The sequence below is a fragment of the Streptomyces sp. NBC_00820 genome (assembly GCF_036347055.1).
Lineage (GTDB): Bacteria > Actinomycetota > Actinomycetes > Streptomycetales > Streptomycetaceae > Streptomyces.
Window position 1 is genome coordinate 115,344 of the sequence record NZ_CP108882.1, and the last position, 56,306, is coordinate 171,649.

The following is a 56,306-nucleotide window of genomic DNA, read 5'->3' on the forward strand; positions in this document are numbered from 1 at the left end:
TCCTCCTCCTGATCACGGATTCGCAGAGATCACCCTCCTTGCGCGAGGCCAGCCAAACAGCCTGTCACCACTGGCCACGCCCGCAGCCGCGCTCTTGGCCCACCTCACTCCCCCACACCACCACACCCACCTGACCAGCACAGACTCGCTCCGCCTGATCCACCCGGCAATAGCGAATCCTTCGACGATCACCGGATTCCGGAACGATCACTGAACTCGCACTTCAGAGGGCTCTTAGGCTCTTGAACCTCCACGGAAGCCGTGGGTCAGGGGCCAGGGGCCGTGGGTCAGGGGCCAGGGGCCGTGGGTCAGGGGCCAGGGGCCAGGGGCCGTGGGTCAGGGGCCAGGGGCCGTGGGTCAGGGGCCAGGGGCCAGGGGCCGTGGGTCAGGGGCCAGGGGCCGTGGGTCAGGGGCCAGGGGCCGTGGGTCAGGGGCCAGGGGCCAGGGGCCGTGGGCCAGGGGCCAGGGGCCGTGGGCCAGGGGCCAGGGGCCAGGGGCCGGGGGGCCAGGGGCCGTGGGCCAGGGGTCGGGGGGCCAGGGGCCGTGGGCCAGGGGCCAGGGGCCAGGGGCCGTGGGCCAGGGGCCAGGGGCCAGGGGCCAGGGGCCAGGGGCCAGGGGCCAGGGGCCGTGGGCCAGGGGCCGGGGGTCGGAAGGGACTTCGGCGAGCTGGGTCGGTGTGTGGCAGGGCCGGGGTCCGCAGAAAGGTCTGGCGCCGCGATGGGCGGCGCCAGAACAGTCGAGCGTGTCCCGCGGCAACGGGGCTGCTCGGTCTCCTGGGTAGCTGTGTTGCCCGCAGTACTTCGGAGAGCCCACTGGCGGCCGTGAGGCGCGCAGTCAGGCACGCACAAACATCAGGCATGTCGGCACGAAGGTCAAGGCCGGGACGAGGGCGCGGGAACGGGGAGGGGCATTGCCGCCCCGAGCTGCGGTGACAGGGGTTGCGGCGTGTCCGGAAGCTGTAGTGGATCGCGGGACATCCCTGCGGATTGTCACCCTCAGTGACAGTCGCGGTCCCTGAAAGATGGGACGCAACTGCGGAAAGAAGCTTGCGTCACCGCCCACGAACAGGCGCGATGCCTCACAGAAGTCCGCGCCGAGTCCACGCGGTCAAAGGGACACATCTGCGGAATGCGTTCCCGGCAGTTAGTGCTGGAGGCCGGGATGCTGCAACATCGCTAACCACCGCGGGTGGCGGCAACCGCCCCGGCATACCAGCACCGCCCACACCACCGGCAAGTACGCCCGCAGTAGCAGATGTTGAGTCCAGAACGAACAGTTAGGTCATGAAGTTGAACAACACCAATTGCGGCACAGCGCGTCCTTTGACCGTGGCTGAGGCCGTCGTCCTCGTCGTGATCATCATCGTCGCCGGTTCCCTGGCCGCCGCCGGCTGGCCGGCCGCCGGCGTGATCGTCATGACTCTCAAGGCACTCTCCCTCGGCTACCGCCTCCTGATGCAGCTGCGACGCGCCCGCACCGTCACGGCGCGGCCCGCGCAGGCCTGATCCGCGATGGCGCGCCGCGAGAACGCGATTCCCCTGTGCAGTCGGTCGCTGCGTGCTCTGGTGACCTGGCTGCGTGAGGGCAGAGCTGCTGCCGCACTGACCTACGAACAGCTCGCCTCTCGTACCGAGTTCAGTGCGGACACTCTCGCGCGCGCCGCCTCGGGGCGCAGCGTGCCGCAGAACCCGGCGGTGGTCCTGGCCTACGCCGCGGCCTGCGAGCGCAGCACGAAGGAAGCCGAGCGGCTGTGGAAGCACGCCCGGCGCGACGAGGCCCGTGCTCAGGGCGTGGTCGGCGGCCACCGCAGCGGAGTGCACATCAGTGTCGTCAAGGACTTCGCTGATCTGCACTCCGCGCTCGTCGATCTGCACCACGACGACGGCCGGCCACCGCTGCGCTCCCTCGATGCCCGGGTGGGGGGCGTCGGGCGGCTGCCGCACAGCACCGTCGGCCGAGTCCTCAAAGGCAGTTCCACGCCCAGCCGTACGTTTGTCGCGGCCTTCGCCGAGGCCTGCAACGTCCGCAGGAGCGAGCTGCCCGAGTGGACGAAGGCCTGGGACCGTGCGGACGCCGACCGGCGCAGCAGCCGCCTGCGCTCCCGCAGACCCGACACCACCCAGCGTCTGGTCTTCCACGACCGTGTCACCCCCAGAGACCTGCAGTTGCTGATGAGCGAGATGGAGTCGACCTCACGCAGGACCCCCGCTCTCAAGCTCACGGTTCACGTGCCCGACCCGGCCTCGCCCGAAGCGGACGCCGTCGCGCGGATGAGCCGAGAACTCCTCGTCGACCAGGCGCAGCGCCGTGGAGAGCTCGCCTGTCCGCGGTGTCGCCGCCCCTCCTTCGGTTACAGCGGCGAACGCGGGTGGACTTCACTGCTGTGCTCCAGCTGCGCACCCGCCACGCGTTCAGAGGCCGTTGCACCCGCTGCCCCTGCGGATGCTCCCACGCTGGTACTACGCCGGCCCGGGCCTGGTCCGTCGCCGGATCGCGGAGTGGACACCCCCACCCTGTCCCTGCGGGTGCCCGGCGTGCGGCCCCCTCTGCCACGGCGGCAGACCACACGGACATGGCCCCAGGCCTCCCCATCACATCCCGCGCCGGCTCTGAACGCCGCGACGATGACCACCCTCAACGAACCTCCCGGCTCCGGAGACTTCTTCGCCCCCCGCGTCCTGCCTGCCCCCGCGCAGCCCTTCCGCACGCCCGTTCCTGCCCCGGTGATCTGCCCGCTGGGCAGCGACTGCCCCGACCACGGCGAAGATCCGGCCGCCGCCGGACCCTACCCGGGCAGCCCCCGCCCGGCAGCCAGGCCGCTGACGACCCGCATCCGCATCCGCATCCCCGGCTCCCGGCCCACCCCGCCCGTGGTCGTACGCCGTCACAGCGAGCCGGCCGCGGCCCGGCCAGGGCCGCACACGCCCCCTCACACCCCGGCCGACACACGAACCCAACGGGACACCCAACCGTGCGCACCTCGCGGTCAGGAAGACCGCTGAGCCGTCCCGCACCGTCACCGGGGCGGCGGCCTCACGGCAGCCCGGCCTCCGTCCTTGAGCACCCACCCTTTCGACAGGTGGTGGGCCCCGCTGAACCCGACGGTCTCCGAGGACGTGCCCAGGCTGCGGGTCCGGGCAGGCAAGCGGTGTAGCCGGGGGCTGCCTGTAGGTGGGCCGAACAGTTCACAGATCATGCAGGAGCCGTACTCGTCCTACATTCCCGGACTCGACCACCGAGCGAACCGGGCCATGACGAAGTCCCTCGCCATCCACGCCTCCTGAGACACAGCACCGCCCAGTGGCGGCCTTGAACCGGAGACGGGCAAAGTCCACCGTTGACCGGCCGCACCAGCACACCCCGCCGTGTCCACTTGGTCGACAACCTCCTCCCCCGCCTCCAGCCCTCCCGCCACACCCCCGGCGTTGGTGACATCAACCCGAAGAAGTGAGCGCTTTCAGAGTGGCCACTGATCGGGTGACGGGCTTGGGTCCGCAACGCACGAGGCTCCCGTGCCGCTGAGAGAGGTGTTCGACGTCTCAACTCATCAACACAGGAGCCTCGTTGGTCCCATATCCTGCCGCACTCGACCTGCCTCACGCCCTGGTCGAGTGGGTAACCATGCTCATCGTCACTCGTGAGGGTGACCGCCGCTGCAAACTCCCGCCTCACCAGCGGGCCCTCGTCGGCCTGATCTACCTCCCCCGGCACGACACCCTCACGCAGATCGCCGCGGGCTTCGGCATATCCGTGGGTACCGCCCACGCCTATGCCACCACCGTCGTCGACCACCTGTCCCGTCGGGCACCCGGGCTGCTGCGAATCCTGCGGGAGGCCGATCCCGAGTATGTCGTGCTCGACGGCACGCTCGCCGAGTACGACCGCGTCGGTGACAGTCGAGCCGATTTCTCCCAGAAGCATCGCCGTCACGGAGTGAACGTGCAGGTCGTGACCCATCCCGAGGGCAAACTGCTGCGGATCTCAACCACGTTGCCCGGCCGCACCCACGACCTCACCGCAGCCCGCACCCACCACATCATCCGGATCTGCGAACGCCAGGGCGTGCCAGTCCTCGCCGACCGCGCCTACACCGGAGCCGGCCCCTGGGTGACCACCCCGCTCAAACGCCCACCCCTCAAGGAACTCACCCCCACCCAGCTGACAGTCAACCGAGCCCTGTCGGCAACCCGGGCGCCCGTCGAACGAAACATCGCGAGACTGAAGCCCTGGCGGATCTTCCGCCGGACCCGCTGCAGCCCGAACCGCCTCACATCAATCACCGCCGCCACCCTCACCCTGGAACATCAGCGCTGAAAATGCCACCCTCGACCTGCTGCTGGCGGTGCCGGTCACCGCGGCCGGCGTCCAGGACTCCGCGGCTGGCCGCATCCTCCTTCAACAGGCTGCCGCCAACCACCCCAGCCTGCGCAAGGCCTGGGTCGACGGCGGCTACCGCAAGCACTTCGCCGAACCCGCAGCGACCCTCGGCATCGACCTCGAAATCGCCCAACGCACCCCTGGGAGCAGGAGATTCACCCCGACTCCGAAACGGTGGGCAGTGGAGCGGACCTACGACTGGCTCATGCCCCACCGCCGCCCGGCCCGCGACTACGAAACCCACCCACACCGTTCCGAAGCCATGATCCACCGCGCGATAACCGACCTGATGGCCCGCCACCTCCCCGGAAAGAACACCATCCCCTAGCGAAACCCGACACCAGCACACCAAAGCCGCATCCAGGGATAAAACAACAGGATGAAACGACCTCTTAGAGATGCCTGGCCAGACGTGGCACTTGTCCAGCCAGGCTTTCTCTCATATTCCGTTCGCCCCTGCTGCCGACCGGAATCTTCTCACTGCTTCTACATCGACGCGCCATTCCGAGATTTCGTTGCCGCCCTCGTCGACGACCTCTCGTGGCCCGATAGACAGCCACGGCTGCTCAGGATCGAACGGTTCGCTCAGTTCGGCGAGAAATACTAGGGAGTTCTGAACGAAGACGTCGTCCCCAATTCGATAGAGCGGCCAGCAGGAGATGAAATTTGCCGTCACCGGATCCGAAAGGGAGGAAACGAGACAGGACGTCGCCACATCCCCGCCCTCTAGTCGATTCAGTGCGCTGGACCAACTCTGCTCGTAGTGTGACGAATTCCAGTACGTCAGATCTATCGGGAAGGTTTCGCCGAATCCACCGACAACGATCCTCCCGACGCCCGGAGAAATCAACTCGATGGAGAAATCGTCACTTCTTGAGGTAGTTGAGATCCTGGTCATAAGTACCTATCCGCTGTCCCCTGCAATTGTACATCTTCCAGCCATCCGTGACATTGTGTCCGTCAACATCCGGGGTGATGTAGTTCTTGCCGTTGAAGTATACGCCTTGCCCGTGCGACTAGAATCCCGCTTGATCCACTGCTTTACTCGCTTTGATGACAGTCTTGTATCCGAGGTCTCCGGCTCGATCGGCGGTCGAAGGCTTGTAGAGTTCCTTGTTGTCCGCCTGCCGCTTCTTCACGCTTTCTTCGGAATAGGGATCATCCGGGTTAAAAGAAGCCGGCTTGTATCCCGGTTTCATCGGGACTTCTTCTTGCACGGGCAGTTTGCCCTTGGCTCCTCCTCCGAAGGCTCCGAGCGCCGCCCCGAGGCCCGCAGAATTCGAGTTGGGACTAAGCCCGCGCTCTTCCCCCCAGGCCCTGTACTCGTCAGTGAGACACTGCCCTTCCACCACACAGGCAGGGGTGAAGAGGGCACTCGCCATGTCCAGAAGCGAAGTGATGGGCATACCCATACCGAAGATGAAGTTCTGCTGTCCACGGCCGGCGACGTTCGCCCAGCTCATCATCGCAGGGTCATCAGCCCATACCGGGTTGAAATACGGGACTGGCCCGGGGATTGGAACGCCAGCCGCGGTCGTGGTGCCCTGGGAGTCATAGAGGGTCCCGACCGTGGCACCTCCGCTGCACTTTCCACTGTGACAGTTTCCAGCGCTGGCGTTTCCGGGGTCGACCGGGCCATCGGTGAAAACGCCGATTGAGCCTCCCACTACATTTCCTCTGGGCGTTCCAGCTTGGGGCGGGTGGTCGTGTCGCCGATGCCGTCATAGGCGTAGGTAGGGCTCACGCCGTCGCAGGTCTACAACTTCTCTGGAGGGGACGAGGGTAAGGGCGTCGGCGCCAATCAGAGGAAGCCCTTGGTGCCTTTGGGCCGGGAGAAGATGCGCAGGGTGAGCCAGAGGCGTTCGCGGGCGCAGTCCACGAGGTCGCCGGCGTAGCCGCGGTCGGCCCAGACCTGGGTGATCTGCGGCTGGGTCAGGCTCAGGCGCCAGAACACGTCGCGGGCGGCGTCGCGGTCCTGGATGTCGGCGGGCGTCACCGTGATCATCACGGGCAGGCCGAGCGTGTCCACGGTGATATGTCGTTTGCGCCCGTTGATCTTCTTCGCGGCATCGTAGCCGCGGCTGTTGCGGCCGACGGTGGAGGCGCCCTTGACCGACTGGGAGTCGACGATCAGCGTGACCGGGTGCGGGCAGCGGCCCTTGCCCGTACGAATCCGGCGGCGGAGCTGGTCACGGATGTAGGTGACGATCCCGGCCCGGTTCCACCTCCAGAAGAACCCGTAAACCGTCTCCCACGGGGGAAAGTCCGCAGGCAAGGCCCGCCATTTCGCGCCATTGTCGACGATGTAGCGGATGCCGTCGACGATCTCCCGCCGCGGCCACTTCTCCGGATGCCCGCCGGTCTTGGTCTGGCAGGCCGGGACCGGCAGCAACGGCTTCAGCAGGGCCCACTCAGAGACAGAGGTGTCGGACGGGTAGCGGCGGCGACGGGAAGCAGCGGACATGGCGGGCTCGGCAGAGGTGATCGGCGTCGGGGGCTATTTGGAGAGCTGGGCGAAGATGGCGCGGACGCCGGTGAGCTGGGCGGTGGCGAGTTGGGCCCATTCGTCGTCGGGGTAGCGGGCCAGGTGCGGATCGAGCGTGCCCGTGATCACACGGGTGAGGCGGCCGAGGATCTGCCGGAACTGCCGCTTGTCGTACTCGATCCAGTCCGCGGGGTCGTCGGAGAACATGGACCCGTCCTGCCGGGTCCAGGTGATCGGCGTCAGGTCTTCTGCGGCGACGACGTCGCGGACGTGCCGGATGCCGCGGCCGACCTGCGAACGGGTCAGGCGGGTGGCGGCCATGAGCTGGTAGGTGTGCAGGCTGGCGGGGCGTGCTTCCATCAGGGCGACGCGGACCAGGTCGCCGTAGTGCTCCGCCAGCGGCCGAGCCTCCCGGCGTCGCGGCATGGCCTACTCGCCCTTGAGCAGCCGGACCAGCTGCTCGTCACAGAGTGAACTCTCCGTTGTCGAGGGCCCCTTCGAGCCAGTCCGCCGCCGCGCGGACCCGGCTGATCTGACGGCGCACGGTCTCGCGCTCGTCTTCGGTGAACTCCTGCCCCCGCAGCTGCGGGACCAGGCGGCCAAGCGTGGCCACGAAGTCGTGGCAGGAGCCGACCAGGTCGAGGTACTCGATGGTGTGCTCGATCGCGCGGACGGCCGAGGTGCGTTCGCGGATCCGGTCCCGGGTCTCGTGGGAGTTGTCGAACTGGGCACGGTTGACGAGCATCCGAGTCGTGTCGTCCCGCATCGTCTTCCGGGCAACGGCCGGGCGGCGCAGCAGGTGAAGTCGACCGCGCTGTGGTACCGGAAAGGACTGAGCTTCGTGGATGTCGACATGACCATCTGGCCAGCGGCCTAGCTAGGCCGTTTCTTTCGGATCACCTTGCCGACCAGATGAAGATGGCGGCGAGGTGGAGTCCGCCGAGGTAGATGGTGGCGGTCTTGTCGTAGCGAGTGGCCAGGGCTTTGTTGTGCTTGAGCCGGTTGAAGCAGCGCTCGACGACGTTGCGGCGACGGTAGGCGGCCCGGTCGAGCCGGCAGCGGCCCTCGCCTCGCCGGATGCGTCCGTTGATCTGGTCGATCCGTTCCGGGATCGCCGCCCGGATGCCCCGCCCGCGCAGGTAAGCGCTGATCTTGACGGACGAGTAGCCCTTGTCCGCGGCCACTTGGTCGGGCCGGGTCCTGGGCCGGCCGGGCCCGCACCGGGTGATGCGGATACGGGCCATGACCTGCTCAAACTGGGTGCAGTCGTTGACGTTCCCGCCGGTGATCGTGAACGCCAGCGGCCGTCCCCGGCCGTCGCAGGCGAGATGGATCTTCGTGGTCAGCCCGCCGCGGGACCGGCCGAGCGCCTCGCCCGGCCAGTCCTGCCCCTTTCTCGGGCCCCGGCCGTATGCTGGTGGGCTCGCACGGTGGTCGAGTCGACACACACGATCGTCCAGTCGACGACGCCGACGGCATCGCAATGCTGCTGGACGTGGGCCAGCAGGCGGTCCCAGGTGCCGTCGGCGGACCATCGGCGGAAGCGTTCATAGACCGTCTTCCACGGCCCGTAGCGTTCGGGCAGGTCCCGCCAGGCCGCCCCCGTGGACAGCTTCCACAGAATCCCGTTCACCACCTGCCGGCGGTCCCGCACCGGACGGCCCATCCGGGGAGGGGCTAGCAACGGCTCGATCACCGCCCACGGCTCATCAGTCAGTTCATGACGACGCACCACGAACAGCCCAACGACCCAACCACTTTACGGACACGACCTAGCCAGGCCGACGGGCGGGCAGCCCCGCCTTGGCACGCCAGTAGTCTGCGTCGCGTGGGTCGACCAGCCATCCCTTCAGGCGTACAGCGCCTGCCCGGAAGGCCTGGGGCAGCAAGGCCACATCAGCGACGGCATGGCTGAAGACATCAACGTCGTGGGTGGCGTGATCGGTTTCGCACCAACAGGCCACGTTCACCGCCGCGTCGACCGCGAGCCGACCCAGGTCTGCCCATACGACCTGGAGCAGGAACTCCATCTGGTCGCTCCCGTCAGCATGCTCGACGACGTCCAGGCCGAGGATGATCGGCGTCCCTGGCTGAGGTCCAGGGAAGACCGCGTACGCCAGAGCCCATTCCCATTCCCATTCCGGCCCAGCTTCGTTGGCGCGAGACGCATCGACAGCACCGGCCCCGTCCTTCAGGGATTCCACGCCAGCAGGCGATAGACCGGGAAACAGAGTGGTCAAGGGGACGTCGTCGAAGGCACCTCGTTTCATGCGTCGATCATCGAGGCTCTCCGGCTCACAGGCCAGGAGCTTCTCCCCCGAGGCTCCCTCTCCTCCCCCACAAGACGGCCCTTTGATGGCCGCCAAGCTGAGCACGTTCACCCGTACCCTGCTGAGCACCTCGATGAGTACGCGGACACCGTGTACTGCCTGCGCTGCACGCGGTTCACTCCGTCCCCGAGACCGAGCAGCACCTCGTCGACCGTGCTCACCAGCTCCCCCATCGGCGCACCCTGGAAACCGGCCGTCGCCCGCACAACGGCCTGCCGACGCGGCCGGCGAACTACCTTGCATGCCGCCACTTACGGAGGCGCGGTCTCAAGCCCGAGCAGGTCGCTGGCGAAGGGGCGATCGGGCCGAGCAGCGGCACTCTTCCCGCCGGGGAGCGTTGCGGGCCGGGAGCGCGGTGCAGCAGCCGATCGCCGCCGCCCCGCGCACGGAGGGAGCTCTCCCTCTCAAGCCCGCTCTGAGACCACCGATCCCACCGATGACCCCGGACCTACCAGCGGTGCCGTCACCCTCGCGTCACCAGGTCTTTGCTGGCCGAAAGGGAGGTCTTTACACGGCAATTCAACACGTGCGATCATCCGGCGGCCCAAGATCGTCTCGGAATGGAACACATGTGAACAAGAACCGAATAGGCCGGATCCAGGGTGCCAGATGGATCACGGCTTGCGGCATCGCGGCCCTGTCTCTCACCGGACTCGCACTGCCCGCCCAGGCGGCGGACGACCCGCCGGCCAAGTCCGACACATGGGTGCAGGAGCCCAAGGCGACCCAGGGGACGCTGAGTACGGCCAGGATGAAGGCCCTGGCGACCGCGGCCCCCGCTCCGGGCAGCGCTGCCGACCCCTCCGCTTTCAATCTCGCCGCCGGAAGCGACCTGAGCGGCAGGATCAGCGACCTCGATGCCGCGCTTCCCAAGCAGGGCGTCCAGAACCTGCTCAGCCAGGCCAACCGCGACCTGTTCTCGGACACCCAGTGCCCCGACCCGTTCGGCACGGGAGACAACGGGCCGCCACTCGCCCCGGTCAAGCGTTACTGCTTCGAGCACGACGACGAGGTCAGCCATGAGTGGATCCCGCAGGCCGTCACTGGAGTGTCGGACGCCCAGGACGACGAGTACTGGGGCACCGCCCGCCCTGTACTGACCGGCTGGTACGACAACGAGAACCCGGGGCGCTCCGACGGGTGCACCGCATCGGAGTCGGACGCCTGCAACGAGAAGGGTGTACGGGTCACCTTCGTCGACCCGTCCACGAACAAGTACCGTCACGTGCTGCTGGTCTGGCCGTACTACAACAGCTACGGCCACATCTCCTACGACGCGCTGCACGCCGACGAGTCCTCGTTGCAGAACGGCATCCACGCCGGCGGTATGGCCTGGTACGGCAACTACCTGTACGTCGCGGACACGCTGAACGGTCTGCGCGTGTTCGACATGACCAAGATCATGGACCTCAACCCGGACCAGGACGCGTCCACGGACGACACCACGCAGGACGGCCTCACCAGCAACGTCTCCGACACGAAGCAGATCGGCCGGCAGAACAACGTCTGGTACAGCTTCGGCTATCGCTACGTCATGCCGCAGGTGGCCACCTGGACATTCACCAGCCTCCAGTACAACTCCCCCGACGCGGACATCTGCTCGACCACCGGCGCCCCGAAGGCCTCGTACGTCTCGATCGACCGCAGCACCACCCCTGACGAACTGGTCGTCGGCGAGTACTGCAACTCCGACGCGACCTTCCCCAACACCGGCCGCATCGGCGCCTGGCAGCTCAACGGCAGCACAGGCCAGCTGGCGTCCCCCAGCGGTATCAACAAGGCGTACTACCTCCCCCAGGACCTGAATCAGGGGGCCGCGCGATACAACGGCACCTGGTACTTCGACCAGAGCCATAAGTACAGCAACGGCACCCTCATCCGCGCCCGCGTAGGCACCGACGGGAAACTCGCCGCCTTCGGCAACGGGATCCCCACCGCCGTCGGCCCGGAAGACCTCTACTACGAGCACGGCACTGCCACGGGGAACCCGCCTCTGCTGTGGTCGGTCTCCGAGCACAGCAGCGACACCGACGACCCGTCGTGCTCTACCGGCCCGTCACCGTGTGCACGGCTGCTCTACGCACACAACGTGAACACCATCCTCGCGCAGCCGTGACCCATCACCGGCAACACTGAACACACCGCCCGACCCGTTTCCCCGTGCCACGTGGCACGGGGAAACCGAGCGAACGTGCCACAGAGTCAGCAAGCCTTCCCCCTCACTGCCATCATCAGCCGGAAACCCGGCACCAGGTGTGCCCGCCTCGTCACCGACTTCCCGACGCCGCCGCGATGCGGGCGACACCTTCCCTCGTCCCGCCGGCAGCGTCCCAACGCCGGCCGACGGGACGCTGTGACCCCGGACAGCTTCACCCATCCGGTCCGGGGGAACGGCCACACCCACAACCAACCCACAGCAACCTGCTTGAGCCAGGTCTTCCGCGCCTGCACCCCCGACACGCCACATCTACGCGATTTGGCCTCCCGAAGGCTGCATCTGCCCTTCCGTACGGGTCACTCTCACCGCACTGGCCGTGACCGCGAAGCTGCTGGAACGCCCTGGTCGACGAACAGCGACATCCAGTGCCGAACCGGGTACGACGAGCGGACCGGGACCATCCCCGCACCCGCGGGAGCGACCGGAACGGACCCTGCGAGCGGGGGCGGGGTACAGGGGCCCCGTCCGGGTGGGTCGTCTCGCGCTTCAGGACGGCGGGTGACGGCGTTGCGGGTCGACTCGCGCGGGGTGCCGGTGTCTTCTCCGTCGGGCGGGCAGGTCCCGCCGCCGGGAAACATACGGGGCGCCTGCCGCGGGCCGGCTCAGAACGGCGGAACGTGATGACCTGCTGAACGGCCTTGCTGTCCCTGACGGTTCGGGGACAGGACGGACGAGCGGGCTTGCGAGGACGTCCTCGTACGGGGACGTCAGCGTCGGCGTACACCCAGGGGCAGAAGGGCCCGCAGGCGGAGAACATCACCGTTGCCTGACCTCGCACGGCTTCAGGTCCCAGAGTAAACCCTGGGGCCACACCACTCTTCAGCCCCCAGAAACCCGGGGAGCGTCGGACACTCCCCCGCCGGAGGACGCCCACGATCGCACGAGGGCTTCATCGGTCCTGTGGCTCGCCGCGGAGCGGGAGTCCGCACGTGCGGTAGATCTCGTCGAGGACGCCCATGTTCGCCACGGCGTCGGCAGGCGAGGTAATGACAGGGCTCTTGTCCAGCACCGCTGACGCGAATGCCGACAACTGGCAGGCGTAGCTCGAGGGGTTGGGCTGGAGGCGCTCCCGCCTCACCACACGCCTTCCCGCGGAACGCGGCATGCGGATGGTGAGCTGGTGGTAGAGCTGCGGCATCACGAAGTTGGTCACGTTCAGTTCGCCGGCGGATCCGATCGCCCGGGCCCGGATCGACAGCAGGCGGCGCGACCACATGGACGCACGGACACGTCCGGTCGCCCCGCTCGGAAAGGCGAGGTCGGCGCTCATCGCACGGTCGATGCGCCGGTCCTTGCGCAGGGTCAGCATCTGTGCGGCCGTCACTGCCGGGGTGCCTCCGCCGAGAAGACGGGCGACGTGGACCGCGTAGCAACCGGCATCCATGGTGGCGCCGCCCGCCAGTCCGTAGTCGTACCGGATGTCACTGAACCGGGGCAGGGGGAAGCACACCTGGGCCTCGACGTGGTGCAGTTCGCCGAGTTCGCCGCTTTCCACGATCTGCCGAATTCGCGCGGCAAGTGGATGGTGACGGTAGTGAAAGGCTTCCATCACCACCAGGCCGCTGCGCGCGTAAGCCTCGTCGGCGGCTTCCACCACGCGCTCCGCCTCGGCGCGGTTGGCGGTCAAGGGCTTCTCGCACAGCACGTGCTTGCCGGCGCGCAGAGCCTTCAGCGTCCACTCCGCGTGCAGCCCGTTGGGCAACGGCACGTAGACGGCGTCCACTTCTGGGTCGGCGAGGAGCGCTTCGTAGCCGGTGTGCACGACGGGGATATCGTGTTTGCGGGCGAACGCCTCGGCACGCCCGCGGTCGCGAGCAGCGACCGCGGCCACCGTGACGCGTGGAGTCAGGCGTGCGGGTTTGATCAGTGCGCTCGGTGCGATGGCGGCTGCTCCGAGCAGCCCGACCCTGAGGCCTTGAGACATGGGCATCAGTGTGCCAGTCGTGGCAGGCGGCACGGATCCTCGGCTTCGCCTGCTCGGCTGTGGCCGCGGGTTTCGCGCGCGAGGGGGTGGGAGCCGAGATTCGGGCCCCGACCCGGATGACGCCCTTCCCTGTTCCTTGCCGAGTACGACCGCAAGGCTGCCGCCGGTCCCACCCTGGAGGAACCGCTCACCGACACAAGTCGGTACCTGCCGCTCCGCCTTCACCACGGAAGTTCTGGCGGAGGTCGCCGTACGCGGCTTCCGCCCGCTTGGTCGCCCTCCGGTCGACGCGGCAAAGTCGTCGTAGCGGCGGCGCCGACGGAAAGCAGCGGCTCGTGTGGCTCCGGCCGGCCGAGCGATTTCGCTGTGAGGTGACGCGTGTTCCGGCTGAGTGGAGGCCGGTCCGCCGGTCATACGGTGGTGGCGTCCAGCAGGAGGTCGAAGGCGTCATTCGCCTCGCGGAGTACCGCCGTCGCGTCGTGGCTGCCGAGGCGCCACGCCGCCTGGTAGCAGGCGAGGGTCAACTGGGCGGCGAGGACGGCGGTGGCCGGCGGGGTGCCGTGGTCGATCAGGTGGTTCTCGAGGAGGTCGGCGTAGTGCCGGGTCTTGCGGGTGTGCCGGTCTTCGAGCTCGGGGTGCTGCTTGACCAGACGGTGGTAAACCGCGTAGTGGCCGGGGTTGCGGGCGGCCTCGGTGCAGATCGCGAGCAGCAGCCGCCGAGATGTGGCCAGTGCCTGCGCGAGATCCCGGAGCGGCTCGGCGGGTGCATCGCGCATGGCCGCGGTGAGCGCGTGCAGGAAGTCGTCCTCGGTGGAGAAGACGACTTCCTGCTTGTCGCCGAAGTAGCGGAAGAAGGTGGTGCGGCCGATCTCGGCCTGCTGGGCGATCTCGTCCACGGTGACGGCATCGAACCCCCGCTCCATGAAGAGCGCGAAGGCCGTCTCGATGATCCGTTCCCGGGTCTGGCGGCGCTTGCGCTCCCGCAATGACTCCACCGGAAACTTGTTCGCGCTCATTCGGTCAGGATATCCGCCCGTCCCGCCTGGCGGTCGGCGTCGACGAGGCGGGCGGCCTCGCGCCACAGCTCCTCCTCGCGGGCCTCGTCGTACGACTCCGGCGACGAGGGGACGTTGCGGCCGCGATCGAGGTAGGACCCTGTCCGGGTGGTCAGCCCGGTCAGGATCGTCTCAGTGAGCCGGGCGCCCGCCTGTCCCGGCGTCATGCCCCGGCCGAGGAATCGCTGAAGCCGGAAGAATCCGTTGAGCACGCCCCGCACGGGCCCCGGGACGTGGCGGAAGAAATCGGTGCCCGCGACGAGCGCCGGGTTGTAGGAGTAGACGCCGACGCTCTCGGGCAGGCGGCGGGCCAGCGCGTGGGTCAGGTAGATGACGCCGAGTTTGCTGGTCGCGTACGCCCGCCCGGCCTCCCGCGCTCCACCGGAACGAGGCGCGGCCAGTCGTTCCGGCGTTTCCCAGCGCGGTGCCGGCGTGGCGCCGAGCGTGTAGCGGAACTGCCCGAAGTGGCAGTCGCTCGAGGTGAGCACGATCCAGCCCGGACCGGTGAACCGGGGCAGCAGCTCCCTGACGAGCAGGTAGTGGGACAGCACATTGACCCCGAAGGTCATCTCGTACCCGTCCGTGGTGCGTTGCTGGGTCGTCGTGACCGTGAGGCCGGCGTTGCCGAGATAGCCACCGAGCGGCGGGAGGTGCCCGGAGTCGAGCCCGCGCAGAATCTCCTTCACCGCCCGCCTGGTCGCGGCGAGCGAAGCGAGGTCACAGTCCACGTCGGTGATCCCGGAAGCGCCGGTGGCCTCGGCGAGTTCCGCAGCGAGGCGTTCGCCGCCCCGGCGGGTCAGCACGACGTAGTGGTCCTGCGGCCGTTCCCGGATCAGCAGCTCGACGGACTCGCGGCCGAAGCCGCTGGTCACTCCGGTTAAGACGATGGTCCGGTTGTCCATGGCAGACTCCTACGGTATCGAGTTCCATATGGTACTCAGTACCATAGCGCGTCATGGTTCACTTCGCATCGAGCGACGAAACCGCGGCCGGCACGTCGGCTGGTCGACACCACGACGATGGCCGAACTGCAATCCCACGCATGATCATCCAGCCGGACGTGTCACCCAGGTCCTGGGAACGATCCGTCACCCGGGAGATGCGACCCGACCCGCGTCCGGCACAAGAGGCGGTGAACGGGCGCCGGTGCAGGTGCACTTGGGCGAGGAGAGTGCGCCGCTCCGCGCCGCCGGGCAAGGCAGGCCGCTGTCCGCTCCCGGTGTTCGATGAAGCGGACGTCTGCCCTGCCGACTCCGTCCTCCGTTTCCCGGCCGGGCTGGAGCCGCGAAACGCCAACGAGCGGCTGCAGCACATGGTGCGGCACCGCAGGACGACGGCGCTCGAGAATGCCGCGCCCGTTGCCGGCCGGGAAGGCCCGCCTTCCCGGCTCGAACGGGTCTGTTCAGAAGGAAGTCCAGCCGTGTATCCGGGAGTTCCCGCTCAAGGAGCCGGAATCGTCCGGTCGGAGAACGCGGCCCGATACTCGGTCGGCGACACGTCGAGGATTCTCCGAAAATGCAGGCGGAGGTTGGATCCGGTTCCCAGTCCGACGCGCTCGGCGATCTGGTCGACCGGGAGCTTCGTGGTTTCCAGGAGCGCTCGGGCAGCGTCGACCCGAGCGCGCAGGACCCACTGCAGCGGCGTGTCGCCGGTCTCCTCGGCGAAACGGCGCATGAAGGTGCGCAGTGACATCCGCGCATGCGTCGCGAGTTCGGTGACTGCGAGCGGTTCGTGGAGGCGCGTCAGCGCCCACTCTCGGGTCGCCGCGAGCGTATCGCCATGCGGCGCCGAGTTGCTTCGGGGAAGGTACTGAGCCTGGCCGCCGCTCCGATGGGGCGCGGTCACCAGACGGCGGGCGATGTCGTTCGCCACACTCACGCCGAGGTCACGCCGCACGATGTGAAGGCACAGGTCGATTCCTGCCGCGACGCCGGCTGACGTGAGGACCGAACCCTCGTCGACGAACAGGACATTGGGCTCCACCAGGATGGCCGGATGGCGCTGCGCCAACATCTCCGCCGCGTCCCAATGCGTTGTCGCGCGTCGCCCTTCCAGCAGACCCGCGTCGGCCAGGGCGAACGCGCCGTAGCAGATCGATGCGATACGGGCTCCTCTCGCATGTGCCCTGTGAAGCGCTTCGTGCACTGCGGCCGGGATCGGTCGGCCGACCGGCGCGTAGCCGGGGACGATGATGGTGTCCGCCGCGTTCAGCGCGTCGAGACCCTGGGGCACCGCGTACCCGAAGCCCTCACTGGACGGCACCGTTCCCGCACTGACGCCGCACACGGTCAGCTCGTAGGGGAATCCCTCACGCTGGTGGAACACCTGGGTCGGGATGCCGACGTCGAGCGGGAGCGCCCCGTCCAGCACGAGCACCATCACTCGGTGCGAACTCATCGTCGTCCAGCTCCTCAGCTCGAGGCGATCGATCCCATGTGGCGGAATCCTCGCACGTATTGGCATTCTTGCCACTGGAGGGTGTCGCCCAACCGCTCGAAACTGAATGGGCCGTCCAGTCGGGTTCGGTCCTCAGTCGAGCGGATAGGGGTTCCATGCCGCGTCCAACGGTTCCGCCGGTCGTCGCCTTCGTCACGTCGGCCATCGCGTTCATGGCAGTGATGGCCGCCGCGGGAGCACCGAGCGCCCTGCTGGTCGTCTACCAGCAGCACTGGCATTTCCCCGACAGCGAGCTGACGGTCGCGTTCGCGATCTACGCCTTCACGCTTCTCCTCGCGCTTGTCGTCATCGGTTCCCTGTCGGATCGAATCGGCCGCCGTCCGGTACTCGTCGCGGCCCTCGCACTCCAGGCGGTCGCGATGACGGTGTTCCTGTTCGCCCCGGACATCGGCGTCATCATCGTCGGGCGGGCGCTGCAGGGCTTCGCGACGGGAGCGGCCACGAGCGCGTTCAGCGCCTACATCGCCGAGGTCGCACCAGCGGGGCTGAAGAAGGCCGCATCACTGGTCGTGAGCATCGCATCCGTCGCCGGTCTCGGTATCGGCGTCGTCCTGACCGGCGTCGCCATCCAGTTCACGGCAGCACCCGCGACGGTCGTGTTCGGCGCCGCACTCGCGACCATCGTCATCGCCCTCGTCGTCACAGCGGCATCGCCCGAGACGGTCAGCACGCGTCAAGGGACCGGCGATGCCCTCGTGTCACGCATCGGCATTCCGTCCGCCGCCCGGACCGCGTTCGCTCGCACTGCCCCAGGGATGACCGGGATCTGGATGTCGGCCGGGCTGGTCCTCGGCCTCGGGGCGTCGATCGTCCATCAAGCCCTGCACATCACCAGCGGAGCCGCCCTTGGCCTGGTGGTCGCAGCCCAGCCCTTGGCCGCGGCCGTCTCCGCGCTCGCGCTCGGCCCGCTGATGCCGCCCCGGCGGTTCATGCTCGCCGGATACGCAGCGGTTCTCGCCGGTGTGTCGCTGGAGGCGTGCTCGTTCGCGGCGCGCCTCGCATCGCTCATCATCAGCGGCGCGATCATCACCGGCCTCGGCTTCGGCGCCGTCTTTTCCAGCACGCTCGGGCTCCTTGTGCCGCTGACGCGAGCGCAGGAGCGTGCGAGGCTGTTCTCCGCCGTCTACGTCGTCGCTTACCTCGCGTACGGCATCCCTACCATCGCGGCCGGCTTCCTCAGTGACGCCATCGGTTTGGTGCCGGCAGCAATCATCTACGCCGCCGCAACACTCGCCACAACAGCCGCTGGACTGACCGTCTCACTCACCCGGAAGGGATCGATGTCGAGGGACGCGCTCTCCGGTGTCAGGCAAGAAGCACGAGCGCGCGACGTGCCAGCGGCCGCATCAAGCGCGGACTGAGAACTCGGTCAAGGCCCCGATCCGTTGGTGCGGTCGGGGCCTTGGCACCATGGTCACAGGACGCTGCCCGTGTACGGCTCCGGCCCCCGGCGACGAGATGTCACCAAGGGCCGGGCCTTCGTAGCGGGGGCGGGATTTGAACCACGCGACCTCTGGGTTATGAGCCCAGCGAGCTACCGAGCTGCTCCACCCCGCGTCGGTGCCTCCAGCGTAGGGGACACCGGCCGGGCCCGGCAGGGAATTTCAGCGCGTTGCGGTGATGTCGTCGGACCGTTGGCGAGAGACACCCCCTGACAGGGCTCTGCCGGTCCGGCGTGTCACCGGCCGCGTGGTGAACGTCCGTCGGTCGCAGGTCAGCGCGCGGTGACTGCATACGCGGCGAGCGCGCGGCTATTACGTGGCTTGGCGTACTACGTGGCTTGGCGATGGCTCGAAGGACATCGGCCTGACTCAGGACGAGCTGTCGCGGTCCGTACGGCTGTGGTGGCGCCCCCAAATCGACCCGGCCGGCTGGGAGTCGGATAAGGGATACAACCGCGCTCACCTGCCGGCAGCCACGACCGGAGGCTCCAACAAGGACCGCCGCGACTTCGTCACCAAGCACAGCTACGCCAACTCACCTGTCATGCACCAAGTCGAACTAACAAGTACGCAACGCCGCACGGAACGGCGAGATCATTCAGTACAGCGTCAGAGCCATCTACGTTGACCACCATGCGAAGATTCCCCTCGCCATGACCATCGAGGCTCACGGCAACAACGGATTCCAGATGCACCCGCACAGCAGCAAGGGCGGGGGAACCAACATCTCACCATCTGGAACCGCAAGCGGTGACGAAAGGCCCCCTCACGTGACTCCCGACCTGGCCCGGCTCACGGACGTACTCGCCCCCGCTCGGGACACTACCCCGGCCCCGGACTGGGCCGCCGCCGAGACCGCTCTGCACACCGCCCTTCCCGCGGACTACAAAGAGCTCATCGAGACGTACGGAGGCGGCTTCATCGACGGCTACCTCCTGCTGCTGGAGCCGGACCGCCCCGACGACGTCCACGACCTCCTCAAGATCACCGCAGAGCGCGACGAAGCCAACGACTCGTTGTGGCAGTACGAGGACAAGCCCGAAGAAATGGAAACCCCGGGCAGCCGCCTGCTCTGCTGGGCCACCACCGACAACGGTGAATACCTGTACTGGCTCGTGCGGCCCGACGACAACCCGGACACCCGCCCCATCCTGATCAACAGCGCGTCAGTGGAAGACTGGGAGCGATACGACACGACGGTCACCCGCTTCCTGACCGCCGTCCTCACCGGAGAAGTCCACTCGGAAATCCTCTGGGACCAATTTCCCCTGCCACGCCACACGTTCCGCTCAGCCCACGACATGTAGGCACAGACCCCCTCCGGCTGACCACACGCGAGAACGACGGCTCCAGGCCCAGCACGCCCCCGCCCGAGGGGGTGGTCCCATCGAGGACTCCAGCGACTACGACTCGGGTGGGTGCTCCCCCGTTCGCGCGGGGATGGTTCGGTCTGGCCGGTCGCTGCCCGACGAACTGTCTGCCCCCTTGCCGCAGGTGCCGGCACGCCGGGGGACGACCGCATGACGGTGCGAGGGCCCGCTGTCAGCTCGGGTGCTGTCCGATCAAGTCCAATACCTCGTTCGTGCTCCGGACGTCGCCGAACGACCGGTAGATCGTGTGCAGTGTGGCGTTGTGGTCCTGGTCGCGTCGAGCCGCGTTCGCGTCGGCCACCATCAGCACGCGCAGGCCTGTGGTGGCCGCGTCCCGGGCCGAGGACTCGCAGCAGACGTTCGTGAGCGCGCCCGTGATGAGGACGGTGTCGGTGCCGCGCTCGGCCAACAGGTCCGGCAGTTGCGAGCGGCCGGGGAAGAAGGCGCTATAGGCCCTCTTCTCCACCACCAGGTCATCCGGTCGGACGTGCAGGGCGTGCCACAGCCGTGAGCGCATTGGCCCTGCGCCACCTGTCGACGCGAACGTCTCGCTCACCCTGGAGCCGTAGAACTCGCTGCTCACGCGCCCGAGCGGTGTCTCGTTCGCCGGTAGCACCCATGCGACGAGGCCGCCGGCGGTGCGCAGTGCTCCGGCGATCCGGCCGATGTTGGGCACGATGCCGCGGACATACGGATTCGCCTCGGCGAAGAAGGGCACCATGTCGATCACGATCAGAGCGGTGCGCACCGGATCGAGGCTCTCGTAGGCGTGCCTCCTGCCACGCCGGTTCTCCTGCCGCGCGTACTCCTGGGGGTCGATCCACCAGTCGTGGAGCTTGGAATCGGTCCGCATACGCCCGTGCCCCCTTCAGCCGGCGGCCACATCGTGGATCACGACGATGGTGTCCTCCCCCCGAGCCACAGTCCCTGCCTGGCTTGCGTACGATTGCGCGAAACCTGCACCGGCCGCGCCCCGCCCCGGACGAGGCGCGGCGGGACGCTGAACAAACACCGTTGCAGTATTAGGTCCTCATCACTCCCGGAGGAGTCGCAACAGTGCACGGGGCGCCAGATGCCGGACATCTCCGCAGCTCGTCCTCATCGCCCCTGAAGGGGTCGCAACCCGAGCGTGTTCATGGTGGGCGGCCTGGTGGTCATCGCCCTCATCAACTCCTGGTGGTCCAGCAGGTACGACTCGTCGATCACGACCGCGGTGCGTCCGCGTTCGTCGACCTCCGCGGCCGGCGGCGGACGCCTGAACTGACGGGCATTCACCTCGCGCGGTTCCTACTGGACCCGTGCGAGGTACCGGTGGAGGTCACGGAGTACCTGGCGGGTCGGCTGGAGATCGCCGACGCCGGAGCATCACCTGCTGGAACTGGAGCTGGCGGCCGCCGCCGAAGTCCGGCAGACGGCGGCGCAGCCGCTGACCGGGGAACGGCTCACTGGATCAGCTCGATGTGCGGATGGTCCGGGGATACCGGGCAGACGTGCAGCTGCAGATCGTAGCCTCGGGCGAGGTCGAGCATGGTCGGGTTGTGCGGTTCGGGATGGGAGGTGGATGACAGAGAGCGGGCTCGGTCCTCGTCGGGAATCCAGTCGGGATAGTTGGAGTTCCATTCGCCCGAGGCGATGGTCAGCAGCGGATCCATCTCGGTGCCGCATGAGGGGCAGAGCCGGGGTAGGGGATCAGTGAGGCCCCAACGGGTCCATCCACCGACCTTCCAGCCGGGAGCGACGGACATCCTGCCCGTGTAGAGCTCGTTGTAGAAATCCTTCGAGCAGGGCGTGTCAGAGCTGTCCAGCGGGTACGGCGTGTTGTCAAAGCTGTCCAGAGCGGCGCCGGCCGCCTGCCACCTGCGCCAGTCCTCCAACTGCCGCTGGAGCTCCTTGCTCAGTTCCATGATGTTGGGGTATTCGGTGATCTGCTCCGGCGCGAGCAGGCACGGCTCCGGCAGGTAGCCGGGGAACTGGATCGCGGGCGGCTCGGGGGGTGTGTCGAGGATGTCGGTGACTGTGGCGGCGGATCGCCAGAACAGCGCGGTCTCGGGCTGCGCGGGGTGGTCGAAGGGGCACCACAGCACTTGGAGCAGATCTGCCTCGGCCTGCTTGGGCGGGCGCAGCAAGGGGACGTCGCGTACGTACAACTGGGCCACGGGCAGCATGGCGATCGGGCCCTCGGGCCACGGGCGGCCGGCCTTGATCCGCTCCTCGATCGCCAGCTCCTCGGGCGTGTACCGGGTCCCCGGGGGATCGCCGCCCGGCCGGTTCGCCACCGCTGCCCGGATGCGTCGCCGCTGCCGCACGTCCTCCGGCGAAAGGATCGCGTTCCACCCGTCCCACTCGTGCGGTCCCTCGCAGTGCGGCCACGGCTCGTCGGCGGGCCACAGCAGCGGCCCGCCGACGGAGCTGTCGTACGGCGTGGGCGACCCGGGGCGGGGATGCAGCCGGGTCGCCGTGCGTGCCAGCGGGGCCAGTTGCGGGGCGACCGCGGTGACGTCGACCAGCCGCGGCGGGGTGGTACGGATACGGAGTGCGGCGGCAATACTCATTGCCCGCTCGGCGCACACCGACCGGATCTCGTCCAGCAGCTCGGGGTAGTGCTCGCCGTACGTGTTCAGCGCATGCCACACCGCGTCCAGTGCTGCTATGAGCGGGGCGGGCTTGGCGGCGGCAAGCACGGCGGGAAGAGCGAAGTGCGGCTGTGAGATCCGTCCCGGGGTGCGCGGTGTAACGGCAAGGGGCACCACGACGACCTTGCGCCCTGTGTCCGCGAACGGCGGCGGGACGTACGGCGGCCACTTCGGAGGTACCGCTTCGAGCACCGTCCTGTCCGGTACACGAGGGTCGGAGCGCAGGGCCTCCCACATCCGGGCCGGGTCGTCGAACGGCGGCAGCAGAGGGCGTCCCTCTGCCGACTCCGAGAGCGCCTGGGCGACCCACGGCACTTCGGTCAGGCCCGCAGCCTCGCAGGCCCGCCGCGCGGCCAGCAATGCCACTGCACGCTGGACCTCGGGACCCACGACATCGAGGGCGTGTACCAGGTCGCTGTCGAAGCGGAGCAGACCGAGGACGTTGCTCTCGCGGGCACCGCGCAGCCTCTCGCTCGGCAGCCGCCCGCCCCACTCCCACTCCTCGTGGTGCAGGCGGCGCCCCTCGGCGGCTTGTTCGGCCCGCTCCTCGGCGGCCCGTTGGAACACCTGGCGAGTCAGGCGTTCGGCCTCGGCGAGCTGCTCGGGCGTACGCGCCGTCCGGCGCACGTTCCAGTGCAGGTCCCCCGCCATCCGCGAGGTGTGGCGGATCACCTCGTCCGGGCGGGGTGGGGCAGGCCAGAACTGCAGGAGGTAGCTGTCCGCCCGGGACTCCCCGGCCACTCTGGTGGAGAGTTCCCGTCCCTCGTCCATCCCCCGGGCGCAGTACCGGACCCGGTAGTCGGTTCGGGCGAGAGCCAGGTCCCACGCGGCCTCGCCGTCCCCCTGCACCAAACTTGTGCGTTCCGACTCGGGGCGGAAAGACACCTCCATCACGTCATCCCAGACCGGGTCCAGCACAGGGGCTGCGTCGTGGACTTCCACGACAAAGTCGACGTCGCCCGCGTACAGCCCGGTGGACAGGACGATCACACCTGGGACCGCAGCCCCGCACAACCCCCCGATCTGGTACGCGAGCGCCTTGGCGAGGTCAGGTCTGGCGCTGTCCGGATCGCTCTCGACGTAGATCTGACGATCGTGAACACGCACCTCGCCTGCGACCGGCCTACGCACAGCACTCCCCTCGTCGAGGACAGCCTCAAAGCCCCTGTCGGGCAGGCCGTCACGTGCCCCGCATCATGCCGCAGGCCACTGACAACACGGCCGACGACGCCGCGAGGCGACGGTGACATCGATGATGCGGCCACTGACGCAAGAGAATGCCGGTCACGATGTGCCGTTTGCGGCCCGACACCTTCTTGCCGCCGTCGTAACCGCGTGAGGCTGCCGACACCGTCGCGGCGGCCCGCACCGACTGCGCGTCGATGCCCCCGCCGTGGGCCCTGCCTCGCGGCCCTCCCGTTCACGGACTTCCCGCGCAGCCGGTCGTGGAAGTCTGTGATCAGCCCGCGCTCGCGCCAGCGGCGGAAGCAGGCGCGGACCCGACCCCAGCCGGGCAACTCCGCGGGCATCGCCCGCCACGAGATCCCGCCCGTGACCAGGTGACGGATCACGTCCAGCAGCTGCCGGTGACAGTGACCCTCGGGCGATCCGCCCCTCCCCCAAAGCCAGGCCGGCACCGGCAGCAGAGGCCGGACGGCCGCCCATTCCGCGTCCGACATGTCGGAGGGATACCGGCGTTCCCGGTCCCGGTGGCCGACCGCGTTGCCGTACGCGTGCGCGAGGTGATCACACGATCGTGCAGCCGCGTTGGACGGGAGGCGTTCGGAGGCGCACAACAACGACATCAGGGCCTCCCGGCACTGCTCGGTTGGATTCGCATCCTCGAGCTACCGAAAGGCCCCGTCTTCATACGCGTACGGCGGGAAGATCACCCCGGCGGAAAACCTGTTCGACCCGCACGTTCCATGATCGGTTCAGATACGGCTTCTGAGCTTGGCGTTTAACGTCGCCGGGTCACCTGTCCTGCTGATCTTGGCTTCTTCCTGGGACAGCAGGACGGCCGTTCTTCACGCTTCGAGGTGTCGAGCAACGTCGCGTGAAGGAACGGCCGCTGTGAAGAGTCTGGCTTCTGCAGGTCCCACCGACGCCGCGCTGAGCGTGCTGTCCCACTTTCGTGTCGAGTTTTACGACTGCCTTTACAGCCGTGCAGATGCGCTCTTCGAGTTGACCGACGCAGTGCTGTGCGCCGATGGTCCGGTCACCTCGCTGGTCGAGCTGACGCTCACCGCCGAGCACCGGCGCGGGCACGGAGCGATGTACGACGCGGTCAACCACGGCTGGCTGGAACCGCGCCGCCTGCGCAGGCTGCTTGCCTCCACACCGCTGCCGCGTGCTGCCGACGGCCGGATCGTCCTCGCGGTCGATGTGAGCAACTGGCTGCGGCCCGACGCTCCCACCAGCCCGGAGTTGCTGTTCTGCCACGTCTACGGGCGGGGCCGCAGCGCGGATCAGTTCATCCCCGGCTGGCCCTACTCCTTCGTCGCCGCCCTGGAAACGGGACGCACGTCATGGACCGCCGTGCTGGACGCGATCCGACTGGGCCCGGCCGACGACGCGAGCGCGTACCGATCTCGCTGATCTGCCACGCGCCGATCGCCCTCACCTCTGCGAAGTACCGGGTCGACGGCGACGGCAAGATCACCACCACGGCCGACCACGCCTTCAAGGGCGCGCACATCACCACCGTGCCGAAGTGGGGAAAGGACGCCATCCTCACCTTCGGCTACCCGAAGGTGCCCGGGGAGCGCACCCGCCTGCTCTACTACGTCGACGTGGCACTCAAAGACTCCGGCTACGACGTCGGCCTCACCCTCAACCCCGCTGCGGTCAAGGTCGTCTGGGACGACGACCACGCCCTGCCCCGGATGCAGGATGTCCGTGGACCTGCGTGATCATTCCTGTTCTCGACGCAGAACGATTACGCTCCTGCGCGAGCGGAAGATCGGGCAGACGCTGCTGACGGCCTGGACGGCCAAGGAGAACTGCGCACCCTCCTCGCCTTGACCCGCACCGGAGCCGACCTTGGCGTTTTTCGCCCAGGCCCGGGGTCTGATCGACCATCCCTCGTCAGTAGATCGTCCAGGGAGCAGATCGATCATGGCAGCCACAAGTCTCATCCGCGGAGGCGGGCGGCCTGCTCGTCGACGGCCTGGGGGCCGTTGCCCGTCAGCGCCGTGCCCTAATGCGTCACGACAATCGGCCGGGTGTGGTTCGCTGCTGGGGTGACTCAGGACTTGGAGATCGTCGCATTCGAATCCGCCGAGGCATTCCAGGCATGGCTCGGCGAGAACCACGCCGTCTCGTCCGGCATCTGGCTCAAGCTTCGCAAGAAGGGCCCCGGAATCGTCGCGCTGGACTACGCCCAGGCGCTCGACGTGGCACTTTGCTACGGCTGGATCGACGGCCAGAAGGCCAAGTTCGACGACCAGTGGTGGCTCCAGCGGTTCACCCCGCGCAAGCCGCGCAGCAAGTGGTCCAAGGCCAACCGGGACAAGGTGGCCACCCTCATCGAGCAGGGCCGGATGCAGCCCCCGGGGCAGTCCGAGGTCGACCGCGCCAAGGCGGACGGCCGCTGGGAGGCGGCCTACGACGGCGCGAAGACCGCCACGGTGCCGGACGACCTCGCGGCGGCCCTGACCGCCGACCCGGCCGCGGCGGAGTGCTTCGAGGCACTGGACCGGCAGAACCGCTACGCGATCCTGTACCGGGTCCAAGACGCCAAGAAGCCCGAGACCCGGGCGCGCCGGATCGAGAAGTACGTAGCGATGCTGGCCAAGGGCGAGAAGTTGCACCCGTAGTCCCGGAGAGGGACCGCAGCCGTGTAGTGCCCGGGGGGGCCCGGCGCGCCTGCGGCCCCGGCCGCAGCCACCAAGTGCCCTCACTGAGCGTAACGGACCGTCAAGATCTCTTCTCACCTTGGGCTTCGCCGATAGCTAGCCCACCCTGCAAGGCTCGCTCCTCGCCTCGGACTGACACCGGTACATCATCGCGCCAACCCTGAGCTTGCCGATCCCTCACGCGTCGCCCTCAGCCTCGCCGTTCCGGCCCGTAGGGGCTCCATCCCCTGAGGTACGACTTGAGCTCCACCGGCGTGGGTTCGCGGGTGTGCGGCATCTTTGGAAGCCCGCTCAAGGAGTCGATCGACCTCACATACCCGCTTGCCCACTCCAGCCAGCGTCGGACCGAGTCCAGATCCGACACGTCCACAGCACCGTCCAGCTCGCCGACTCGCCAGCGACCGGGCCGACCATGGGCAAGCTCTACGCCAAGACGAGCGGAGAGCTCCGGATTGACAGGCTCCGGGAACTCCTGCCTGACAGCGACGGTATACGCGAAACCACCGACATCGACGTCCACTCCGCCCTCGCGCGGGAAGAAGGACGACCGCGCCTTGCGCGCCTCGTACCCTCGCCGTACCTCCTCAGCGGCCAAACCCTGCAGGCAGGCCCCCGAGGCCGACGCCGAGAACATCGGCCGGCTGCGACGCATGTACCGAGACGTGTTCGCCACGACGGGCGGCGTACCGGTGCCGGGGCGGGGCGGCGCCGACGGCTGCTACATCAACTACCCGGACCTCGACATGGCGGGGCCGCCCGCCAACTGGGCATCACTCTCTTTCACATCGGCGCACTCATCGCCTGCGGCCACCTGGCGCCCGCGGAGCGGTCCTCGGCGTTGCAGATCTTCTGCAACGCCTTCTTCGCACCGGGCTGGGCCGACTTCGGCAGCGCGTTCATGACATTGCGGACCTTGTGCACCAAGCACCTCTGGTTCCTGGCCTGGACCTGTCGATGTTGAAGCTTCGTGAAAATGAAAATCCCCAGGCTCGCTCTTCGTTGCCCAGTTCGTTGACCGATCCACCGTGGACCAGGGTCGGCCGCCTCGGGACGGTCAGGGCCCTGCATCGTCACGGGCCCTCGGCCAGTGCACCGCCATGCCAGGCGTAGATGCGCACGGGGTCGAGGTGGAGCTCGTGGGGACCCATGCAGTCGGCGGCCCAGGTGGCCAGACGAGAGCCGCAGTAGCAGGCCAGGTTGGGGCCGTGCGCACCGGTGGGGCCGCAACACCCGAGCCAGTTGTCCTCGAGCGTAAAGGGTTCGAGGCGCGGCAGGACATCGTCCGGATGGACGACGACGCTGTCACGCCATCCGGCGGAAACCGTGGCCCCTGTGCCGGTTCGCAGCAGCTCGCGGCCGGTGCTGCGGGTCAGGCGGCCGGGTGCGGCAGCCGCGACGTACGGGGCACCCCAGGGGTCCGGGTCGATGGCATAGTGCCCGTGGGGGACGGTGGAACGAGCGTGGCCGGTCTTCTTGTCCCGACCGCGATCTGCGTCATCGACGTTCGGAACGGCCCGCAGCGCCACCAGATCACCGGTGAGCGCGGTCCCGCACTTGGCGCAGTAGAAGATGGTCACACGTCGGGTTCTATCGTGCGGAGGGTCGGACCGTCACGCGGAAATCTGCTGGCTGACGGGCGCGACTCCATGCTCGGCCGACCTGCCACAGCCGGGTGTGTCAATTTAACGGCTGATCTTGGTTGTTGAAGGTCAGTTGTTGCTCGGGGTCAGACGGCCCTCGAAGGCGATCTGGAACGCGTTCAGGGGTGCCTTCCAGCGCATGGTCCACCGCTTGCGGCCCTTGCCCGTCGGGTCCAGGCTCATCAGCGCCATGTAGATGCACTTGAGGGCGGCCTCGTTGGGGAAGTGTCCGCGGGCGCGGACGGCCTTGCGAATGCGGGCGTTGACGCTCTCGATGGCGTTCGTGCTGCAGATGACCTTGCGGATCTCGACGTCGAAGGAGAGGAAGGGCACGAACTCGGCCCAGGCGTTCTCCCACAGCTTCACGATCGCCGGATACTTCTTCCCCCCACGCCTCCTGGAACTCCAGGAGCCGCTCCGTCGCCGCATCCTCGCTGGGCGCGGTGTAGACGGGCTTGAGGGCCTTGGCGACCTTGTCCCAGTCCTGACGGGCGGCGTATCGGAACGAGTTCCGCAGCAGGTGAACCACACACGTCTGGACGATCGTGCGCGGCCAGACGGTCTCCACGGCCTCGGGTAGACCCTTGAGCCCGTCGCAGACCAGCATGAGCACGTCGTCCAGGCCGCGGTTCTTCAGCTCGGTGAAGACGTGCAGCCAGTACTTGGCGCCCTCGCCGCCGTCGCCGGCCCAGATGCCGAGGATGTCGCGGGTGCCGTCCACGGTCACCGCCATCACCACGTAGATGGGACGGTTCGCGACCTGCCCGTCCCTGATCTTGACGTTGATGGCGTCCACGAACAGGACGGGATAGACGCGGTCGAGGGGCCGGTTCTGCCATTCGGCCATGCCCTCCATCACGGTGTCGGTGATGGTGGAGATGGTCTGCTTGGACACCTCCGCCCCGTAGACCTCGGCCAGGTGAGCGGCGATCTCGCCGTGCGTGAGCCCCTTTGCGGACAACGACAGCACCATCTCGTCAATCCCGGCCGGCCGCCGCTGCCGCTTCTTGACGATCTGCGGCTCGAACGTGCCCGAGGTGTCAGGCGGGACTTTGACCTCGACCGGCCCGACGTCGGTCAGTACGGTCTTGGCCCGGCCTCCGTTGCGGGAGTTGCCGCTGCCCCGGCCAGCAGCTTCGTGCTTCTCATAGCCGAGGTGATCGGTGATCTCACCTTCCAGGGCAGATTCCAAGACCCGCTTGGTCAACTGCTGCAGCAGCCCACCCTGCCCGGTCAGCTGCAGCCCCTCCGACCGGGCCCGCTCCACCAGCCAGCTGCTCGTCGGACACGGGCGCAGGCTGCCCCAACTGGGCACTCTCGACAGGCTCCACGGTCTCCAACTCCACGTCGGGGTCAGTCACTTGACGTCTCTCCCATGATCGTCGGATCCGCCGTTAGATTTACACTCCCACCTAGTCGGCCTAGGTCAGGCACAAGCGTCGCGGGCGGTCAGCGGCCGGTGTGGTCCAGAGCCGCGGTGAACTGCTCGTCGGTGACGGGCTCCAGCCCGGTGGTCCCGTCACCGCTGTTGTCGCCGACGACCATTGCGATGTGGGACATGAGGGTGGTGTCTGTGGCGCCATGCCAGTGCGCAACCGCGTTGACAGCGAACCCGGTCGTTTCTACGGGATGGTGAGCAGGATGCGGCCGTGGCCACCGCCGGCGTCGACGTGGTCGTGGGCCTTGGCGATGTCGTCCAGCGGGTAGCGGTCGCGGATGTCAACGGTGAGGGCGCCGACGGCGGCTGCGGAGGTGAGGTCGCGGGCGGCCTGACGCTTGGCCTCGGCAGGGAAGTCGTCGCTGCCGAGCAGCCGCAGGGTGACGTTGTTGAACAGCAGAGGCCAGAAGGGGATCTCGGTGCGGTCCGCGCGGGTGGCGTAGGCGGCGATGACGGCCTCGTTGGCGGCGACGGCGTTGTCGAGGTCGGCGTTCTCGGACAGCGCGACCTCGACGATCCGGTCGACGCCCCGCGGCGCGTACGAGCGGATGGCCGCGACGGGGTCACCGGTGTCCAGGGCGACGGCGTGGGAGACGACGGCCGGGTCGACGTGGTCGAGGTCCGTGGCTCGGCGGACGGTGGCGATCACGGTGGCGCCGGCCCAGCGGGCGAGCTGGGCGGCCAGGGAGCCGACGCCGCCGAGAACTCCGTGGACCAGGACCAGTTGGCCGTCGACCGGGCCGTCGGCGAAGACGGTGCGGTGGGCGGTGATACCGGGGATGCCGAGGCTCGCGCCAAGCTCGTCGCTGAGGTGGTCGGGTAGCGGGACGGCCAGATCCGCAGGGACGACGGTGTACTGGGCGGCCGTGCCGCAGGGGCGGTAGGACTGGGCCCCGTACACCCAGACTCGTTGCCCGACGCGGCGGGCGTCGACTCCGGCGCCCACGGCGTCGATGACTCCGGCAGCGTCGCTGTGCGGGATCACTCGCGGGTAGGGCATGGACGAGCCGAGCCAGCCGCGCCGCTTCTTGGTGTCGCCGGGGTTGACGCCCGAGACGGTGACGCGGACGCGGACCTCGCGGGGGCCGGGGATGGGATCAGGGAGTTCGCCGACGTGCAGGACATCGGCGGCGGGTCCCTGGTCGTCGTACCAGGAAGCAAGCATGGAGATACCTCCGTGGGCGGTCAGCTCGCGGGAGCGGCGGGCGCATGCGGATCGTTGTCAGTGACCGGTGTCGAATGCGGGCGGCTTCTCGCCGAGGGTCTCGCGCAGCCAGGTCCGTTCGGCGCGGCTGGTGGCGCGGGCGGTGAGCAGCATGCCGCGCCGGTAGGGGTCGGCGATCTCCTCGGCACGCAGGGGCCGGTCGTTGTCGTAGAAGAAGCTCGCCGGTTCTTCCAGGAACTCCAGCCGTCTGCGCAGCACCGCATGCTGTTCGGCCACGTCGGGCAGGTGGGAGAGGAATGCCAGGACGATGTAGAACCGGGTGAAGTCGGTGATCTCGTGGTCGGCGGGCTTGCGCAGGCGCTGAAGCATTTCGGCCCGTCCGGCCGGGGTCAGGCTGAGCACGTACCGGGCCGCCCCCGCGGCCGGGTCGGCGCGCCGCTCGATCAAGCCCGCCCTGGTCAGACGATTGATCGCCGGATATAGGCTGCCGTCGCTGACCGGCCGCATGTAGCCGGTCAGCTGTGAGACGCGGCGGCGCAGCTCGTGTCCGGGCAAGGGTCCCTCGGCCAGGAAACCGAGTATCGCGAGTTCGAGCATGGGTCCATCCTCGCACGCCTGCATCGAATCGATGTAAACATCGATTCGATGTTACGCTCCCAGGTATCCACCCATCGTCTTTGGAGAGGCACAGCAAGATGCCGGCGCAGTCCAGCGAGTCAGTGATGAACCGCTTCGTCGAGTTCATCAACACGGGCGACGAGGGTCTCGCTCGCGAGGTCATTTCTCCGGACGCGGTGTTCCACGCACCCAGTCACCCGGAACCGCTGCGGGGGCCCGATGGGTACATGGAAGTCCTCGGGATGATGCACAGCGCCTTCCCTGACGTCCAGTGGACGCTGGAGGAGACGGTCACCGAAGGCGACACGGTCGCCGCGCGGTTCACCATGCGGGGAACCCACGACGGTGAATTCTTCGGGATCCCGGCGACCGGCAACAAGATCTCGGTGCAGGCCATGAACTTCTACTATCTGGCCGACGGCCGGATCGTCGGCGAACGGGGGCAGCCCGACCTCCTCGGGGTGATGCAGCAGATCGGTGCCGTACCGGCGCCGTGAGCCCAGTCGTGCTGGGTACCTTTTTCGCGCGGAACTACCGCTCCCAGGGGGCCCGTACGTCGCCGTGGCGGAGGGCGAAGGCCCACACCGGCGCGGGCGGCCGGCGGGGTTAACCGCAGAGGTCGGCCTTCGAGCGGCTAGCTAGCGGCGGTGCCCACAGAGGCGTCCTGGAGTGCTGCGGATCGGGGATCGCATCCGCTCAGATGGTCTGGTGCTCACGGTGGTGGGCTTGTCCGGCACGATGGTCCACCTTGCCGACACCCGGGCCGGCCCCGTTCCCAAGCACTGGCGGACCTGCTGACCACGGAAGGCTTTGAGATCCTGGGCGGTGCCGCTCGGCGTCCTGTCCCCGCCGGATCGCTTCTGGAGGGGCTGCCGCACGCCGCGGTGGAAGCGGTTGTGGTGGGAGGGCCGCATCCTGGAAATCGTGGACGGGCTGGCCCCGGATGCCCCGGCGGGCAGCGCGTCAAGGCCCGAGTTCGATCCGCTGCAACGCTCGCTGACGGAGCGCGAGCGGGCCAAGGCGGCAGAGTTGGCCGCTGGCGGGCACCAAGTGACGGCCAGCACCGTCGGCAGCGCTATGAGGCCCGAGGGCTGATCGGGTTGGTGGACCACCGCGTTGACAAACGGATGCCGCGCTTCGGCCGGGTGGACCCGCGGGTGGTCGAAGCGATGCAGGTGGCGATCGGAGAGGCAGCGCAGGCTTCTTCGCGGACAGCCGGGCACGTTCTGTGGCGGACCGAGCAGATTCTGGCCGGGTCGGGCGGCGAGACTGTTGCTATGCCCTCGCGTTCGACCCTCGACCGGCCGGTCACCGGTCTCCGCGGTCACCCAGGATGTGTCGCCGATGGTCGGGAAGACCGGCACCATGGCGTTCGGAAGCCGGGTGGACTCGGCGAACTGGCCGGTGGTCAACAACCAGAACGAGGCGTACGGCCCGACGGCGGAGCAACGTCCGCGCCGGGCCGCTGAACAGACGCGGACCTGATCGTCCCCCGACTCAGTCTGTGAGGATGTTCGCTGCGGCGAGGCCGGGCTTCTTCCGGCGGGGCAGCCAGATGGGCTGGTCGGCGCCGCGCGGGGACAGGACGTTCATGTAGTGGTGTGGGGTGCGGGAGAGGGTGACGTTCTCCGTGACGCCCTGGTAGATGCCCAGTGGGGTCAGGGACGTGAACATCTGGGGGTCGAGCAGTTCGTGTTCGCCGCCGCTGCCCACGGTGTCGCGCACGTAGTCCCAGTCGAAGAAACCGAGCGTCGTGGCCCACATCGCAGCACGGGTCAGTGAGACGTGCACGCGGTAGCTGCCGCCCTCGACGGCGCGGCGGGCGAGCGCGGCCATGGCACCGGTGGCGCAGAGCCAGGCGACCAGGTAGTCGTTGATGATTCCCGTCGGCGGGAGCTTGGGATGCTCCAGGCTGCCTTCGGCCGCGACCATGCCGGTGACGGTGCCGGCGACCTGGTCGAAGCCGACACGCTTGCCCCAGGGTCCCCCTTCGCCGAAGCAGCTGGCCGTGACGTGGATGAGGCCTGGCCGCACCTTGATCGCGGTAGCCGCGTCGGCGCCGAGTTCCTCGAGCAGGCCGGGGCGGCGGTTGGCGTAGAAGATGTCGGCGCCCTTGAGCAGGTCGTGGAACTGGGCGTGGCCCTCTGCCCCGCGGACGTCGAGCCGGGTGGAGCGCACACCGACGTTGGCGGTGGCGACCAGGGCGTCCAGCTCCCACTCCATGACGCGCCATATGTTGAGGCAGTCTGCACCGAGGGAGGCCAGGGAGCGGCCGATGCCGGCACCGGCGATGACGTGTCCCATTCCCAGGGCGCGTACGCCGGACAGCGGATGCGTGCCGTGGTCGGGGAGCGGTTCCGGGGCCGAGTCTCCGATCTTCTCGATCTCGATCAGGGGCCGGGAGGCCAGGTAGTCGAAGACGGGCTCGCTGGTGAACTCCTCGACGGAGCGCACCTTGGCGAAGACGATGCCGTGCCTCTCGCCGAGTTCTTCCAGCTCGTCGGCTGTGTGCCGCTTGACGGCGCGGCCGATGGCCTCCGGGTTGTCCGCACAGTCCAGGACCTCGAGCATCTTGCTCTTGAGGCCCGGGTAGATGTTGACGGGGATGATGTGACGGCCGTCGGCGGTCGGGTAGAAGCTGAAGTTGGAGCCGAGACCGCGGTCGGAGATGACCGGCGGGTAGCCGTTGAGGAGTTCCCACCTGGCCTCGGTGGACGGCGCGAGTCGCCGGATCGCCTGGCCGAGGTCGACGGTGATGTCCTGGCCGAGTCCGCCGCGCATCTGCCACAGCTTCGCGGCCACCACCGACTGCTGGACGAGGGCTACCGCGGCGGCGCCTCCGAGTCGGGTGGCACTGGACATCAGCGGGTCCTTCTTGAGGAAGGTGATGGAGCCGCCGCTGTCTTCGGGGGTGAGGCCGAGGGGAGCGAGTATGTCGCGCAGCTCGGCGTGGGCGTCGAACTCGTCGTGAGAGAGACGGTCGTTGACGGCCCTGAGCATGGCTTCCCGCATGCGGGCCGGGTCGGTTGTTTCCATGATGAAGGTGCTTCCAGGGTGTTGGGGGCTGTGGGTGCGCGTTCCCGCCCCGGTTGCGGGGATCAGCCGTAGAGCCGCAACCGGGGCGTGCGTTGGTCAGCTCTGCGCGGGAAGCACAGATGTGGGGACGTCCACGTGGCGGGCGCGAAGGAACTCGCCCAGCGACTTGCCGATCTGGTCGAGGGCCAGGTTGGCGGAGCCACTCGGGGGGAAGTAGCCCTTCAGCACGAACGAGATGCCGTGCAGCTTGGGCTGCTCGTAGCGCTCGACAGTTACTTCGGCAGGCGCGTTCAGCAGCTCTGCGAGCCGTTCGGCGGTCAGGTACGAGGCGAGCCACGGCCAGGCTTCCGCATTCCTCGCCCACACGCCGAGGTTGGCGTTGGCTCCCTTGTCACCCACGCGTGCGAAGGCGACGTCGCCCAGTGGACGGCGGACGGTGGGGCCGAACGCCTGGGGTGCGGCAGGGGCGGTGGCCGGCACCTCGGGCTGGCCGGTGAACGGCTCGGTGGCGGGCGGCTCGATCTCGATGACGCGGCCGCCGTCGAGAACGACACGGTGACGCAGGTCCTCCTGGCGCACCAGGCCGGGCCAGTAGTCGACGCGCGGTACCGCCCCGTTGGTGAACCAGTTGTTGAAGTCCATGTAGAAGCCGGGGATGCTGCCCAGTCCGTAGGAGAGGAACTGGCTGATGAACTCACCGATCGTGTCCGGGGCCTGCGCGGCGATGACGATCTGTACCGGCACGGTGGCCTGCCACTGGTCCTTGGGGTCCTCGGCGGGCTGCCCGCAGACGTGGATGCGCAGCTCGTCGAGGTCGTGGTCCTTGGCGGCACGCTCGGCCTGAGCCTTGAGGACCGAGACCTTCTCGTCGATGTCCAGGCCGGTGGGGTACACCCAGACCGAGCCCCGGTAGCCGTCCTGGAAGTTGATGCCGACCTTGGTGGTGCTGGAGGGCAGGCTGCCCTTGGCGCCGAAGACACGGACCCGGTCCGGGCCCTCCTGGACCAGCTCGACCGAATCGGTGTGCCAGGTGACGTCGGCGTTGAGGTACCGCGGTCCCTGGATCTCGTACATCAACTGTGCGGTGACGGTGTCCACGGTCACCGCGCCGTCGTCGCCGGGACGCTTGGTGATGACGAAACTGCCGTCGGAGGCGACCTCGGCGATCGGGAATCCGGGCAGGGTGTTGTCCTTGATGCCGGTGAACCCGGCGAAGTTGCCGCCGACGGCCTGCGGGCCGCACTCGATGATGTGCGCGGCGGCGGTCGCGCCGGCGATCTTGTCGAGTTCGCCCCGGGACCATCCGTGCCACCAGGCGGCCGGGCCGGTGACCAGGGAGGCGTCCGCGACGCGTCCGGTGATCACGATGTCGGCGCCCTCGTCCAGTGCGGCCTTGATACCCCAGCCGCCCAGGTACGCGTTGACCGCGATGAGGTCGTCGGCGTCCTTGGTGAGCCTCGCGCCGGTGTCCATGTTGCTCAGCTGGCCCTGCGCGAGCAGGTCAGCGGTCTGCTCACGCAGGTCGTCGCCGATGACGTGGGCGACCTTGAGACCGAGACCGTGCTTGGCCACCTCCTCGCGGATGGCGTCCGCCAGGCCGGCCGGGTTGTAGACACCGGCGTTGGTGACCACCTTGATCTTCTTCTCCGCGACGGCCTCCAGCTGCGGGAGGAGCTGACGCAGGAAGTACTCCGAGTAGAAGTCGTGCTGCGCCTCCGGCCGGGAACGGAAGTTCTGGGTGACCGACGACATGGTGATCTCGGCCATGGAGTCGCCGATCACCACGTCCGAGCCACTGTGAACCGCCTCTTCGAAGGCGGTGAACCTGTCACCGAGTACGCCGGAGAAGTTCGCGATACGGACGGGTCGTGCGGCCATGCTGCCGCCTCCTTCGCTCCCAGGAACGACATTTCGCTAACTGTCGTATGCGAAATACCGTACGTCCGCCATGGACACCCGTCAACATTTCGGGAACACTTGTTAGCGACAGAAGTGAGGTGTCTATGCCGGCGCGAGCGACGAGTACTGACCCCCGGGCGACCCGCGTCCGGGCGAAACTGAAAGAGGCCGCCTTCGGCCTGATCCTGGAACGTCGCATCGAGTCCATCTCGACTGCCGACGTCATGCAGCGGGCCGACATCAGCCGCCCAGCCTTCTACCAGCACTTTCGCGACCGCGACGACGTGGTGGCACAGGCCGTGTCGGACTCGATCCGCTCCGCGGTCGATTCCGACGAGGGGGTCACAACCGATCCCGCTGTCGTGATCCACCGGCTGTTCGAGTACTTCACCCGATACGCCATGATCTACCGCAACATCTATCCGAGCGGCGCCTCACAGCGCATGGCCGACACGATCCGCGAACTGCTCCAGCCGGCCGCCACAGCCCTGGCACATCAGCTCACCGACCGGCACGCCCAGCTCCTCACCGAGGACGACCCACAGGCCGAGGAGCTCCTCGAGACACTCTCGACCCTCCTGACCGGCGCCGTGATCGAGGTCAGCCGGCGCTGGGCAGACACCCAGGCCGACAACGCCTCACCGGACACCGCAGCCACCCTGCGCCGCCACTTCGACGCGAGCCTGCGCCTCCTGGGCCTCGAGCTGAGTGACAGCCCCGGCGAGCAGGACTGACCGCATCGCACACGGCCGGCCACCACTCGGCCCTGGCCCAGATCAGTGCTGGGCCGGTACTCCTTCCAACTGCCCGAGATGCCCGGCGGCCTGCGGCCGCTGCTCACACCGGGCCGGAAACGGCCAGGAGTGAGCGGCACCACCTGATGACCCGCGCCGTCAGTGCCATTCCGGCATGATCGCCTCGGTGTAGCGGGAGCCGGCCGCGCCGTGCGGAAGGATCTCCTGGATGCGGGCGAGGTCGTCGGCGGTGAGGGCGACCTGGGCGGAGGCCACGTTCTCCTCCAGGCGGTGCGGGCTGCGCGTGCCCGGGATGGGCACGATGTGGTCGCCCTGTGCGAGCAGCCAGGCGAGAGCCAGCTGGGTGACGGCGATGCCCTTGCTGTCGGCGAGGGCGGTCAGGTCCCGGACGGCGGCGGCGTTCTTCTCGTAGTTGCCGGGCTGCCACCGGTCGTCGTGGCGGCGCATGTCGTCGGCCGGGTAGTCGGCAGCCGGCTTGACGGCGCCGGTGAGGAACCCTCGGCCGAGCGGAGAGTAGGGCACGAAGCCGATGCCGAGCTCCCGGACCACCGGCAGGACGTCCGCCTCCACCGCCCTTTCGAACACCGAGTACTCGGTCTGCAGGACGGACACCGGGAAAACGGCGTGGGCCCGGCTGATGGTGTCGGGCCCGGCTTCACTCAGCCTACCGCTCCGCCGTCCTGCACCTCCACGGTCCGTCGATCGCCGAGCTGATCGTCGAGATGGACGGCACCGCACCGGTCGGCGCCCCGTCCACGGCGGGCCAGCTCAAAGCCCCCATGACCACGGAACTCCTGGACGCTGTCACCCGCTGGGTCGAACTCCTCGACGCTCCGGGGGACATCCGCCTCCTCGCTCCCCGGTACGAGAGCGAGATCCTCTACCGGCTCCTGAGCGGTCCCCTGGGCCCCGTCCTGCGCCAAAGTTCCCTCGCCGACTCCACCACGAGCCGGGTCCGGGACGTCGCCCGATGGATCCGCGAGCACTACACCCAGCAGATCAGTGTCGACATGATCGCCACCGAAGCGCGTATGAGCCCCGCCAGCCTGCACCGCCATTTCAAGGCCATCACCGGCATGAGCCCCCTCAGGTACCAAAAGCAGCTACGACTCCACGAAGCCCGCCGACGCCTGGCCGCAGGCGACAGCACCGCGACCCAAGTCGCCCATGCCGTCGGATATGTGAGCCCCACACAGTTCAACCGCGAGTACCGCAGCAACTACGGCCGACCGCCCGGCCAGGACGCCGCCCGCCTCCGCTCCCGCCCGCCACAGGCACCCGAACGGCATTGAGTCGCCGACGGCAATTGCGGGACGCGCCGCGTTTCCGCGCCCGGACCGGCCGGCGAAGCGGCGAAAGCTCAACGCTGGGCGTCACCAGGGGCGTGCAGGCCGACCACCTCGACGATCGCCTCGGGTGATGGCTTGAAGTAGCGGCGGACGATCGTGGGCATCTTGTGTCGGGACTGGGACTTGGCCATCAGTATCGGCTCGGACGCGCCCTGCTCGCGAGGTGGGGTAAAGAACGCGGTGGCCGGTGCTCCGGCGCCGATGCCGGAGCACCGTGCCACGGCGTGGCCCCGGTGGTGCAGCAGACCCTCTCGTCCACCGCACGACGTCACTCGGTGAAACCTTCCTCTGATCGCAAGGTAGGATGGCAATTGCCGACGCGGGGTGGAGCAGCTCGGTAGCTCGCTGGGCTCATAACCCAGAGGTCGCAGGTTCAAATCCTGTCCCCGCTACCAACGACAGGGGCCCGGTCTCATGAGACTGGGCCCCTGTCGCATCTCATACACCGAACGTGACGTCCCTCGCACGTTACGAGTGGAACAAGAAGAGCCAGCCGCTCCTGCCCGCCGACGAGTCCGGCGAAGCCCTGCATCTCGGTACTCGTCAGGGCAGGGTTGTTGTGGTCATGCGCTCGCTCCAGTGCTGGTGTCGGCCGCCTTCAGGACACGCGGCAGATGGACGTGAAGGTGATCGACGTCCACCTGGAGGCCACGGGTGCGGAGTTCGCGGGCAAGGAGCTCGATGAGTCCGGATGCCCTTTCCGGACAGGTGCTCGGCGCGCATGTACGGCAGCCGGCCGCGACCGGTACGGGCAGATGTCGGCGACTACGGGTGTGCGGAGGCCATCTCACCGCGGCAGTTGACCCTGACGCAGGGGCAACCTCTCAGCATGGTTGGCATGACTTCGAAAGCCAATGCGATCGAGGACGCCGGACTGCGCGAGTCATACGGCGACCACGAAGTTGTCGCCGGAACCGACCAGGTATGTCACCAACGAACGCTCTCCGACATGCCGACCGATGACGAGGAGCGGCCTGAGAGAGGCGATTGGACGATGCAACACTTCACGGTCCACCACGACGGCGTCACGATCCCGGTGTCCCGCGGCGGCCGGGGGCGACCACTGGTCCTGTGCCCTGGGTTGAACTCGACACAGGCCGACCTGCACGAGCTGACCGAACTCCTTCGCCGCGACCACGACGTAGTGACCTTCGACCTCAGGGGCCATGGGCTCGCCCCGGCCGCCGGACGGTACTCCTTCGACGCGTATCTCAGTGATCTCATCGCCGTGCTTACGGAGCTCGACCTGCCCTCGGCACCCGTGCTTGTGGGCTACTCGCTGGGCGCGGACCTGGCCGTGCACTACGCCGCAGAGCATCCCGACACCGTCGCGGAACTTGTCCTGATCGACGGGGCAAACCCCCTGCCCGAACCGTTCATCACCAAGGCCCACCTGGCGGAATTCCGCGCAATGGCGGACGACCTGGCGACGCGGCAAGAGGCCGATCGGGCCAAGGGCACCGCGCATCAAGTGTTGCTCACCGCACAGGACATCCTCGACCTGAACCTCGAAATCGATGTGGTTCGGTCCGCGATTCTCGACCGGTACCGGAAGTTCGATCACCCCATCTGCATGATCATGTCGACGTCCATCGCCGGTGACAGCAGTGAAGGACGTGCGCCACGGCACAACCGGCTCTGGCGTGCCGGCATCGAGCGGCTCGTACGCGAGCGGCCCCACGTCTCCACGTTCTGGCTCGACACCGACCACCGGTTGGTCTTCACCCATGCCGCGGAGATCGCAGAGATCATCCGGAGCGGACCACTCAGCCGACAGGCCGACTTCTAGGAGACTGGTCCGATGCTGACCATCGGCGAGCTGGCGTCGTATGCCGGAGTAACGGTGCGCGCGGTGCGGCACTATCACGCCAAGGGGCTGCTGCCGGAGCCGGAGCGCGACCACTCCGGCTATCGGAGGTACGACGCCGGCGCCGTCGTCGAGCTGATCAGGATCCGGACCCTCGCCGAGGCCGGGGTCCCGCTGGGGCGCGTGCGGGAGCTGCTGCAGGCTGACGAGGAAGAGTTCGCCGCGGCGATCGCGGACATCGACAAGCGGCTGCGGGCGGATATCCGAGAGCGGCAGCGGCACCGGGAGCGGATCGCCCGCCTCGCCTCCGGGGATCATCTGGCACTGCCACCGGAGGTGGTCGATCATCTCGACCGGCTGCGGGCGCTCGGGGTCGCCGAGCGGATCGTCCAAGTCGAACGCGACGGCTGGATTCCGCTGGCCGCGCTCTCACCCGAGCGAATCCCGGAGTGGATGGCACGCAAGCGGGAGCAGATCGCAGACCCGCGGTTTGTCGGTTTCTGTCTCACCCTGGGCCACGCTCTCGACCGCACGGACGACGACCCGCTGCTGGTCGAGCTGGCCGACGAACTGGCCGCCTACCTCACACAGATGGCCAACGAGCAGGGCGACGACTACGTCGACGACACCGACATCGAACCACCGTTCGCCAAGCTGATGGACACTCTGGCGTTCGACACCGTGCCGCCGGCCCGGCAACTGATCGAGCTGCTGAAGAAACGAGGCTGGACCGGCTGGACCAAGCTCGAGCGTGTGGACCCCAGGCGGGGTACGGCCGGAACTCGGCAGGAAGACACCGCGACGCAGCACTCCCCCTGTGAGCGATGACGGCAGGAGAGGCCACTGAGCGAGGGCCACGGTGGCCCCCTCCTGGGGCAGGGCGGGCAGCAGTACCTGTTTCTGATCTGGGACCGGTGACGAGCAGGTGGACGACTCGTTGAGCCGACATGATGGGCCCGGCTGTCCGGCACCACCGCGCACCTCGAAGGCGGCCGGCACGCCTGGTGACGTGCCGCCGCTGGACCGTCACCAGGCGTACGTACGGCCGCGGGCCCTCGGTACGTGGCCCTGGCATCCCGAGCCGGTGCCCGCAGGTCTTCAGGTGAAGCGGGCTTGGGGCCGGCTGTTCCCCCCGGACCGGCAAGTGGTCCTCGTCGTCGACCCCGGCAACCGGCTTACCGCGCTGCCTGGTGGCACCGTCGAGGTCACCGATGTCTCAGACGCTGCCTTCGCCTGCCCCAGGAGCGCCCTCGCGAGTGCGACGACCTCTACCTCAGCTGCGCGAAGTTCGCCACAACACCCCAGTACGCGAGACGCCTTCGTGAACGACACTGCGTCGAGCGGCAGCTGATCACCGACGCAACGGACCGCGGACGGGAGCGGGAGATCGATCGCCACCAGGGCGTCGCCGACCGCATCACCAGCCTCCTCGACGACCTGGGCGAACCACACGACGAGCCGGCCGACTGACCGGTGCGACTGACCGGTGCGACTGACCGGTGCGACTGAGAAAGACACTGGTCGAACGGCTTCGCCCAGGACAGGATGCGGCTATGCGTTACGCCAACGAGGACCCCGAGCTGCTTGCTCTTGTCCACCGCTACGTCACGCCCGACAGGCGCTACCTCAAACTCGGCGGCCCTCTCACGCGCATGACCGAGTCTGAACGCACCAAGTTCACACGGGAGCTCGGCGAGGCTGCCGGCGACATCACACCCCGCGAGCTGACCATCCTGCTCGAAGGCACGTGGCGCGAACGCAAAACCGCAGCCTGGCTCATCGCCGTCGCCCGCAGAACCGAGTTCCGCGAACGCCTCGGCGAAATGCTGCTTGCCAGCGAGGTCTGCTTCGCAGGCTCGGCCTACTGCGTCACCTTCGCCACGTTCGCGACCCCCGCCGACGCGGACCTGCTGGCTGCCTACCTCGATCGCTACCTGCGACGCCCCGACCTCTACTACGATCAGCCGGCCGCCATGGGCGCGCTCCTGCACCTCGACGCCAAGCTCCGTGCCGATCAAGCAGCCCGATTCCTGGCCGCGGACGGCCTCTGGCATCAGTGGATCGGCGGACCGCCCCTCAAGAAGCACCACAGCACGCCGGACAACTATCGCAAGGCCATCAGCCGGCTCTGCGTCTTCGCCGATGAGAGCGCCGAGCACCACCCGGCAAGGAACCGATGACGTCGTCCTCAGAGGGGTGACACCTGGTCGAAGGAACCCACCACCGCACAACTCGAGGTTGTCCAGACAAACGCTGCACACACGTTTCCGTCACCCTCGCAGCCCTGCTGATGCGGGCGTGACATTTGACGACAGCACCCAGCAGCGTTCGTCATCCCTGACGCCTGCGCAAGTCTTCACCTCCTGCCCCACTTCGGTGGTTTATGTGAAACCAACTCGGTGGGGTTGCGGCTGGCGTTAACCTCCCCGTACAGGGAGCTTGTCGACCCAAGGGGGATCAATGGGCAGATTCGGCACCAGGGCGAGACTGATCATGTCAGCGGTCGCGGTTGTCGTGGCGGCGGCCGGCATCGTAACGGGCGGGAACGGTGTGGCGTCGGCGACCGACCCCAGCGACGCGCCCCCCGGTTACGCGGGGCCGTTCTCCTACTGCCAGGGCAGCCGATACGACTCCGTCCCACTCGGAGACGGTCATGCCTACATCGACGTCTACTGGACTTCCGCAGGCAGCGGCCAACTCTGCGCGATGACCTATGACGTGGCAGACGGACGGCACAACATGGAGGTCCGCATCCGGCGCACGGACTGGCAGACCTCCTGGTACGACAATGGGGTCTACGACAGGTACGCCGGATCGATCTACGTCGGGGGCATGGAGGGACGCTGCGCCTACATCTCCGGGTGGGTGGAACACGACGGCCACAGGTACGCCAACGGTGAGACTTTCTGCCCCTGACCCACCTGCCCGTCGCGTTCACCCGGGCCGGCCGGACGACCGTGTGCGGCCGGCCTCACCCGCGAATCCCCGCCGGTGCACGACGGTGAAACTCGACGACCTCGACGCCGACGACGTACAGGGGTGTTCGTACAGTGGCGCGCTCCACCGGGACGCCATGAACCACGTCGGCTCCACGGTGCGCGGGTCGACGGCGGACATGCACCGGCATGGCTGCGCCAACTCCCGGCGATGCAGGTCCTGCGCGCGATGTGGATGCAGAACTACCACCGCACCGTGACCGAGACCGGGGCAAAGGTGAAGCGGCGGGAGGGCCAAGACCTCCCGCCCGGCAGACTTCGACTGGCCTCTCCGTACGACACCGACGCGCGCTACGGCCTCAAACAGGGCTCCTGGTGGACCGGCTGCAAGATCCATATCAGTGAGTCCTGCGACGATGCCGATGACCAGGACCCGGCTGCCGACGGCCAGGCGCTGATCCCCGGAGCCGACGGACCGCCGCCGCGCTTGATCACCGGCATCGCGACCACCGACGCCACAGTGACCGATGCGGAAATGACCGAACCGGTCCATCACATGCTCGCTGCCCGCGATCTTCTGCCCGCCGAGCACTTCCTCCGCGAACCAGCTGAACGGTCAGTCCTCGTCGAGTGCCTGGCCAGCCTTTTCAGCCGCCCCAAGTGGACCCTGGTGTCATCTTCGCCACAACAGGTGGTGCGTCACGCCGCTCGGGCTGGGCACGATCTCCAGGTGGAACCGGTCGAGCAGTTCCTTGGGGGACTCCCAAAGGCGTAGTCCGGACCCGAGTTTTACCGGCGAGACCGCCACATGCATGGTGTCGACGAGGTCGGCGTCGAGGAACTGCCGGATGGTGGTGACCCCGCCGCCGAGCCGGACGTCCTTGCCCCGTGCCGCTTCCCGCGCCCGTTCGAGGACCGTGGCCGGGTCGCCGTCGACGAAGTGGAACGTGGTGTCGCAGAGCGTGAACGACGGACGCTTGTGGTGGGTCATGACGAACACCGGCGTGCGGAACGGGGGCTCCTGCCCCCACCAGCCGCGCCACTCATGGTCCTGCCAGGGCCCGCGCTGGGGCCCGAACTTGTTGCGGCCCATGATCTCGGCACCGATGTTGCGTGCGAAGTCTCGCGTGAAGTAGTCGTCGAGCCCCCGGCTCCCGCCGGGATCCGTGCGCATGGGCCAGCTCGCCGTGGCTCCGGCCCAGGCGAACATCCTCTCGGGATGGTCGTGGCCGAACGGCCGCTCGAGACTCTGGTGCTCACCGGCACCGATGCCGTCACTCGAGACGTTGAAGTTCATGACTCTCAGCAGTTGATCCACGTGTTTCCTCGTCAGGTCCTGTCGCGTCATCGTGCGGCGAGGCGCCGCACATCATGGCGTCGAACGGGACGTGGCCAGATCGACAGAGATCCGCAACTTTCCCCAAGGCGCGTCAGGAAGTGGCCCCGCCGGCGGTGTGGCCTTGGCTGACGCGGACGTTCAGGGGTTCAATGACGGGTTCTGACCGAATGAGCCAGCAGGATCGGTGACCGGCGCAAACCACGCGATTGAGGAAGCTCTATGACCACAGACTTGATTTCGCACCACCACATCCACCTCCTGGTGTCCGCCGGGCTGGACCTGCCGGCCCGAACCTCTGACCGGCTGCGTTGGGAGGGCCACCCGTTCACGTCTGAGGAGCTCGCCGCGAGCCACGAACCCGGTCAGCCCTGGGGGCCGGGCAGTGAAGAGATCCACCGCAAAGTCATACGCCGGCTCACCCCCGACACCGCGGGCCAAGTCGGAGCGATGCTTCTTGCCGAAAACGCCCGTAGCGCAAACCTTCTCTACGAAGCCGACGACTGGGAGACTCCGTACCTCTTCGTAAGGGCGCAGTGTCCGCGTCCTCTGGCAGTACTCAAGGCGATCGCCTTCTACGAGTACCACTCGAGCGCGCACCCCGAATGGAAGGAGTCGGAGGCGGCGGACTTCTGCGCGGCCCTGCGCCAGCATGCCATCCAGTTGCTGCCCGGCTACGCGGACGAACTCTGGGGCATCGACGACGCCGACGACCTCGAGGCGGCCACAGACCGTTAGGAGCTGTCTGGGGTTCGGATCTGTGTGAGGCCCGGTGGTGTGTCGGTTGTGGCTGGTGGAACTCGGGTGTGGCGCGTTTCGACGTGACGGATGACGAGCGGGCGCTCATCGAGCCGCACCTGCCGGTGGCGGTCACCGGGCCGTTGCCACGGCGGGTGCGGGACCAGTTCAACGGGGTGCTTCGGCGGTTCCGTCCCGGCACTGGCCGGCGTGATGTCCAGGAGCGATACGAGCCCTGGTCCACGGTCTACTCACGGTTGAACAGCTGGGCCAGAGCCGGGGTGTTCCAGAGCTGATGGATGCGTTGATCGCCGAGGCGTCCTTGCGGCGGCAGCTCGGCATGGTGCTGATCAGCGTGAACTCCACGATCGTGCGGGCCCATCACGAATCGGCGGGGCTGACGGTGGCCAAAGGACCCTGGACGCCCTTCAGCAGGCCCTGACCGAGGGAAAAGGGGGCTCCGCTTCCAGAGCAGCCGCCAGTTCTGCGGGCGATCCGGCGCCCGTCGGCGCGCTCGCGGGGCCGGTGCGCACCCGGGGGCCGCCTCGGGTGGCTGCTGCCGCGCGCTCGGCGCTCGCGCCGTCCCGGAAGACCGACGTACCGGACGAACAACCGGCCCCGATTGAGGCGGCGTCCACGGGCGCCCGACGGACGGCAGGGGCAAGCGAGTTGGGGCCCGGCCCCGCCCGTAGCCGCACGGACCGCATTGGGCATACTGTCAGCCGATCACTTGATCGCCGCGCGGTCGCCGTCCCGGGACCGGTCGGGGAGCGGTGGTCTCCGAAAAACGCGGGGAGTGGGGGATTGTCGTGGGGCTGATGGACCGCATTCGCGGTGAGTTCATCGACATCATCGAGTGGACCGACGACAGCCGGGACACCATCGTGTGGCGCTTTCCGCGCCACGGCAACGAGATCAAGATGGGCGCCCGGCTCGTGGTGCGCGAGTCGCAGGTGGCCGTCTTCGTCAACGAGGGCCGGCTGGCCGACGTCTACCAGCCCGGCACGTACACCCTATCGACCCAGAACATGCCCGTCCTGTCCACCCTGAAGGGCTGGAAGCACGGCTTCGAGTCGCCGTTCAAGGCCGAGGTCTACTTCGTCACCACCCGGCAGTTCACCGACTTCAAGTGGGGCACCCAGAACCCGGTGATCCTGCGGGACGCCGAATTCGGCATGGTCCGGGTCCGCGCCTTCGGCACCTTCGCCGCCAAGGTGGTGGACGCCGCCGCGCTGCTGCGCGAACTGGTCGGCACCGACCCGCAGTTCCGCACCGAGGAGGTCGGCGAGCACCTGCGGCAGCTGATCGTCTCCAAGCTGGGCTCCGCGCTGGGTTCGTCCGGCGTGCCGCTGCTGGACCTCGCCGCGCGTCAGGACGGCATCGGGCAGCAACTGGCCGAGGCACTGACCGTGGAGCTGTCCTCCACCGGCATCGCCATCCCCCGGTTCTACATCGAGAACATCAGCGTGCCGCCGGAGGTCGAGGCGGCGATCGACACCCGTTCCCGGATGGCGATCACCGGCAACCTGGACGACTACGCCAAGCTCCAGGCGGCCGACGCCATCCCGATCGCCGCCGCCAACCCCGGCACCGGCGGCGAGGCCCTCGGGCTGGGCGTGGGCATGGCGCTGGGCCAGCGGATCGTGCAGAGCACGTCCGGTGCGGCGACTCCCCCGGTCCCGGCGACGCAGGCCCCGGCGCAGGCCGCCCCCGCCTCCGCCGACGTCCCGCCGCCGCTGCCCACCGCGCCGCGCTGGTTCCTCGCGGTCGGCGGACAGCAGCAGGGCCCGTACGACGAGAGCGCGCTGGCCGGTCAGGTCGCGGCCGGCAACCTGACCCGCACCACGCTGGTCTGGCGCAGCGGGCAGGCCGCCTGGCAGCCCGCCGACCAGGTCCCGGAGCTGACGCCGCTGCTCGCCGACGTCCCGCCGCCGCTGCCCCCGCAGGGCTGAGATCCGCCGCCCGGAATCTCCCGGCGACAGGGCACAAGGAGAGTTGAGTTGACGGATCAGGATGTCGCGCCGGCGCCCGACCGGGCGTTCCAGTGCGAGGCGTGCGGCGGGGTCTGCGAGTACGCGCCCGGGACGTACGCGCTGCGCTGCCCGTACTGCAAGCACGAGCAGGACATCACGCCGGTACCGCGGCAGGTGACCGAGCACCCGATCGAGGAACTGGCCGCGCTCCCCCACCGGGCGGCCGCCCCGGGCCAGGTGAAGGTGTACACCTGCCCCGGCTGTCACGCGGTGACGGAGAGCGACACGCTCAGCGACAAGTGCCCGTTCTGCGCCACCCCGCTGGTCGCGGACGCCTCCGGCACCGAGCGGGTGGTACCCGAGGCCGTACTGCCCTTCGGAGTGGGCCGCGAGCAGGCCCGTGACGCGCTGGCGAAGTGGACCAGATCCCGCTGGTTCGCGCCCGACGAGCTGAAGAAGGTCACCGAGGCGGAGACCTTCCGGGGCAGCTACCTGCCGCACTGGACGTACGACGCGCAGACCACCACCGAGTACACCGGCGCACGCGGCGAGTACTACTGGGTGGAGGAGGAGGACTCCGAGGGCAACACCCGGCGGGTGCGGCACACCAGTTGGCACCACAGGTCCGGTACGGTCGACCGGTTCTTCGACGACGTCCTGGTGCCCGGCAGCGGCCAGGTGCCGGAGAAGGAACTGGACAAGCTGGCCCCCTGGCCGCTGGAGGAGACGGTTCCCTACCAGGAGGAGTACCTGGCGGGCTTCCGTACCGTCCGCTACGACGTCGAGCCGGAGGCCGGCCTGGAGTCGGCGAAGGCGCGGATGGCACCGGTGATCCGCGCCGACTGCAAGCGGGACATCGGCGGCGACGAACAGCGGGTGCACTCGATGTCCACCCACTACAGCGACCTCACCTACAAGCTGGTGCTGCTGCCCGTCTGGTTCCTGACCTACCTCCACGCGGGCAAGGCGTGGCCGGTGATGGTCAACGCCCGTACCGGCGAGGTCATCGGCGAGCGGCCGTACAGCGCGATGAAGATCACCCTGGCATCGGTGGGCGGCGCCCTGCTGATCGCCCTGGTGGTGCTGCTCGTGATGATGCTGCGCAACTGACGACGACACCGGCGGCCGGGGCTCCGGACGAGCCCGGCCATAGCCACACCATCGGCTCCTGCAGCTGACGCACACGCGAAGGTCGCACGGGAGAAGGTTGCCGGAGGAGAGACCCGAGAAGCAGCAGGTGGGGTCAGTCCCAGACCAGGTTGAGGGAGCGTTCGAAGTTGGCGTATCCGGCACGGGCGAAGGCTTTTGCCATGGGTACGTTGCCGAGGTCCGTCGATGCCCTGATCCGGTCGACGCCCTCGGCGGCCAGGATACGGGTGCCCTCGGCGAGAATTTCGTCGATGTAGCCGTTGCCGCGGTGCGCGGGCAGGACACCGATGTACGCGATGATCGGGTGGTAGTTGTTGCGGGCCGGGATCACGAAGCCCACCGGGCCGCCACCGTCGGGCAGTTCGGCGATGCGCCACCATTCATGCGGGCTCTTGAATCCGGCGAACTCCCCGTCGTAGTGCCGCTCGGCTGCCTCGCGAGGGCTCAGTCCGGATGCCAGGTCCGCCTGTCCGTGGGCGTCGAGGGTGCCTTCCATGACCGGGGTCATCAGGGCGAGGAGGTCCTCGCGGCCGGCCACCGGGCGGAAGACGAGACGCTCCTTGGGTTCCGGGAGTGGGGACAAGGGGGTCCACTGCAGTCGCAGCCGCTCGACCAGCAGCCGTGCACCGGTGCTCTCCAGCACGCGCGTGCGGGATTCGACCACCTCGCGGGCTGCGGGGTCCTCATGCCAGTCGGGCGGGACGAAGCGGCCGTACTCCGGCAGCTTGGCACCCGCCGGGAAGACGGTCGCCGCCGCTGTCCTGAACAGTCGCCGGCCGATCTCGTCGCGGTCGGCCTCGGGCAGCGTGTCGTCGATGTCGAAGAAGTCGAACTGCAGCGGGATGTCACCGCCTGGGGGCGCCCACCAGGCGAGCCGGGCGAGGAGGCGGTCGCCGTCCAGGGCCACCCAGGTCCACTCAGGGCGGCGGCATCCGTTCGCGAAGTCATCGGTCAGCTCGTGGTCCAGGACGTAGTGGAGCCGGCAGAAGAGTTCGATCTCCTCGGGGCCGGTCAGAGGTCGGTAGCTCACCGATGTCGGTATCAAGTCAACTCCTTGAAGGGGTACAGCGCTTGGGACCCATCCGGCGTGCTGGTCAGGCACGCCGGATGTCCGGGCGGAGGGCGGCGAGGGCCACCTGCTCAGGCCGATTCCAGGACGGGGCGGATTTCGAGCGCCTCCGGGGTGGGGAAGCCGCGGGCCAGCTCGACGGCCTCGGCGTGGTCGGCCACCTCCAGGACGAACCAGCCGCCGAGGGTCTCCTCGCCGCTGTGTACGGGTCCCTCGGTCACGGCCACGGACCCGTCCGCCGTTTTGCGCACGGTGACGGGGCCTTGGTGCTCGGTGTCAAGGGCGTCGCCGCCCGCCAGTTTGCCCGCTGCCGCGAGCTCGCCGATCCACTTCTCGTACGCATTGCGGTAGGCGTCGCGGTCGGCCTGGATCCGGGCGCGTGACGCGTGCGTCTCGAAGATCACGAGTGCGTATTTCATGGGGTGTTCCTCTGTTCGGTGTTCCTGGTGGTGGTGTGGGTTCCAGTGGTGGTGTGGGTTCTGGTGGTGGGTGAGATGCGGGCCAGTGCGCCTGTCTCCAGGGCCGTCCACAGGGCGCCGTCCGGGCCCACCGTGATCCCGTGCGGTTCGGAGCCCGGCGTGGGCAGGTCGTGGACGGTGACCGTGCCGTCGGCAGTGATCGAGCCGACGCGGTTGCCGGCCCACTCGGTGAACCACGCGGTGCCGTCGGCGTCGGTGGTGACGGCATGCGGCCGGGCCGAGCGGTCGGGCAGCGGATACTCGGTGATCTGGCCGTCGGGCGCGCGGTGACCGATCTGACCGGCGGCGATCTCGGTGAACCAGACGCCACCGTCATGGCTCGCGGCGATACCCACCGGGGCGGCGGCCTCGGTGGGCAGATCGTGAATCGTGATGCGGCCGTCCATGCCGATGCGGCCGATGGCGTTGGCCTGGTTCATCGTGAACCACATCGCGTCCCCGGCCGCTGTGATCGCGGAGGGGAACGCGCCGGTGCACGGCAGCGGATACTCCGTGACCGATCCGTCGGTGGTGAGGCGGCCGATGCGGTCGGCGGCGGTTTCGGTGAACCACAGCGCGCCGTCCGGGCCCGCGGCGATACCGAAGGGACCGCACCGCGCGGTCGGCAGCGCGAACTCCGTCATGTGGCCGGCCGTCGTGATCCTGCCGATCCGGTGCGCCCGGTACTGGGTGAACCACAGGGCGCCGTCCGGCCCGTTGCTGATCACCGTCGGACCGCTGTCCGGGGCGACCTGATGGCTGGTCGGCTTCTGTCCCGGGACGAGTCGGCCGATCTGGCCGCTGTGCACCATGGTGAACCACAGTGCGCCGTCCGGGCCGGTGGTGATCGCGTACGGGCCGCTGTCGCGACCGGACACCACGTACTCTTCGACGGTCCGCGTCGTCACTGCTGCTCCAGACCTTCGGCGGCGGCGATGCGCTCGATGTCCTGCGGGGAACCGGCCATGATGGTGCGCGCGTGCGCGGTGACCAGCTCGACGGGCCAGTCCCACCAGGCGGCGCGCACGAGCCGTTCGATGTCGCTGTCGTCGAAGCGCTGTCTGATCGTTCGGGCGGGGTTCCCGCCCACTACGGTGTACGGCGGCACGTCGGCGGTGACCATCGCACCGGCCGCGATCACGGCACCGTCACCGATCCGTACTCCCGGCATCACGGTGGCTCCGTATCCGAACCACACGTCGTTGCCGACCGCCGTGTCCCCGCGGCTGGGCATGCCGGTGACGATGTCGAGGGTCTGCTCGGCCCACTCCCCACCAAACATGGTGAAGGGGAAGGTGGACACCCCCATCGACGGGTGGTCGGCGCCCGCCATCAGGAATCGAGTGCCCGTGGCGATCGCGCAGTACTTGCCGATGATCAGCCGTTCAGGACCGTAGGCGTAGAGCACATTGCGCTGGACGAAGTCGGTCGCGCCGTCGGGGTCGTCGTAGTAGGTGAAGTCACCTGCCACGACGTTGGTTCCGGCGACCAGTGGTTTGAGGAAGACGACCCGCTCGTGGGCAGGCAGCGGGTGGAGCGTGGCCGGGTCAGGTGTCCGGGCAGCGCTCGGGTCGAATGGCACGTGGGAATCCCTCCTTGGGGGTTCGTGCGCGGCGGTCGGGGCCCGGGGCGTGAGGCCCAGGGCCGGTAAGGTACGCGACTTCCGCGCGGTCCGGGTCTTGCGGGCCGTCGGCTGGATCGAGCGAGCCGATCCTGCTGTCTCGTGCCGGTTCATGCCGCCACCTGAGCGGGGGCCGACCGGCTCGGCACCCAGCATGCGGAGCGAGCAGCCCGGGAGCAACGGGCGATCTTGTTATCGTCGTTAACCCAGAGGTTCATGAACTCGGGGGCCGTGAGGGAACCGGGGGGCGGAATGGAACTGCGGGACATAGAGATCTTCCTGATGCTCGCGGAGGAACTCCACTTCGGCCGCAGCGCCGAACGCCTTCATGTCTCCCCAGCCCGTGTCAGTCAGGCGATCAAGAAGCAGGAACGCGTCATCGGCGCTCAGCTCTTCGAGCGGACCAGCCGCCACGTGCGGTTGACCCCGGTCGGAGAGGTGCTGCTCCAGCGGCTGAAGCCGGCATACGAGGGCATCCAGGATGCTATAGCCGAGGTGACCACCATCGCCCGCCATCCGTCCGGCACGCTGACGCTGGGGGTCATGGGTGCGCAGATGCATGACATGCGCCCGGTCCTGGCCCATTTCCGGGCCGGGCACCCGTCCGTCGAACTCCGGTTCAAAGAGGTGTTCTTCAGCGATCCGTTCGGAGCCTTGCGGGCCGGTGAGGTCGACGCGGTGACCACCTGGCTGCCCGTTCGCGAGCCGGACCTGACCGTCGGGGTGGTGCTGCGCGAGGAACCGCTCCACTTGATGGTGGCCACCCACCACCCGCTCGCCCGGCAGGAGTCGGTGAGCGTGGAGGTACTCGGTGACCACATCGTGCCGCGCCTGAACGGACCTCTTCCCGCCTACTGGGAGAGCGCGGTCCTGCCGGCCCGCACACCGGCCGGACGCCCTGTCCGCCGCGGCCCGGCCGTCTCGACCTTCAACGAGATCCTTGCCCTCGTCGCGACAGACGACGTGGTGTGTACGGTCCCCGACGAGGGACGGCGCTACAACGCGCAGCCCGACGTCACCTTCCTGCCCCTCCACGATGCCCCGCCCGTCCAGTGGGCCCTGATCTGGCGCACCGACAGCGCGACCCCACTGGTACGCGCACTCGCCGAGGCTGCGACGGACTACGGGCACGCAACGGAGCGATAGGTACGGGATGCGACGGCGTCGGTGCTGTCGTCCGTGACACCACCCCGCCACCACCCGCCACCACCCACAAGCCACGGCAAGCGCGACCAGCCACCCTGCGGCGTCATCGCCTTCTGCACGTCCACCAGGCAGGCAGTCAACCCGAACAGCACCGTTTCCCAAGCCAAGGACGCCTCCGGCTGAAACTGCAGCTGATGGCACTCCGATTCGGTCCGTCACCCCGAAGGGTGAAGCCCGGCAACCTTGCCAGAGGGACACGAACGCCCCCGCAGCGCGCCCGGCGCACGGATTCGGCCCCGGCGGGCTCGGTCCAGCGATGACAGCAACCGTTTCGGCGCCGCGGACACCGCGGTTGGCGAGCCAGGCCGTCAGCCTGGCCCGACCGGCCTGTGAGCACGTCACGCAGACGATTGACCATCCGCACGCGGTCGGCCACCATGCCCGACCGAGGTGCGGTCGATAGCGCGAGGTCGGCGGCCGGCTGGGCAGGCCCCTTGACAACTGCGAAGTCCTGTCGCCGGCGGACGGTTTCAGCGATGACATAGGCGTCACGAGCATCGGACTCGACCTCACCCCGCCAGTGCCGTGACCGGAAAGGTTCACCGTGTCGCGGCGGCCGGCATGGCGCCTCGCCGCGTTGTCGGACCACCGAGGTACGTCCGGTAGGAGCCGTGGCCCTCCGCCTTGCGATGCACCGCACGGGTCGCCGGCTGGGCGGCCTCCTTGCGGCTGGTGTCCTTCGCGCCCCGGTCCGGGCTCACACTCGCCGCCCCGCCCTCTCGGCCGGAAGGGACGGGGCAGGCGTTTAATCGGATGTGCGTGCGGCGCGGGGTTGTTAGGTTCGCCGTGTGCCGAAGCTGAATCAGATCATCGCAGTCGAAAAGGGCGTCAAGTCCAAGGCCCTCCAAGAGCTCACCCAGGCTCACCAGGACGTGCAGAAGCCCGCCCTGCTGGCCGGCATCTCCCGGACCTACCAGCCCAAGGACGAGGAGGGCGAGCAGCTGCCGCCCGAGTCCACGCGGGTGCAGATCAAGGCCGAGGACGCTCTGCGGGCGACTGCCGGGACGCTGACGCGGCTCTTCGACGTGACCGCGACGAAGGACTGGGCGAACCGGTCCGCGGTCGCGGACGTGGTGGTCGACGGTACTGTGCTGTTGCCCCAGGTGCCCGTCCCGTACCTGTTGTTCCTGGAGAAGCAACTCACCGACCTGCACACCTTCGTGCGCAAGCTGCCGGTGCTCGACGCCTCCGAGTCGTGGAACCTGGACCCCTCGACGGACTCGTGGAAGACGGACCCGGTGCGGACCATCCGCACGAAGAAGGTTCCGCGCAACCACGTGAAGGCCGAGGCCACGGAGAAGCACCCGGCGCAGGTCGAGGTGTACTACGAGGACGTCCCAGTCGGTTACTGGACCACGGTGAAGTTCTCCGGCGCGCTGCCCGCCCGTCGGGTCAACGAGCTCCTCGACCGCGTCGAGAAGCTCCAGCAGTCCGTCAAGTTCGCCCGCGAGGAGGCGAACAACACCGAGGTCACCGACCAACGGGTCGGCGAAGCGGTATTCGGCTACCTCTTCCGGTAGCCCCCACATACGCCCTCCGTCGCGAGCGGAGGGTGCGCGATGAGCGCAAGCTGAAACTGATGTTGAAGCTGATGAAGGGGTGTCAGTTGGGGGTTCGAATCCCTCTCCCCGCACCACGTGCGGGGGTGGCCCAAGCCTGGCAGAGGCGGCCCCGTGAAACTCAGATTCTCGCTCCAGTCTCAGTATTCGCCGCCGAACACCGGATCGACCGAGCGTGGGCGAACATCGACGGATGGGGGTTCAAGTCCCCTCGGCGCCTCTCTCGTGGCGCTGTAGTTCAAAGGCAGAACACGTCGATCTCAACATGACCCGCGGTTCTTAAACGCCGCCGGTGTGCGCAAATGGGTGGCAAGCTGGAGCCCGGGAGCTGGACATGCTCCCGGGCTCCGTCACGTTCCTGGCCGCCGCTGACGCCCGTCGTTCGGATCATCTGGTAGTTGGCCAAGGCTGCTGACTGAAGAGTCGATCCCAGTTCCGATTGTGGCGTACGCGTCGGCACAAAGGACTTCCGCGAGGGCTCACTGGACCAGTGCGATGTGGGGATGGTCCGGGGACTTCGGGCACACGTGGAGCTGGCCAGGCGGCCAGTGGCGCCTGCGTCCACCAGGGCACCGTCGCCCAGCCACCGTCTCCGGCGTCAGGAGGCCCGCAGGACGATCTTCCCGGTCGTATGCCCCTTCTGGCTGAGCCGCCATGCCTCGGCGACGTCCGCCAGCGGTAGTTCCCGCTCGACATGGACCGTGAGCTTCCCGGCGTCCGCGAGGCTGCCCAGCTCCGTCAGGCCGGCGTGGTCCGGACGGACGAAGACGTAGCGGCCGCCGCGCTCCCGGATGGCGGGGTCGACGCGGATCGAGCCGTTGCTCCCGGACCGGACGCCGAAGCGGGGTGGCCGCTGGCGTGACCACCGGGAGGTGATCGACGCGATCGCCTTCAAGTTCCAGACCGGAACGCAGTGGGTCCACCTGCCGGAGAAGTATGGCAACTGGCGGGGCGTCTACAACCGGCTGCGGATGTGGGCCGTCGACGGCACCTGGGAGCGGGTATTCACCGCGCTGATGGCCCAGGCCGACGCCGACGAGGACCTCAACTGGGCGGTCTCGGTGGACTCCACGATCGTGCGTGCTCACCAGCACGCGGCCGGGGCCCGCCAAAAGGGGCCCCGGCCGGCGAGCCGGACGACCACGCCATCGGCCGGTCCCGCGGCGGACTGACCACAAAGATCCACCTCGCCGCCGACGGCCGCTGCCGTCCGCTGACCTTCGTCCTTACCGCCGGGCAGGCCGGCAACGCGCCCGCATTCACGGACGTCGTGGACCGCCTGCGCGTTCCCCGACCGCGAGGACGGCCCCGGACCCGGCCGGACGTGGTCCTGGCCGACAAGGCGTACTCCTCCCGCGCGATCCGCGACCACCTGCGCAAACGCAGCATCCGCGCGGTGATCCCCGTCCCGGCGGACCAGCGCGGCCATCGACCACGTCGCGGGAGCCGAGGCGGCAGGCCGCCCGCCTTCGACCGCGAGGCATACAAGCAGCGCAACACCGTCGAGCGGTGCATCAACCGCCTCAAGCAGTGGCACGGCATCGCCACCCGCTACGAGAAGACAGCCACGATCTACCTGGCCGGACTCCACGTCGCGGGCATCTTCCTCTGGTCCGCCCGATGATCCGAACGAAACCCCCTAGCCCTGTCTCCGGGAGGGTGAGACGGGCGCCGTCTCGCCGGAACCGACGGACGGGCCGGAGGCGGCGAGGTCGAGGAGCGTCATCTTGTCGTGGTCCGGGCTGCCGGGCGGCGCCATGTAGATGACGAGGCGCTGGCCTTGTGCGCGGTTGAGGGACAGCCCCTCGTGCGAGAGCGTCATCGTGCCGACCTCCGGGTGTCGGAGCGTCTTCTCGCCGTTGCCGATCGTGTGCACCTCGTACCGCTCCCAGAGCCGGTTGAAGTCGGGGCTCTTGACGATTAGCTCACCTACGAGTGCGGCGAGATCCGGGGCGTCCGGATCGGTGCCCGCGATCGCCCGCAACTGGGCGACGCACCCCTTGGCCTTCTGTTCCCAGTCCGCCCACAGCTCGCGGGCAGCTGGGTGCAGGAAGGTGTACCGGACGGTGTTCCGCTGCCGCTCCGGCCAGTCGGCGATGCCGTGGAGCAGCCGCAGCCCGCCGGGATTGGCCGCCAGCAGGTCGTTGGTGCGGCTCACGACGTACGCCGGGTTGGGCCGGAGCGTCTCCAGAAGCTGCGTGACGGTCGGACGGACCCGCCGTGACGGCAGGGGACGGGGCTCGGGCGCACGCCGCGCCGCCCGCGCCGCCAGTTCGTGCAGGAAGCCGCTCTCCTCCTGGTTGAGGCGGAGCGCGTCGGCCAGCGCCTCGACCACGGAGGGACTCGGACGGGTCTCCTTGCCGCGTTCCAGACGTATGTAGTAGTCGATGCTCACACCGGCCAGCG

General features: G+C 68.4%; 53 protein-coding genes, 2 tRNA genes and 7 pseudogenes (1 of these 62 only partly in view). 29 read left to right on the forward strand and 33 right to left on the reverse strand.

What is annotated here, in order from left to right; translation table 11 throughout:
• Positions 1-1,328: 1,328 nt before the first annotated feature.
• The 4 genes and pseudogenes from OIB37_RS00410 to OIB37_RS00425 all read left to right on the forward strand — a co-directional run.
• A complete protein-coding gene (locus tag OIB37_RS00410; protein ID WP_330455487.1) occupies positions 1,329-1,505 on the forward strand; it encodes a hypothetical protein in 177 nt (58 codons plus the stop codon).
• Positions 1,506-1,565: 60 nt separating this feature from the next.
• Complete coding sequence (locus OIB37_RS00415) at positions 1,566-3,002, forward strand: helix-turn-helix domain-containing protein (protein ID WP_330455488.1); 1,437 nt, start codon at positions 1,566-1,568, stop codon at positions 3,000-3,002.
• A gap of 562 nt (positions 3,003-3,564) precedes the next feature.
• Complete coding sequence (locus OIB37_RS00420; protein ID WP_330455489.1) at positions 3,565-4,314, forward strand: transposase family protein; 750 nt, start codon at positions 3,565-3,567, stop codon at positions 4,312-4,314.
• Positions 4,315-4,321: 7 nt separating this feature from the next.
• Positions 4,322-4,705: pseudogene (locus tag OIB37_RS00425) on the forward strand (transposase); the annotation flags it as partial.
• A 111-nt stretch (positions 4,706-4,816) separates the two neighbouring features.
• Here the strand turns inward: OIB37_RS00425 and OIB37_RS00430 are convergent.
• The 8 genes and pseudogenes from OIB37_RS00430 to OIB37_RS00465 all read right to left on the reverse strand — a co-directional run bounded on the left by OIB37_RS00430 (position 4,817) and on the right by OIB37_RS00465 (position 9,132).
• On the reverse strand, positions 4,817-5,275 hold the full coding sequence (locus OIB37_RS00430; RefSeq protein ID WP_330455490.1) for a hypothetical protein: 459 nt from the start codon (positions 5,273-5,275) through the stop codon (positions 4,817-4,819).
• Positions 5,244-5,354, reverse strand: coding sequence for a hypothetical protein (locus OIB37_RS00435; RefSeq protein ID WP_330461739.1), 111 nt, complete (start codon positions 5,352-5,354; stop codon positions 5,244-5,246). Before OIB37_RS00435 ends, OIB37_RS00430 begins: the two co-directional genes overlap by 32 nt.
• A 39-nt stretch (positions 5,355-5,393) precedes the next feature.
• The gene (locus OIB37_RS00440) at positions 5,394-5,840 is read right to left on the reverse strand and encodes a hypothetical protein (RefSeq protein WP_330455491.1); all 447 of its coding nucleotides are present in this window, start codon (positions 5,838-5,840) and stop codon (positions 5,394-5,396) included.
• Between the two features lie 341 nt (positions 5,841-6,181).
• Positions 6,182-6,841: pseudogene (locus OIB37_RS00445) on the reverse strand (IS5 family transposase); the annotation flags it as partial.
• 33 nt (positions 6,842-6,874) lie between these two features.
• Positions 6,875-7,288: a hypothetical protein gene (locus tag OIB37_RS00450; protein WP_330455492.1), complete on the reverse strand. Its 414-nt coding sequence runs from the start codon at positions 7,286-7,288 to the stop codon at positions 6,875-6,877.
• A gap of 37 nt (positions 7,289-7,325) precedes the next feature.
• Positions 7,326-7,628, reverse strand: coding sequence for a DUF6192 family protein (locus OIB37_RS00455; RefSeq protein WP_330455493.1), 303 nt, complete (start codon positions 7,626-7,628; stop codon positions 7,326-7,328).
• Between the two features lie 130 nt (positions 7,629-7,758).
• A protein-coding gene (locus OIB37_RS00460) for an IS5 family transposase (RefSeq protein WP_443058098.1) occupies positions 7,759-8,594 on the reverse strand; the annotation gives its coding sequence in 2 pieces (ribosomal slippage) (positions 7,759-8,258 and positions 8,258-8,594; 837 coding nt in all).
• Between the two features lie 40 nt (positions 8,595-8,634).
• On the reverse strand, positions 8,635-9,132 hold the full coding sequence (locus OIB37_RS00465) for a hypothetical protein (protein WP_330455494.1): 498 nt from the start codon (positions 9,130-9,132) through the stop codon (positions 8,635-8,637).
• Between the two features lie 631 nt (positions 9,133-9,763).
• Between OIB37_RS00465 and OIB37_RS00470 the strand changes: the two genes are divergently transcribed.
• A complete protein-coding gene (locus OIB37_RS00470) occupies positions 9,764-11,308 on the forward strand; it encodes a hypothetical protein (protein ID WP_330455495.1) in 1,545 nt (514 codons plus the stop codon).
• 991 nt (positions 11,309-12,299) lie between these two features.
• On the opposite strand, the gene OIB37_RS00475 is transcribed toward OIB37_RS00470, so the two are convergent.
• From OIB37_RS00475 to OIB37_RS00490, 4 genes are all read right to left on the reverse strand, one after another.
• Positions 12,300-13,334, reverse strand: coding sequence for a Gfo/Idh/MocA family protein (locus OIB37_RS00475; RefSeq protein ID WP_330455496.1), 1,035 nt, complete (start codon positions 13,332-13,334; stop codon positions 12,300-12,302).
• 410 nt (positions 13,335-13,744) lie between these two features.
• Entirely contained in the window at positions 13,745-14,350 is a 606-nt protein-coding gene (locus OIB37_RS00480) for a TetR/AcrR family transcriptional regulator (protein ID WP_330455497.1), read from the reverse strand.
• A complete protein-coding gene (locus OIB37_RS00485; protein WP_330455498.1) occupies positions 14,347-15,291 on the reverse strand; it encodes an SDR family NAD(P)-dependent oxidoreductase in 945 nt (314 codons plus the stop codon). Before OIB37_RS00485 ends, OIB37_RS00480 begins: the two co-directional genes overlap by 4 nt.
• Positions 15,292-15,829: 538 nt before the next feature.
• Positions 15,830-16,768, reverse strand: a complete 939-nt coding sequence (locus OIB37_RS00490) for a GlxA family transcriptional regulator (protein ID WP_330455499.1) — start codon at positions 16,766-16,768, stop codon at positions 15,830-15,832.
• Between the two features lie 173 nt (positions 16,769-16,941).
• On the opposite strand from OIB37_RS00490, the gene OIB37_RS00495 reads away from it, so the two are divergent.
• Entirely contained in the window at positions 16,942-18,207 is a 1,266-nt protein-coding gene (locus OIB37_RS00495) for an MFS transporter (protein WP_330455500.1), read from the forward strand.
• A gap of 121 nt (positions 18,208-18,328) precedes the next feature.
• On the opposite strand, the gene OIB37_RS00500 is transcribed toward OIB37_RS00495, so the two are convergent.
• Positions 18,329-18,403, reverse strand: a tRNA-Met gene (locus OIB37_RS00500).
• Between the two features lie 538 nt (positions 18,404-18,941).
• Here OIB37_RS00500 and OIB37_RS00505 point away from each other — a divergent pair.
• Positions 18,942-19,595 carry an SMI1/KNR4 family protein gene (locus OIB37_RS00505; protein ID WP_330455501.1) on the forward strand — a complete coding sequence of 218 codons (654 nt, stop codon included), beginning with the start codon at positions 18,942-18,944 and terminating at the stop codon, positions 19,593-19,595.
• 235 nt (positions 19,596-19,830) lie between these two features.
• Here the strand turns inward: OIB37_RS00505 and OIB37_RS00510 are convergent, their stop codons facing one another.
• Positions 19,831-20,511: an isochorismatase family cysteine hydrolase gene (locus OIB37_RS00510; RefSeq protein ID WP_330455502.1), complete on the reverse strand. Its 681-nt coding sequence runs from the start codon at positions 20,509-20,511 to the stop codon at positions 19,831-19,833.
• A 276-nt stretch (positions 20,512-20,787) separates the two neighbouring features.
• Here OIB37_RS00510 and OIB37_RS00515 point away from each other — a divergent pair, with 276 nt between their 5' ends.
• On the forward strand, positions 20,788-20,922 hold the full coding sequence (locus tag OIB37_RS00515) for a hypothetical protein (RefSeq protein ID WP_330455503.1): 135 nt from the start codon (positions 20,788-20,790) through the stop codon (positions 20,920-20,922).
• Between the two features lie 178 nt (positions 20,923-21,100).
• Here OIB37_RS00515 and OIB37_RS00520 read toward each other — a convergent pair whose 3' ends face one another.
• Both OIB37_RS00520 and OIB37_RS00525 read right to left on the reverse strand, forming a co-directional pair.
• Positions 21,101-22,210 (reverse strand): hypothetical protein, encoded by a 1,110-nt coding sequence (locus OIB37_RS00520; protein ID WP_330461740.1) that lies wholly within the window; start codon positions 22,208-22,210, stop codon positions 21,101-21,103.
• 1,067 nt (positions 22,211-23,277) lie between these two features.
• Complete coding sequence (locus OIB37_RS00525) at positions 23,278-24,096, reverse strand: transposase (RefSeq protein ID WP_330455504.1); 819 nt, start codon at positions 24,094-24,096, stop codon at positions 23,278-23,280.
• Positions 24,097-24,403: 307 nt separating this feature from the next.
• On the opposite strand from OIB37_RS00525, the pseudogene OIB37_RS00530 reads away from it, so the two are divergent.
• From OIB37_RS00530 to OIB37_RS00540, 3 genes and pseudogenes are all read left to right on the forward strand, one after another.
• Positions 24,404-24,871: pseudogene (locus tag OIB37_RS00530) on the forward strand (transposase); the annotation flags it as partial.
• Positions 24,820-25,203, forward strand: a complete 384-nt coding sequence (locus tag OIB37_RS00535; RefSeq protein ID WP_330455505.1) for a hypothetical protein — start codon at positions 24,820-24,822, stop codon at positions 25,201-25,203. The pseudogene OIB37_RS00530 and the gene OIB37_RS00535, both read left to right, overlap by 52 nt.
• Positions 25,204-25,515: 312 nt before the next feature.
• A complete protein-coding gene (locus OIB37_RS00540) occupies positions 25,516-26,109 on the forward strand; it encodes a YdeI/OmpD-associated family protein (protein WP_330455506.1) in 594 nt (197 codons plus the stop codon).
• 864 nt (positions 26,110-26,973) lie between these two features.
• Here OIB37_RS00540 and OIB37_RS00545 read toward each other — a convergent pair.
• The 5 genes and pseudogenes from OIB37_RS00545 to OIB37_RS00570 form a co-directional block, all read right to left on the reverse strand.
• Positions 26,974-27,093 (reverse strand): annotated as a pseudogene (locus tag OIB37_RS00545) (transposase); the annotation flags it as partial.
• A 125-nt stretch (positions 27,094-27,218) separates the two neighbouring features.
• A complete protein-coding gene (locus OIB37_RS00550) occupies positions 27,219-27,725 on the reverse strand; it encodes a hypothetical protein (RefSeq protein ID WP_330455507.1) in 507 nt (168 codons plus the stop codon).
• Between the two features lie 132 nt (positions 27,726-27,857).
• Positions 27,858-29,077, reverse strand: a pseudogene (locus OIB37_RS00555) (IS256 family transposase).
• 333 nt (positions 29,078-29,410) lie between these two features.
• Positions 29,411-30,391, reverse strand: a complete 981-nt coding sequence (locus OIB37_RS00565) for an NADPH:quinone reductase (RefSeq protein ID WP_330455508.1) — start codon at positions 30,389-30,391, stop codon at positions 29,411-29,413.
• Between the two features lie 57 nt (positions 30,392-30,448).
• Positions 30,449-30,988 carry a PadR family transcriptional regulator gene (locus tag OIB37_RS00570; RefSeq protein ID WP_330455509.1) on the reverse strand — a complete coding sequence of 180 codons (540 nt, stop codon included), beginning with the start codon at positions 30,986-30,988 and terminating at the stop codon, positions 30,449-30,451.
• 125 nt (positions 30,989-31,113) lie between these two features.
• Between OIB37_RS00570 and OIB37_RS00575 the strand changes: the two genes are divergently transcribed.
• A complete protein-coding gene (locus tag OIB37_RS00575) occupies positions 31,114-31,506 on the forward strand; it encodes an ester cyclase (protein WP_330455510.1) in 393 nt (130 codons plus the stop codon).
• Positions 31,507-32,353: 847 nt separating this feature from the next.
• Positions 32,354-32,494: a hypothetical protein gene (locus OIB37_RS00580; protein ID WP_330455511.1), complete on the forward strand. Its 141-nt coding sequence runs from the start codon at positions 32,354-32,356 to the stop codon at positions 32,492-32,494.
• Between the two features lie 12 nt (positions 32,495-32,506).
• Here the strand turns inward: OIB37_RS00580 and OIB37_RS00585 are convergent, their stop codons facing one another.
• Together OIB37_RS00585 and OIB37_RS00590 are read right to left on the reverse strand one after the other, a co-directional pair.
• Complete coding sequence (locus OIB37_RS00585) at positions 32,507-34,045, reverse strand: CoA transferase (RefSeq protein ID WP_330455512.1); 1,539 nt, start codon at positions 34,043-34,045, stop codon at positions 32,507-32,509.
• A gap of 96 nt (positions 34,046-34,141) precedes the next feature.
• Positions 34,142-35,923 (reverse strand): acyclic terpene utilization AtuA family protein, encoded by a 1,782-nt coding sequence (locus OIB37_RS00590; protein ID WP_330455513.1) that lies wholly within the window; start codon positions 35,921-35,923, stop codon positions 34,142-34,144.
• A 125-nt stretch (positions 35,924-36,048) separates the two neighbouring features.
• On the opposite strand from OIB37_RS00590, the gene OIB37_RS00595 reads away from it, so the two are divergent.
• Positions 36,049-36,678: a TetR/AcrR family transcriptional regulator gene (locus tag OIB37_RS00595; RefSeq protein WP_330455514.1), complete on the forward strand. Its 630-nt coding sequence runs from the start codon at positions 36,049-36,051 to the stop codon at positions 36,676-36,678.
• A gap of 159 nt (positions 36,679-36,837) precedes the next feature.
• On the opposite strand, the pseudogene OIB37_RS00600 reads toward OIB37_RS00595, so the two are convergent.
• Positions 36,838-37,362: pseudogene (locus OIB37_RS00600) on the reverse strand (aldo/keto reductase); the annotation flags it as partial.
• Positions 37,363-37,421: 59 nt separating this feature from the next.
• Between OIB37_RS00600 and OIB37_RS00605 the strand changes: the two are divergent.
• Positions 37,422-37,991, forward strand: a complete 570-nt coding sequence (locus OIB37_RS00605) for an AraC family transcriptional regulator (RefSeq protein ID WP_330455515.1) — start codon at positions 37,422-37,424, stop codon at positions 37,989-37,991.
• Between the two features lie 68 nt (positions 37,992-38,059).
• On the opposite strand, the gene OIB37_RS00610 is transcribed toward OIB37_RS00605, so the two are convergent.
• Positions 38,060-38,320, reverse strand: coding sequence for a hypothetical protein (locus tag OIB37_RS00610; RefSeq protein ID WP_330455516.1), 261 nt, complete (start codon positions 38,318-38,320; stop codon positions 38,060-38,062).
• A 46-nt stretch (positions 38,321-38,366) separates the two neighbouring features.
• Between OIB37_RS00610 and OIB37_RS00615 the strand changes: the two genes are divergently transcribed.
• The 6 genes from OIB37_RS00615 (at position 38,367) to OIB37_RS00640 (ending at position 43,566) form a co-directional block, all read left to right on the forward strand.
• Positions 38,367-38,443: transfer RNA gene (locus OIB37_RS00615), tRNA-Met, on the forward strand.
• Between the two features lie 443 nt (positions 38,444-38,886).
• Positions 38,887-39,837, forward strand: a complete 951-nt coding sequence (locus OIB37_RS00620; protein WP_330455517.1) for an alpha/beta fold hydrolase — start codon at positions 38,887-38,889, stop codon at positions 39,835-39,837.
• A 12-nt stretch (positions 39,838-39,849) separates the two neighbouring features.
• Positions 39,850-40,683: a MerR family transcriptional regulator gene (locus OIB37_RS00625; RefSeq protein WP_330455518.1), complete on the forward strand. Its 834-nt coding sequence runs from the start codon at positions 39,850-39,852 to the stop codon at positions 40,681-40,683.
• A gap of 725 nt (positions 40,684-41,408) precedes the next feature.
• Positions 41,409-42,035, forward strand: coding sequence for a DUF6000 family protein (locus OIB37_RS00630; RefSeq protein WP_330455519.1), 627 nt, complete (start codon positions 41,409-41,411; stop codon positions 42,033-42,035).
• A gap of 370 nt (positions 42,036-42,405) precedes the next feature.
• Positions 42,406-42,771: a hypothetical protein gene (locus tag OIB37_RS00635; RefSeq protein WP_330455520.1), complete on the forward strand. Its 366-nt coding sequence runs from the start codon at positions 42,406-42,408 to the stop codon at positions 42,769-42,771.
• A 231-nt stretch (positions 42,772-43,002) separates the two neighbouring features.
• The gene (locus OIB37_RS00640) at positions 43,003-43,566 is read left to right on the forward strand and encodes a hypothetical protein (protein WP_330455521.1); all 564 of its coding nucleotides are present in this window, start codon (positions 43,003-43,005) and stop codon (positions 43,564-43,566) included.
• On the opposite strand, the gene OIB37_RS00645 is transcribed toward OIB37_RS00640, so the two are convergent.
• Complete coding sequence (locus OIB37_RS00645) at positions 43,465-44,109, reverse strand: dihydrofolate reductase family protein (protein ID WP_330455522.1); 645 nt, start codon at positions 44,107-44,109, stop codon at positions 43,465-43,467. The two genes, OIB37_RS00640 and OIB37_RS00645, sit on opposite strands and share 102 nt — an antisense overlap.
• A 240-nt stretch (positions 44,110-44,349) precedes the next feature.
• Between OIB37_RS00645 and OIB37_RS00650 the strand changes: the two genes are divergently transcribed.
• The 5 genes from OIB37_RS00650 to OIB37_RS00670 all read left to right on the forward strand — a co-directional run bounded on the left by OIB37_RS00650 (position 44,350) and on the right by OIB37_RS00670 (position 47,948).
• The gene (locus OIB37_RS00650; protein ID WP_330455523.1) at positions 44,350-44,865 is read left to right on the forward strand and encodes a hypothetical protein; all 516 of its coding nucleotides are present in this window, start codon (positions 44,350-44,352) and stop codon (positions 44,863-44,865) included.
• Positions 44,866-44,933: 68 nt separating this feature from the next.
• The gene (locus OIB37_RS00655; RefSeq protein ID WP_330455524.1) at positions 44,934-45,161 is read left to right on the forward strand and encodes a transposase; all 228 of its coding nucleotides are present in this window, start codon (positions 44,934-44,936) and stop codon (positions 45,159-45,161) included.
• Positions 45,161-45,307: a hypothetical protein gene (locus tag OIB37_RS00660; RefSeq protein WP_330455525.1), complete on the forward strand. Its 147-nt coding sequence runs from the start codon at positions 45,161-45,163 to the stop codon at positions 45,305-45,307. The genes OIB37_RS00655 and OIB37_RS00660 overlap by 1 nt, the downstream gene beginning before the upstream one ends.
• 376 nt (positions 45,308-45,683) lie before the next feature.
• Entirely contained in the window at positions 45,684-46,817 is a 1,134-nt protein-coding gene (locus tag OIB37_RS00665; protein ID WP_443058099.1) for an SPFH domain-containing protein, read from the forward strand.
• A 48-nt stretch (positions 46,818-46,865) separates the two neighbouring features.
• Positions 46,866-47,948, forward strand: a complete 1,083-nt coding sequence (locus OIB37_RS00670) for a hypothetical protein (protein WP_330455527.1) — start codon at positions 46,866-46,868, stop codon at positions 47,946-47,948.
• Positions 47,949-48,081: 133 nt separating this feature from the next.
• On the opposite strand, the gene OIB37_RS00675 is transcribed toward OIB37_RS00670, so the two are convergent.
• The 4 genes from OIB37_RS00675 to OIB37_RS00690 form a co-directional block, all read right to left on the reverse strand.
• Positions 48,082-49,017: a GNAT family N-acetyltransferase gene (locus tag OIB37_RS00675; protein WP_330455528.1), complete on the reverse strand. Its 936-nt coding sequence runs from the start codon at positions 49,015-49,017 to the stop codon at positions 48,082-48,084.
• 110 nt (positions 49,018-49,127) lie between these two features.
• The gene (locus OIB37_RS00680; RefSeq protein ID WP_330455529.1) at positions 49,128-49,475 is read right to left on the reverse strand and encodes a YciI family protein; all 348 of its coding nucleotides are present in this window, start codon (positions 49,473-49,475) and stop codon (positions 49,128-49,130) included.
• Positions 49,472-50,422, reverse strand: a complete 951-nt coding sequence (locus OIB37_RS00685) for a Vgb family protein (protein ID WP_330455530.1) — start codon at positions 50,420-50,422, stop codon at positions 49,472-49,474. Before OIB37_RS00685 ends, OIB37_RS00680 begins: the two co-directional genes overlap by 4 nt.
• Positions 50,419-51,096, reverse strand: coding sequence for a CatB-related O-acetyltransferase (locus tag OIB37_RS00690; protein WP_330455531.1), 678 nt, complete (start codon positions 51,094-51,096; stop codon positions 50,419-50,421). Before OIB37_RS00690 ends, OIB37_RS00685 begins: the two co-directional genes overlap by 4 nt.
• Positions 51,097-51,366: 270 nt before the next feature.
• Between OIB37_RS00690 and OIB37_RS00695 the strand changes: the two genes are divergently transcribed.
• Positions 51,367-52,281 carry a LysR family transcriptional regulator gene (locus tag OIB37_RS00695; protein ID WP_330455532.1) on the forward strand — a complete coding sequence of 305 codons (915 nt, stop codon included), beginning with the start codon at positions 51,367-51,369 and terminating at the stop codon, positions 52,279-52,281.
• A gap of 312 nt (positions 52,282-52,593) precedes the next feature.
• Here the strand turns inward: OIB37_RS00695 and OIB37_RS00700 are convergent.
• Positions 52,594-52,861 (reverse strand): annotated as a pseudogene (locus OIB37_RS00700) (IS110 family transposase); the annotation flags it as partial.
• Between the two features lie 268 nt (positions 52,862-53,129).
• On the opposite strand from OIB37_RS00700, the gene OIB37_RS00705 reads away from it, so the two are divergent.
• Positions 53,130-53,861, forward strand: coding sequence for a DUF7873 family protein (locus OIB37_RS00705; protein ID WP_329378868.1), 732 nt, complete (start codon positions 53,130-53,132; stop codon positions 53,859-53,861).
• 637 nt (positions 53,862-54,498) lie between these two features.
• On the opposite strand, the gene OIB37_RS36190 is transcribed toward OIB37_RS00705, so the two are convergent.
• Complete coding sequence (locus OIB37_RS36190) at positions 54,499-54,795, reverse strand: zinc-binding dehydrogenase (RefSeq protein WP_443058100.1); 297 nt, start codon at positions 54,793-54,795, stop codon at positions 54,499-54,501.
• On the opposite strand from OIB37_RS36190, the gene OIB37_RS00715 reads away from it, so the two are divergent.
• A protein-coding gene (locus OIB37_RS00715) for an IS5 family transposase (protein ID WP_443058101.1) occupies positions 54,692-55,524 on the forward strand; the annotation gives its coding sequence in 2 pieces (ribosomal slippage) (positions 54,692-55,010 and positions 55,010-55,524; 834 coding nt in all). The genes OIB37_RS36190 and OIB37_RS00715 overlap by 104 nt on opposite strands.
• A 15-nt stretch (positions 55,525-55,539) precedes the next feature.
• Here OIB37_RS00715 and OIB37_RS00720 read toward each other — a convergent pair.
• On the reverse strand, positions 55,540-56,306 hold the 3' portion of the coding sequence (locus tag OIB37_RS00720) for a helix-turn-helix domain-containing protein (protein ID WP_330455533.1). The gene runs 121 nt beyond the window's last position; only the last 767 of its 888 coding nucleotides appear in the window; the start codon falls outside the window, past its right edge; it ends in the stop codon at positions 55,540-55,542.

What these genes read in the sequence shown, in the direction of transcription:
- OIB37_RS00430 (WP_330455490.1), bottom strand. Translation starts at nt 5,275, where the DNA reads ATGACCAGGATCTCAACTACCTCAAGAAGTGACGATTTCTCCATCGAG.
- OIB37_RS00440 (WP_330455491.1), bottom strand. Translation starts at nt 5,840, where the DNA reads ATGAGCTGGGCGAACGTCGCCGGCCGTGGACAGCAGAACTTCATCTTC.
- OIB37_RS00450 (WP_330455492.1), bottom strand. Translation starts at nt 7,288, where the DNA reads ATGCCGCGACGCCGGGAGGCTCGGCCGCTGGCGGAGCACTACGGCGAC.
- OIB37_RS00455 (WP_330455493.1), bottom strand. Translation starts at nt 7,628, where the DNA reads ATGCGGGACGACACGACTCGGATGCTCGTCAACCGTGCCCAGTTCGAC.
- OIB37_RS00465 (WP_330455494.1), bottom strand. Translation starts at nt 9,132, where the DNA reads ATGAAACGAGGTGCCTTCGACGACGTCCCCTTGACCACTCTGTTTCCC.
- OIB37_RS00475 (WP_330455496.1), bottom strand. Translation starts at nt 13,334, where the DNA reads ATGTCTCAAGGCCTCAGGGTCGGGCTGCTCGGAGCAGCCGCCATCGCA.
- OIB37_RS00480 (WP_330455497.1), bottom strand. Translation starts at nt 14,350, where the DNA reads ATGAGCGCGAACAAGTTTCCGGTGGAGTCATTGCGGGAGCGCAAGCGC.
- OIB37_RS00485 (WP_330455498.1), bottom strand. Translation starts at nt 15,291, where the DNA reads ATGGACAACCGGACCATCGTCTTAACCGGAGTGACCAGCGGCTTCGGC.
- OIB37_RS00490 (WP_330455499.1), bottom strand. Translation starts at nt 16,768, where the DNA reads ATGGTGCTCGTGCTGGACGGGGCGCTCCCGCTCGACGTCGGCATCCCG.
- OIB37_RS00495 (WP_330455500.1), top strand. Translation starts at nt 16,942, where the DNA reads ATGCCGCGTCCAACGGTTCCGCCGGTCGTCGCCTTCGTCACGTCGGCC.
- OIB37_RS00505 (WP_330455501.1), top strand. Translation starts at nt 18,942, where the DNA reads ATGACCATCGAGGCTCACGGCAACAACGGATTCCAGATGCACCCGCAC.
- OIB37_RS00510 (WP_330455502.1), bottom strand. Translation starts at nt 20,511, where the DNA reads ATGCGGACCGATTCCAAGCTCCACGACTGGTGGATCGACCCCCAGGAG.
- OIB37_RS00520 (WP_330461740.1), bottom strand. Translation starts at nt 22,210, where the DNA reads ATGAGTATTGCCGCCGCACTCCGTATCCGTACCACCCCGCCGCGGCTG.
- OIB37_RS00525 (WP_330455504.1), bottom strand. Translation starts at nt 24,096, where the DNA reads ATGTCGTTGTTGTGCGCCTCCGAACGCCTCCCGTCCAACGCGGCTGCA.
- OIB37_RS00535 (WP_330455505.1), top strand. Translation starts at nt 24,820, where the DNA reads ATGGACCGCCGTGCTGGACGCGATCCGACTGGGCCCGGCCGACGACGC.
- OIB37_RS00565 (WP_330455508.1), bottom strand. Translation starts at nt 30,391, where the DNA reads ATGCTTGCTTCCTGGTACGACGACCAGGGACCCGCCGCCGATGTCCTG.
- OIB37_RS00570 (WP_330455509.1), bottom strand. Translation starts at nt 30,988, where the DNA reads ATGCTCGAACTCGCGATACTCGGTTTCCTGGCCGAGGGACCCTTGCCC.
- OIB37_RS00575 (WP_330455510.1), top strand. Translation starts at nt 31,114, where the DNA reads ATGAACCGCTTCGTCGAGTTCATCAACACGGGCGACGAGGGTCTCGCT.
- OIB37_RS00580 (WP_330455511.1), top strand. Translation starts at nt 32,354, where the DNA reads ATGGTCGGGAAGACCGGCACCATGGCGTTCGGAAGCCGGGTGGACTCG.
- OIB37_RS00585 (WP_330455512.1), bottom strand. Translation starts at nt 34,045, where the DNA reads ATGGAAACAACCGACCCGGCCCGCATGCGGGAAGCCATGCTCAGGGCC.
- OIB37_RS00590 (WP_330455513.1), bottom strand. Translation starts at nt 35,923, where the DNA reads ATGGCCGCACGACCCGTCCGTATCGCGAACTTCTCCGGCGTACTCGGT.
- OIB37_RS00595 (WP_330455514.1), top strand. Translation starts at nt 36,049, where the DNA reads ATGCCGGCGCGAGCGACGAGTACTGACCCCCGGGCGACCCGCGTCCGG.
- OIB37_RS00605 (WP_330455515.1), top strand. Translation starts at nt 37,422, where the DNA reads ATGGACGGCACCGCACCGGTCGGCGCCCCGTCCACGGCGGGCCAGCTC.
- OIB37_RS00620 (WP_330455517.1), top strand. Translation starts at nt 38,887, where the DNA reads ATGACTTCGAAAGCCAATGCGATCGAGGACGCCGGACTGCGCGAGTCA.
- OIB37_RS00625 (WP_330455518.1), top strand. Translation starts at nt 39,850, where the DNA reads ATGCTGACCATCGGCGAGCTGGCGTCGTATGCCGGAGTAACGGTGCGC.
- OIB37_RS00630 (WP_330455519.1), top strand. Translation starts at nt 41,409, where the DNA reads ATGCGTTACGCCAACGAGGACCCCGAGCTGCTTGCTCTTGTCCACCGC.
- OIB37_RS00640 (WP_330455521.1), top strand. Translation starts at nt 43,003, where the DNA reads ATGCAGGTCCTGCGCGCGATGTGGATGCAGAACTACCACCGCACCGTG.
- OIB37_RS00650 (WP_330455523.1), top strand. Translation starts at nt 44,350, where the DNA reads ATGACCACAGACTTGATTTCGCACCACCACATCCACCTCCTGGTGTCC.
- OIB37_RS00660 (WP_330455525.1), top strand. Translation starts at nt 45,161, where the DNA reads ATGGATGCGTTGATCGCCGAGGCGTCCTTGCGGCGGCAGCTCGGCATG.
- OIB37_RS00665 (WP_443058099.1), top strand. Translation starts at nt 45,684, where the DNA reads ATGGACCGCATTCGCGGTGAGTTCATCGACATCATCGAGTGGACCGAC.
- OIB37_RS00680 (WP_330455529.1), bottom strand. Translation starts at nt 49,475, where the DNA reads ATGAAATACGCACTCGTGATCTTCGAGACGCACGCGTCACGCGCCCGG.